Here is a 43344-nt window from a genome sequence, read left to right on the forward strand (position 1 = left end):
CAAAGAGCAAAGAGACAATAAAAAACCGAAGCGCAAATCATTAGCGCAACAGATCAACTACCTCTAGATGTTCGTTCCATACCATCAAATCTCGTAAGACCCTCTGGCGTCCCAGCACCGCAGTCTCGTCTGCGTCGCCGTTGAGAGGGGTTCTAGGCTGAGTGACCAAAACCCGCAAGTGCTTTTTTCACCCTTCGTCATAAAACATGCATAAAACTTATTTCTTGTGTGATTACATGGATTTAGGCAAACAAATGCAAAGGAACACACCCTGCGGCGCAATATAATTAGTAGCGCTACCATAGGTCACCACAACATATTGAAGTTATGCACAGGGTCGCCCGGCGTATCTTTGCTTTAATCCCCCATTCAGGAGCAAGCCGACCAACTCAACATCGCATATGCCCCCGAAACCGGCCGAATTCCGACATATGCTAGGGCCGCGCCACGACTCGGCGGGGGGGCCATTTCAATCGCGTCGCCAGAAGACCCAGAACGACCGCGCTATAGATCAGCGGCTCGGCCTCCCAGACCTTTTGCACCATAACGAAATGGACGACCCCTGCGGCTCCCACGAAATACGTCAGCTTATGTATCCGCTGCCACAGCGCCGCACCCAGTTTTCGCACAGAGCGGTTGTTCGAGGTCACGGCCAGCGGCACCAATGCGACAAAGCCGACCATGCCGATGGTGATATAGGGTCGTTTCAGGATGTCGGCCCACATCTGCCCCCAGCGCAGCCCCATATCCAGCCCGATCCAGACCGCCAGATGCACGACAATATAGAAGAACGCGACCAGGCCGATCGCACGGCGGAATTTGATCAGGTTCACGCCCGCATATTTGCGCAGGGGCGTTACCGCCAGCCCTGCAATCAGGAACTGCAAGCCATACAGTCCAAGACCCCGTTCCAACGGGCGGATCGGATCAGGGCCGCTCATTCCCGACACCGCCGAATAGAAAAGCCAGACCCCCGGCAAAGCCCCAAGTATATAGAGAGGCCAGACCGGAACCTTGCGAAGCCTGCCGTTGACGGCCTGACTGATCGACACCCTAGTAATTCTCCAGCAGATCCATATCGGCATAAAGGCTTGCCACCTCGTCGCCGTAGCCGTTGAACATCAGCGTATCCTCGCGGCCTGCGAAAAGGCCCGCACCGATCCGGCGCTCTGACGCCTGGCTCCACCTTGGATGGTCCACATTCGGGTTCACATTACTATAGAAACCGTATTCGCGCTGATTGATGGCTTTCCATGTCGTATAGGGCTGCGTGTCGGTCAGGGTGATCCGCACAATCGACTTGATCGACTTGAAACCGTATTTCCATGGCACCACCAACCGGATCGGTGCGCCCGACTGGTTCGCCAACGGCTCGTTATAAACGCCGGTTGCCAGAATGGTCAGCGGGTTCATCGCCTCGTCCAGGCGCAGGCCCTCGCGATACGGAAAGTCCAGCACGCCGCGTTGGACACCGATCATATTTTCGGGTTGAACCACCGTCTCGAATGACACGTATTTCGCGCCGGACTGAACGCCCGCCTTATCCAACAGCGCGGACAACTGAAAGCCGTTCCACGGGATCACCATCGACCAGGCCTCGACACAGCGGAACCGGTAGATGCGTTCCTCTATCGTCATGCCCGACACCAGATCGTCCAAAGAGAACGTGCCGGGGTTATCCACAAGACCGTCGATCGTCACGCTCCACGGATCGGTCACCAATGCCTTTGCATAGCGGGCTGGTTCGTCTTTGCCGGTGCCGAACTCGTAATAGTTGTTATAGGTCGTGATCTCTTCCAGCGTATTGGGGGCCGCATCGGTCGAATACTGGCTTGGCACCGTCATGATGCGCGCCAGCGCCGGCCCTGCAATAGACCCAAGCGCCGCAGCCCCGGCACTTGCCATAAAGGAACGGCGGTTCAGAAACGCCGATTTGGGTGTCACGTCAGACCACTTAAGGTCGGTCTTGAAACGATAGGTCATAAAAGTGCCTCCAGCATTTGGGTGAACATTGACCTAGCGGGGCGTCATTGAAAAACAAAACCAACTCATCTCACGAAGACGTTTACCCACTGTAACGTAATGCCCCCCTTTCACGGCGCAGGCTTCCCCGAATTACGCGCATTCCCCGATTTGACCTTGATCAATGCCCCGTAGCGGGGTTTCATTAAAATCAGCATCAAACGATGCATCCCGCATCAACCAGGGGAGGACACATAATGAATATGTTTCGCATGACGGTCGTCGCTGCGGCTTTGGTCGCGACGCAGGCCACTGCCGAGCCCTTTGTCGGGTATGAGTCGAACGACGCGTTCGAAGACGTGGTTTTCGCGCTAGAGAATGCCATTGTCGGCAAGGGTCTGGTGATCGACAGCATCAGCCATGTCGGCGATATGCTGGAACGCACCCGCTCCGATGTCGGGTCGGATGTTGTGCTGTTCACAAAGGCCGATGTGTTCAGCTTTTGCTCTGCCGCGCTGTCCCGCAAGGTGATGGAGGCCGACCTCGCCAATATTCAATACTGCCCCTACGATATTTTCGTCATGCAGACCCCTGATAAGCCCGATGTTGTCACGGTGGGCTACCGCCCCTATCCTGATGGCCCGATGAAAGAGGTCGAGGCGCTGATCGACAGCATCGCGCGCGAGGCGTCGGGCACGGAATAACGGCTGGATCGCTCACGCCGGATCACCATTGATCACCGTTATTTTATTGGAAAACGCAAAGCTGTGCGGCTTAGGTCGCGCAGTGGTTTTGTCAAATCCGATCGGCGGAAATCCCCGCTCATCCAACATCCCGATTTCCGCGTAACAAGGACACTGTTCGATACCGGACAGCATCTTTCAATCGGGAGACCTACTATGTTCCGCAGAACTTTCCTTTCGATCACCGCAGCAACCTTGCTTGCGACCCCTGCCTTTTCCGCAGGCCATTCCAAAGACATCGTCGACACGGCCATTGATGCAGGGTCTTTCACCACTTTGGTCGCCGCAGTTCAGGCCGCCGGACTGGTGGACACCCTGAAAGGCGAAGGCCCGTTCACCGTGTTCGCCCCCACCGACGCGGCCTTTGCCGCATTGCCAGAGGGCACAGTCGAAAACTTGCTGAAGCCAGAGAACAAGGACCAGCTGGTCAAGATCCTGACCTACCACGTTGTTCCGGGCAAGGTGATGTCCACCGATCTGACCAACGGCATGATGGCGCCCACCGTTGAGGGCGCGGATCTGACCATCATGACCGAAGGCGGCGTCAAGGTGAACGACGCCAACGTCACGACCGCCGACATCGAAGCATCAAACGGCGTGATCCATGTCATCGACGCGGTGATCATCCCGGCAATGTAAGACCACCCCGACCGTATCCGGGGGCAAAGCCAGGCTTTGCCCCCGTTTCTTCTAGTGAACGACCGCGACTTCGGGCTTGGGCCGCCGCGTCGCAGACACCCTGTCCCCGACAAGCAGCCCATCCGGCCCCGCGTCAATCGTCACGGTATCGCCATCCAGCACATCCCCCGCCAGCAGCATCTCTGCCAACTGGTCCTGGATCGACCGCTGGATCACCCGCTTCAACGGGCGCGCCCCGAACACAGGGTCATACCCCTCGTCCGCCAGCCATGCCTTGGCCGCAGGCGACAGGTCCAGCGTGATATTGCGCGAAACAAGCCGCTTTTGCAGCAGCCCCAACTGAATATCGACGATCCCGCCCATATCCTCGCGGGCCAGACGGTCAAAGATGATCGTTTCGTCCAGACGGTTCAGGAACTCGGGCCGGAAATGCGCCCGCACTGCGTCCATCACATCGCGCTTGGCCTCCGACGCATCAGCACCATCGGGCAACATGCTTAGGGACTGCGCCCCAAGGTTGCTGGTCAGCACGATCAGCGTCTGCTTGAAATCCACACGCCGCCCCTGACCATCGGTCAGGATACCGTCGTCCAGCACCTGCAACAGCACGTTGAACACATCGGGGTGCGCCTTTTCCACCTCGTCGAACAGCACAACCTGATAGGGTCTGCGCCGCACCGCCTCGGTCAGAACGCCGCCCTCTTCATAGCCGACATACCCCGGAGGCGCGCCGATCAACCGGCTGACCGCGTGTTTTTCCATGAACTCGGACATATCAATGCGAACCATCGCATTCTCGTCGTCGAACAGGAACTCGGCCACCGCCTTTGTCAGCTCTGTCTTGCCGACGCCCGTCGGCCCAAGGAACAGGAAGCTGCCCAGTGGCCGCCCCTCGTCGTTCAGACCGGCCCGTGCGCGGCGCACCGAATTGGCAACCGCCTTGACCGCCTGCCTCTGGCCGATCACGCGTTTGCCGATGGCCTCTTCCATCCGCAACAGCTTTTCACGGTCGCCTTCCAGCATCTTCGATGTCGGAATACCCGTCCAGCGCTCGACCACCTGCGCGATCTGCTCTGGCCGCACGGCCTCTTCCACCATCATGTCGTCGCGGCTCTCCGCCTCGACCAGCTGCTTTTCCAGCTGCGGAATAACGCCATAAGACAGCTCTCCCGCCTTCGCCAGATTGCCTTCGCGCTTGGCCTGATCCAGATCGGCGCGGGCACGGTCCAACTGCTCTTTCAGGCCGCGGGCTGATTCCAGCTTGTCGCGCTCTGCCTGCCACTGCGCCGTCATCGCGTCAGACTTCTCCATCAAATCGCCCAGCTCTTTTTCGATCTTCTCCAGCCGCGCCTTCGATGCCGCGTCATCCTCTTTCTTCAGGGCCTCTGCCTCGATCTGCTTTTGCAGGATATCGCGGTCCAGCGTGTCCAGCTCTTCGGGCTTGCTGTCCACTTCCATCCGCAACCGGCTGGCGGCCTCGTCCATCAGGTCGATCGCCTTGTCCGGCAGGAACCGGTCGGTGATATAGCGGTGCGACAACGTCGCCGCCGCCACCAGCGCCGCATCGGCAATCCGCACCCCGTGGTGCATCTCATATTTTTCCTTGATGCCGCGCAGGATCGAAACCGTATCCTCGACCGTCGGCTCCTCGACCATCACAGGCTGGAATCGGCGCGCCAAAGCCGCGTCTTTTTCCACATACTTGCGGTATTCGTCCAGCGTGGTGGCGCCGACGCAATGCAGTTCACCGCGCGCAAGCGCCGGCTTCAGCAGGTTCGACGCATCCATCGCGCCATCGGCTTTTCCGGCCCCTACAAGGGTGTGCATCTCGTCGATGAACAGAATGATCTCGCCCGCGGCGGTCGTGACTTCAGACAGAACCGCCTTCAGCCGCTCCTCGAACTCTCCGCGATACTTCGCGCCCGCAATCAGCGACCCCATGTCCAGCGCCATCAACCGCTTGTTGCGCAGGCTTTCGGGCACGTCGCCATTGATGATCCGCAGGGCAAGGCCCTCGGCAATCGCGGTCTTGCCCACACCGGGTTCCCCGATCAGAACGGGGTTGTTCTTGGTCCGGCGCGACAGAACCTGCATCGTGCGGCGAATTTCTTCATCGCGCCCGATGATCGGGTCGATCTTGCCCTCTTCGGCGGCCTGCGTCAGGTCACGCGCATATTTCTTCAGCGCGTCATAGCCTTCTTCGGCCGATGCGGTATCCGCCGTCCGTCCCTTGCGCACATCATTGATGGCAGAGTTCAGGCCCTGCGCCGTCACCGCGCCCGCCTCCAGCGCCTCTTTGGCCTTGGATTTCACCAGCGCCAGCGCCGTCAGAATGCGTTCCACCGGAACAAAGCTGTCACCCGCCTTTTTCGCCAGCTTTTCGGCCTCGTCCAGAACCTTGGCCGTCTGGGTGTCTAGATAAACCTGCCCCGCGTCGCCGGTCACCTTCGGGATCTTGGTCATCGCCAGATCAACAGCCTCCAGCACCCGCTGGGCCGATCCGCCCGCCGCCTTGATCAGGTTGCTGGCAAGCCCCTGATCGTCGTCCATCAAGGCTTTCAACAAATGCTCGGGCACCAATCGCTGATGGTTTTCGCGCATCGCAATGGTCTGTGCGGCCTGAATAAATCCGCGCGACCGCTCTGTGAACTTTTCCATGTCCATCGTTCGTCTCCTGTTTAAAGCGCCCTGACCGGACACGCCCTGAAGCGGCACGCATCCTTTCGGGCCTCCTACCCGAAATGGCGAGTGACCACGGGCCGTTCAAGACCTGCACGCCACATCTTGCGGCCAAAAGCGGACCGCAGGCAGATGACCCGCAGTTCTTGCTGTAAGGGGTTTCGCGCGGTCCGGTAATGACGTCGATCAACAAGGATCAATAAAGGCGCAGGCAGCGTCGCCGCCGAACGACTGGCCTCAGCCCCGCTTCCGCGGTGTCACCAGAACTTTCGGTCGCGCCGCCTCTGCCGCCTTGAACAACGAGAAGGTCTGATTGACGTAGTTCACAACGCCGGAGATATGCTCGCAATAGGCGTCCAGCTCGGCCGTGCGCTCTGCCTCGACAACCGAAACCGGACGGTCCGGCGCCCCCCCTTCGAACTGCACATAGAACAACGGCTCGCCGCGCTTCAGCACAATGTCCTTTTCCGGCTCGTGCCACTCGAATGCCCACATCAGCGGGCGCGGCCAGATGTCGATCGGGAACCGCCCGCCAAAGATCGTGCCGGGCAACGGCGTCTTGCGGTAATGCGCGAAGGCCGCGATCTGGGTCAGATACACCGGCTCGTCGGCGATAAACACATAAGGCAGCTTAAGCTGCACCGTCGGCCGGTCAGGATAGCGCCACTCTGCCTCGCCTACCAGAGTCAGCATATCGGCCAGCTTGCTTGACCGCACAGCCGACCCCGCACCAGCGCGATTGACCAGCCGTGGCACGCCTTTTTCATCGCGGGTAAAGCCAAGCGTCAAGTCAATCGGGCTTTTGATCACAAAATACCGGCTTTCCATATTGATCAGTGCAGGGCACCGCGATGCCGACTTCGCATGCCCCTTGTTCGTCTCGCGCGACGCAAGGCGCTCCGGCGCGTCGTATAAAACCCCGCCCTTGTCCGTGGTGCGAAACCAGCCGACCGTAATCGGTCCGGATGCGGGCCCCTCCTCGGGGCGCTCGTAGGTAATGTTGATCTGCATATCGCACCTTTGCCCTGCTTTCGCCCATGGACGCCAATCCGCAGGGGCAAGTCAACCGGCTCGCCGCTTGCCGGGCTGCATCTGGGGCGTTACAGACAGAAAACCCGCAAACAGGAGCCCCCCATGACCATGCCCGATGACCGCCTGATCGTTGCCCTCGACGTTGCAAACGCACTCGAAGGCCTGGCCCTGGCCGAACAGATCGGCGACGCCGTATCGTTCTATAAAATCGGCCTGGGCATGCTGACCGGCGGCGGTCTCGCCCTCGCGAACGAGCTGAAGGAAGAGCACGGCAAGCGCATCTTCCTTGACATGAAACTGTTCGACATCGGCGCAACGGTAGAGGCGGCCGTGCGCGGGCTGGTCCAGTATGACCTTGATTTCCTGACCGTCCACGGTGACCCCCACGTCGTCCGCGCCGCCGCCGAAGGGCGCGGGGCGAAAAACACGAAAATCCTTGCGGTCACCATTCTGACCTCGCTGGACCGTGCCGATCTGGACGCCAGCCTGATAAAGTCCGGTGACATCCAGAGCCTTGTTCTGGAACGCGCCGCCAACGCGCTGATGGCGGGCGCCGACGGTGTCATCGCCAGCCCGCAAGAGGCCGCGCTGATCCGCGCCCTGCCAGAAGCAAAAGGAAAGCTGATCGTCACACCGGGCGTCCGGCCCGCAGGAGCCGCGTTCAATGATCAAAAACGGGTGGCCACACCGGCGCAGGCCATCCGCGACGGGGTTGACCATATCGTCGTCGGTCGCCCGATCTGGCAGGCCGCCGATCCGCGCAATGCCGCGCAAATGGTGCTTGCCGAACTTGCGGGCGCCTGACGCGCCCTAGTCGTTGACGTCCTTGTGCCAGATTTTCGGGTTGCCATGCCGCACCCCGAAAATCTTGCGCAGCGCCAACCAGCATCCCAACGAAATAATCGCAAAAATCACCAGCGTCAGCGGCAGGTCAAAGACCAGCCCGACAAGCTGCATCAACCCGATCGCCAGCGCCCCGATCGAAAACCCAAGCAGGACAAACGCGGGCGCAATCACCTCCAGTATTGCAAGCCCGATGCCCGCAACCATCCACACCCACCAAAGCGACCACATCACGACCGACCTTTCAGCAGCTTGAACGCATCGCCAAAGGCATCAAGAACATTGGTCGGCAACAAAATCGTCTGCTTCCCCGCGCCCTTGCCGACCGCCACCAGCGCCTCGACCTGTTTCAGCGCAACCTGATATTGCGCCGCCTCGATCCCGTTTTCCTTGATCGCCTGCGCCACAACACTTGTTGCATAGGCTTCGGCATCAGCCTGCACGCGGCGCGCCTTGGCCCCCTGTTCGGCGGCGTAAAGCTCTGCATCGGCGTTCAGCTCGACCGCGCGCTTTGTGCCTTCGGCCTCTGTCACCTGCGCCCGCCGTGCCCGTTCGGCATTCAGCTGTTGCAACATCGCGTTGCGGGTCTGCTGGTCAAGGTTCACATCCAGCAATTCGGCCCGCGTCACCTCGATGCCCCAGTCATCGACAACCGCCTCGACCGATTGCTTGATCCGCGTGGTCAGCTGGTTGCGGTTCGACTGCACATCGTCCAGTTCCATCGCGCCGATCTCTGACCGGACGATCCCCGCAACCGTCGTTGCAATTGCCGCATCCACATCGCGAATACGGTAGACCGTCTTTTCCGGCTCGATGATCCGGTAAAACACCGAAGTATCGACCTGCACCAGAACGTTGTCGGCTGTGATCGCGTCCTGCTTCGCCGTCGGCAACTGGCGTTCCAGAATGGAAATCCTGTGCCGCACCCGGTCCAGAAACGGCACGATAAAGTTGATTCCGGGCCCAAGCACCGCCCGCAACCGGCCAAAACGTTCCACAACAAATTTCTCGGATTGCGGCACGATCCGCACCCCCAGAAAGATGCACAGAATTATAAAGGCCGCGATAAAGACCAGAACAATGTTCTGTCCGATGAATTGACCCAAAGTGTCTTCGACCGGCATGGTTCGGCTCCTTGTGTGTGTCCGCGCGTACTATGCGGACAAGTATTCCCCTAGGAAAGCGCAACCTGCGCTGCGCAAAACTTTCTGCATGTCATGTACATGGGCTGTGCATGGATTGTGCATTGCCAATTTCAGGCGTATTTTGCGCTATGCCCGCCCTTTGCCGTGATTGCCTGACCCAGTTTGACACAGGCGCCCGCTGTCCCTCTTGCCGCAGTCCACGGGTGCTATCGCATCCCGAACTTTTCGATCTGACGATCGCCCATATGGATTGCGACGCCTTCTATGCCTCGGTCGAAAAACGCGACAATCCCGAGCTGGCCGACAGGCCCGTGATCATCGGCGGCGGTCGGCGCGGCGTGGTGTCCACTGCGTGTTACATCGCGCGGATCAAGGGCGTGCGGTCGGCCATGCCAATGTTCAAGGCGCTTGCGCTCTGCCCCGAGGCCGTCGTCGTAAAGCCCCGCATGGACGCCTATGTCGATGCCTCCCGCGCGATCCGCGCCATGATGGACGCGCTATCTCCCTCGATCGAGCCGCTGTCGCTGGACGAGGCGTTCATCGACCTGACCGGAACCGCCAAGCTGCACGGCGCACCGCCCGCTGTCATGCTGGCCCGCCTGATCAAGCGGATGCAGACCGAACTGGGCCTGTCGGGGTCTATCGGTCTGTCACACAACAAATTTCTGGCAAAAATCGCATCCGATCTGGACAAACCGCGCGGCTTTGCCGTGATCGGCAAGGCCGAGACGGAAGCCTTCCTTTTGAACAAGCCCGTGCGGATGATCTGGGGCGTCGGTGCCGCGATGCAGTCCAGCCTGGACGCCGCCGGCATTCGCACCTTTGCCGACCTTCTGCGCTGGGACCGCAAGGATTTGCACGCACGGTTCGGCTCTATGGGTGAACGTCTTTGGCATCTGGCCCGCGGGCAGGACACGCGGCGCGTCTCTGCCAATGCGCCCGTGAAAAGCATCTCGAAGGAAACCACCTTCAACGACGATACCGCTGATGCGGGCATTCTGGACGGCCATCTGTGGCGGCTTGCCGAACAGGTATCGGACCGCGCCAAGGCCCGCGATCTGGCAGGTCGGGTCGTGGTTCTGAAACTCAAACGCTCGGATTTCTCGCTGATCACCCGTCGCCACAGCCTGCACGACACCACCCAGATCGCCGACCGCATCTACCGCACCGCAAGAGAGCTGTTCGACCAAGTGGGCAACAAAGGCCCCTACCGATTGATCGGCGTCGGCATTACCGACCTGAGCGCTGCCACCGGTGTGGACATGTCCGGCGACCTGCTGGACCCTGACGCCACAAAACGCGCCCGGGCAGAGCGGGCAGCAGACCAGATCAGGCAGAAATTCGGGGCGGATGCGATTGTGAAGGGCCGGTCGCTGCGTTGATCATTCCGCCGCCAGCGGAACAGTCTTACGCCCCGCTTCGGTGATCTCTGAGATCACCTGACCGATCAGCTTTTTGAAACCTGAAAAGTTCCCGTTCGGGCGAATCAATTGCTCGTTCATATAAAGCGACCGGTCGATTTCAATCTGGATCGCGTGCTGACGACGTGACGGACGACCGTAGTGCTGCGTGATATAGGCCCCGGCAAAGGGTGCGTTCCGGACGACCCTAAGACCGGCATTCAGGAAAGCGCTTTCAACCCTGTCGACGATTGCCTCACCCGCCGCCGCGCCGAATCGGTCGCCGATCACCACCTCGGCACGCGGAACCCCGAACTGGCTGATGCTCTCGAGAGCCTCGTGCGGCATCGAATGACAGTCCAGCAAAATCGCCTCGCCGAATTGCGCATGACTTTCGTCCAGCAGCTTTTGCAGGGTGTCATGGTAGGGCTGCCAATGCGTCGCGATCCGGGCCTCGGCCTCCTTCATGGGCAGCTTGCCGCGATAGATCGCGCGCCCGTTCGACACAACGCGAGGAATCACCCCAAGACCCGAGGCAACACGCGGATTATGTGCAATTTTCCTGACGCCTTCGATCAGCGCCGGATCAAGCTCTTCCGCCCCGCGGTTCATATCTATAAAGGCGCGCGGCGCCGTCGCGACCAGCAACGGCGCACCGAAACCGGGCGCATCCGCGAACAGTATATCCACGAATGCATCCTCGGATGACCGGATCGACCGCTCATCCAGAACCGACTTCATCATGAAAGACCACGCATAGTCCCGCCCGCTATGAGGCGATGCAAAGACCACGCTTGTCGTGCGCTCGGCTGGCAGATGAAGGTGGAAAGCGGGCTTGCCCATGTGGTCTCCTCTATGACAAATATATAAACGAATTTCCGAAGTTACCAAAACCCCTTGAACACTTCTTCGACTCCTTTTATAGACCGTCCACCAACGCCGACCAGCGGCGGGCACTAAACCGTGTTTTCGCTGGTTTGTTTAGGTCATATGGGCGCTTAGCTCAGTGGTAGAGCACTTCGTTGACATCGAAGGGGTCACTGGTTCGAACCCAGTAGTGCCCACCATATGTCCCTTCGGGGAACCGAATTTTAACCTAGGCGCGCCGCGCGCCGCGAAACAGGAGAAGACCCATGAAGGTCAGAAACTCGCTCCGCTCGCTCAAGCAGCGTCATCGCGACTGCCAAGTCGTGCGCCGTAAGGGCCGCGTCTACGTGATCAACAAGACGCAAAAGCGCTTCAAAGCTCGTCAGGGCTAAGATACCGCTCTTGAACAAGAAAACGCCGCCGGGTTGCAAAACCTTGGCGGCGTTTTCTTGTTTTGGGACCTAAATGTGCGGAGGCCTAGGGGTGTCAACCACATGGGCCGACACCCTTTTTGCTGCATTTATTCAGCGGGCACAGTCTCGGCCTCGACCTTTTCCACCCGCACCGCCGAATACTTGAACTCCGGGATCTTGCCGAACGGATCTAGCGCGGGGTTGGTCAGGACGTTGGCCGATGCCTCGACAAAGGCGAAGGGCATGAACACCATGTCTTCGGCCACCGCACGGTCGGCGCGGGCCATCACCTCGATTGATCCGCGCCGCGTGGTCAGGCGCAGCATGCCGCCCGGCTCTACCCCCAGCTTACGCAGGGTCGCGGGGTGCAGCGAACAGTTCGCCTCGGGCTCCACCGCGTCCAACACCGTCGCGCGGCGCGTCATCGACCCGGTGTGCCAGTGTTCCAGTTGCCGCCCCGTGGTCAGGATCATCGGGAAGCGCTCGTCGGGCACCTCGGCGGGGGGCGTCACGCGGGCGGGGGTGAACATGGCGCGCCCCGCACGGCGCGGAAAACCGTCGCCAAACACAACAGACTGCCCCGGATCCTCGGGCGACAGACATGGGTATTGCACGGCCCCTTCGGTTTCCAGACGGTTCCAGGTGATGTGATGCAAGGACCGCATCGACATCTTCATCTCGTCGAACACGCTGCGCGGACCGTCATAGTCCCAATCAAGACCCAGACGCCGCGCCATATCGACGATGATCCGCCAATCCTCGCGCGCCTGACCCGGCGGGTTGATCGCCTTGCGGGCCATCTGCACCTGACGGTTCGTGTTGGTCACCGTCCCGGTTTTCTCTGGCAAGGCAGAGGCGGGCAGAATCACGTCGGCAAAATTGGCGGTCTCTGTCAGGAAGATATCCTGCACCACAAGATGGTCCAGCTGGGCCAGTGATTTGCGGGCATGTTCCACATCGGGGTCGGACATCGCAGGATTTTCGCCCATGATATACATGCCCTTGATCTCTCCACGGTACATCGCGTCGATGATCTCGACCACGGTCAGCCCCGGTTGCGCCTGAATTTCGGTGCCTTTCCAGATGTGCCGGAACAGCTCGCGCACCTCGACGTCCGTTACCGGCTGATAATCCGGCAGAACCTGCGGGATCAAACCCGCGTCAGATGCGCCCTGCACGTTGTTCTGACCGCGCAAAGGGTGAAGCCCCGTGCCCGGTCGCCCGATCTGACCGCACAGCAGCGCCAGCGCGATCAGGCAGCGGGCGTTGTCTGTGCCGTGGATATGCTGGCTGACGCCCATGCCCCAGAAAATCATCGCCGAGGTCGCGCCGGCATACAGACGGGCCACCTCGCGGATCGTCTCGGCCTCGACCCCGCACAGCTCTGCCATGCGCTCCGGCGGAAAGGCACGGATATGGTCGCGGAATTCAAAGAAACCTTCGGTGAAGCCCTCGATATATTGCCGGTCGTACAGCTTTTCCTCGACGATCACATGCATGATCGAGTTCAGCAGGGCGACATCGGTGCCGGGCCGGAACTGAAGCATATATTCCGCATGACGTTTCATCGCGGTGCCGCGCGGGTCCATGATGACCAGCTTGCCGCCGCGCTTGGTGAACTGCTTGAAATAGGTGGCGGCGACGGGGTGGTTCTCGGTCGGGTTGGCCCCGATCACGATCGCCACATCGGCATTCTGAATTTCGTTGAACGAGGCCGTCACAGCGCCGCTACCGACGTTTTCCATCAACGCGGCAACCGAGGACGCATGGCACAGCCGCGTGCAGTGATCGACGTTGTTGTGCTTGAACCCCTGGCGAATCAGCTTCTGGAACAGATAGGCCTCTTCGTTGGAGCATTTGGCAGACCCGAACCCCGCCACCGATTTGCCACCGTAATACGACCGCAGATCGCTAAGCCCGCGGGCTGCAACATCCAGCGCCTCTTCCCATGTCGCCTCGCGGAAATGGGTCCAGGGGTTGTTCGGATCCACGTTCAGCCCCTTCTCCGGCGCATCCTCGCGGCGGATCATCGGCTTGGTCAGGCGGTGCGGGTGGTGGATATAGTCGAACCCGAACCGGCCCTTGACGCAAAGGCGCCCCTCGTTTGCGGGGCCGTTGATGCCCTCGACATATTTGATCTTGCCGTCTTTGACCTTCAGGCTGACCTGACACCCGACGCCGCAGAACGGGCAGACGCTGGCAACCTCGGTGTCGAAATCCTTGCTGTCGCCGACCAATGCCCCGTCCACAACGCTGGCAGGCATCAGCGCACCCGTCGGGCAGGCCTGAACGCATTCTCCGCAGGCCACACAGCTGCTGTCGCCCATCGGGTCAGACATATCGAACACCGGATAGGCATCATGCCCGCGCCCCGCCATGCCGATCACGTCATTCACCTGAACCTCGCGGCAGGCCCGCACGCAAAGCCCGCATTGGATGCACGCATCCAGCGAAACGCTCATCGCGATATGGGACGCGTCCAGCAGCGGAATGCGGGCCTGTTCCAGCTTTGGCAGGCGGCTGGTGGTGACGCCCTGCTCTGCCGCCATATCCCAAAGATGGCTGGATTTGTCATGGGCCACCTCTGGCGCGGGCTGATCCGCGACCAGCATCTCCATCACCATTCTGCGGGCGGTTTTTGCACGGCTGGTGTCCGTGCTGACGACCATGCCGTCGGTCGGAACCCGCACGCAAGACGCAGCCAACGTCCGCTCGCCGTCGATCTCGACCATACAGGCGCGGCAGTTGCCGTCGCTGCGGTATCCGACCTGATCCTTGTGGCACAAATGCGGAATGCGGGTGCCTTCGCGCTTGGCGATCTCCCAGATCGTCTCCTCGCCATTGGTTTCAACCATCTGGCCATCAAGCGTAAAGCGAATTGTCTCGGACATGCGCGCGTCTCCCTGTTGATGCCAGTTTAGACCATGCGCAACGGTGTTGCAGACTCCTATCCGCGACTTGCCCTCGCTCATTTACGCCGCGCTGTTTCCGATCCGCCCCAAAACGCGGTGCATTGGCAATGAATTCAGGATGGCCTAGACCAAGGGCACATCAAGACGGAGCATATGATGACGCATCTTTGGGTTCGGGCCGAACAACGGGCAAACGAGGAACGGGTCGGGCTGACCCCCGAAGGCGCCCGCGCGCTGATCGCCAAGGGCATTCGGGTCACGGTAGAGCAAAGCTCTGTCCGCGCGATCCCCCTGCAAGGCTACAGGAATGCCGGATGCGAAATCGCCCCCGAGAACACGTGGCCGGACGCCCCCGCCGATGCCATCATCTTCGGGCTGAAGGAATTGCCAGAGGACGGCACCCCCCTTCCACATCGCCATATCCTGTTTGGTCACGCCTACAAAGGCCAGCCGGCGGGCCAGCGGTTGCTGGCCAGGTTCAAGGCGGGTGGCGGCACGATGTATGATCTGGAATATCTGGTGAACACCGACGGTCGCCGCGTCGCCGCCTTTGGATACTGGGCAGGGTTCGCAGGCGCCGCAGTCTCGATGAAATGCTGGGCCGCCCAGCAACGGCACGAAATCGCAGGACCGGTCGGCGCCTACAGCAGCAAGACCGCCCTGCTGGACGAGCTTCAGGCAGAGTTGGACCAGATTGGCAGCCACCGCCCGACAGCCATCGTGATCGGCGCCTTGGGGCGCGTGGGCACCGGCGCCGCAGACTTGTGCACCGCCCTTGGCGTCAAGGTCACCAAATGGGACATGGCCGAAACGGCAAGCGGCGGCCCCTTCCCCGAAGTATTGCAGCACGATCTGTTTCTGAATTGCATCCTTGCCCGACCCGGCACACCGGTTTTCGTGCCGGCAAGCGCCAAAACAGACCCGCGCAAACTGACCGTCATCGGCGATATCGCCTGCGATCCCGACAGCGACTTCTCTCCGGTCAAGGTCTACGACCGGACCACCACTTGGGCAGAACCCGCGCTTCGGGTCCATGACGCGCCACCGCTCGATGTCACGGCTATCGACAACCTGCCATCCATGCTTCCGGTTGAATCCTCCGAGGATTACGCAGAACAGCTATTGCCCTCGCTTCTGACCTTGGGCAGCTTGGACACAGGCGTATGGGGCCGCGCAAAAGCGACCTTCGACCAGCACATCCAGAATACCTAGGGGAGACAGATCATGACCATTCATTGGTGCGGCACCGGACTTTCTGCAATTCCCGGCCTTCGGCGCCTGATCGAGGCGGGTCATCCCGTCACGGTCTGGAACCGAACCACCGCAAAGGCCATCGAGGCCGTCGGAGACCTGACCGACAACATCCGCGCCTTCGACATGGACGCCATCAGCGCGGCAACGGAAAAAGGCGACATTGTCGTATCAATGCTTCCGGCCGACTACCATGTGCCTCTGGCTGAACTCTGCATCAAGAAAGGTGCCAACTTCGTTTCCTCCAGCTATATCGCACCGGAAATGCGCGCCCTTGATGCGGCAGCACGGGACGCGGGCGTTGCTCTTGTGAACGAGGTCGGCCTTGATCCCGGCATCGACCACGTCATGGCGCATTGGCTGGTTTCGGATTATCGCGCCTCCGATGCCTATGATCCTGCGAACGATCTGTCCTTCATCAGCTACTGCGGCGGCGTCCCGAAAATCCCGAACGCGTTTCGCTATAAATTCAGCTGGTCCCCGCTTGGAGTTCTCAAGGCGTTGCGGTCCCCATCAAAATCCATCCGCAATTTCTCGGAACTGGCTGTCGCCCGCCCTTGGGATGCGATCAGCAGCTACAGCGCCCCGCTGCCGCAACCCGAGACATTCGAGGTCTATCCGAACCGCGACTCGCTGCCCTTCATCGACGACTACAAATTCGATCCCGCGTGGAAGATCCGCGATTTCGTTCGCGGCACAATGCGCCTGAACGGCTGGTCCGATGCGTGGGCGCCTGTGTTCCGCGAAATAGAAACACTGTCCGGCGCGACCGGCGATGCGCGCCTGAAAGAAATGTCCGACCAGTTCTGGCGCGACAATTCCTATGACAAAGATGAACCGGACCGCGTGATCATGTGCGTCGCGTTGACTGCCGAAAAAGACGGCGTGCCCGTCTATCATAAGACCTACGTGATGGACGCATGGGGCGACGCACGCGGCACCGCAATGGCCCGCCTCGTTTCAGTTCCCGTGGCCCTCGCCGTCGAGGCCGTGATGAACCGCGAGATCCCCGTTGGAGTATCAGCAGCCCCAAGCGATTCAAAACTCGTCAAGCGCTGGATGGATACCGTCGGAACGCTCGCCCAACATCTTCAGATCGTGGACCACCTCTGATTTTCTTTGTTCTCTAAATAGCCAGAAGCCCCCTGCCCCGCTTGGCACGGGGCTTCATAAGGGGTCGAACGCGCATGCGAGGAACGCAGGCCTTCGGGCTCGGCATCGCGCCCCCTCGGCTAACCGGAAACACCCCAGCCTTCGCTTTGCATCTCACGCAGCCGGCTGGCGGTGCGTTCGAACTCGAACGTCCCTTCGCCCTCCATATACAACATCTCCGGCGAGGCCTGCGCGGAACACACAAGCTGCGTTTTCGCTTCATAAAGCGTATCGATCAGCGTGACGAACCGCTTCGCTTCGTTAAAGTTGCTGCGCCCCAGTTGCGGCACGTCCTCCAACACCAGAACCCGCACCGCCTCCGTCAATGCCAGATAATCCGCAGCACCCAGCGGTTTCCCGCAAAGATCCCAGAACTTGGCCCGTGCAACACCGTTGTGAAAGGCAGGCAGAACCACTTCACGCCCCTTGACGACAAGCTGCAGCGGACCGGCCTTACCACCCGACAACCGTTGCCAGACCTCTTCGATCTTGCTGCGCGCCTCGGCGTTGATCGGGGTGAAATATGTGGCGGACCCCGCCATCCGGTCCTGCCTGTAGTCGCGCGGGCTAACCAGCTCGCGCACCACCATGCGTTGTTTCAAAAGCTCGATGAACGGCAGAAAAATCGTGCGGTTCAACCCGTCCTTATACAGGTCGTCCGGCACACGGTTCGACGTCGTCACCACCACAACACCCGCCTTGAACAACGCCTCGAACAAACGCCCGACGATCATCGCATCGGCGATATCGGTGATCTGCATTTCGTCGAAACACAACAAACGGGCCTCGGCGATGATCTTGGCGGCGACGGGCTGGATCGCATCTTCGACCTGACCTTTGCGCGCCTCATGCAGGGCACCCTGAATTTCCTGCATGAACGCATGAAAATGAACGCGCCGCTTGCGGTCTATATCGACAGAGGCAAAAAACAGATCCATCAGCATGGATTTGCCGCGCCCGACCCCGCCCCACAGATACAGGCCTTTGGGGGCCTCCGGGGCCTTGGCGAACAACCCGCCCAACAGCCCGCGCCGCCTTGCAGATGTGGCCTCCAGCTGGGCGCGAATGGCTTCCAAGGCTGGCAGGGCATCCTCTTGCGCCGGATCTGCGATCAAAGAGCCGTCCGCCACAAGAGTCGCATAGATATGGGGTAAAGTTTCACTCATTACCGATCCATAAAACCCTGTGAAGAATAAGGAAAGATGAAGTGTCATTCGGGCAGAACCGTATTGACCCCGCCGTTGAAATCACAGAGCGTCGCGCAGCATCAAAGAGTAGCCCCATGACAGAAACGCGCGCGCCCCTTTTCACCCCCGTCCTCATTGGCGGATGCATTATCATCATGCTCGGCTTTGCCGTGCGCGCATCCTTCGGGGTTTTCCAGATCCCCATCGCCGCCGAATATGGCTGGCTGCGTTCGGACTTTTCGTTTGCCATTGCGATCCAGAATCTGGCTTGGGGGATCGGGCAGCCGATATTCGGCGCAATCGCTGAAAAATTCGGCGATAGGCGGGCCATTGTCGCCGGTGCGCTTTTCTATGCCGCGGGTCTGGTTCTGTCGTCCTACGCGGTCACGCCCGGTCAACATCAGCTGCTGGAAATCCTCGTCGGATTCGGGATCGCCGGAACAGGGTTCGGGGTGATCCTGGCCGTGGTTGGCCGTGCCGCCAGCGCCGAAAACCGCTCTCTGGCATTGGGCATTGCAACGGCTGCCGGATCCGCAGGCCAAGTCTTCGGCGCACCTGCGGCCGCCTGGCTCCTTGGGTATATGCCATGGCAATCCGTCTTCCTTGTTTTCGCGGCGGTGATCCTGCTTTCCCTTCTGGCGCTGCCCTTGATGCGCGCGCCGGACTCCGCGTCAAAGGCGGAACTGGAAGAAACGATCAGCGAAATCCTGGTCCGCGCCTTCCGCGACCCAAGTTACATCCTGATCTTCCTTGGCTTCTTTTCCTGCGGCTACCAGCTTGGCTTCATCACCGCCCATTTTCCGGCCTTCGTGACAGAAATGTGCGGGGCAATCGATCCGTCCGGCATGCTGGCCTCGTTCGGGGTCACCACAACATCCGCCCTTGGTGCCATCGCAATCTCGGTGATCGGGCTGGCGAACATCGTCGGCGCAATCCTGTCCGGCTGGCTGGGAAGGCGATATTCCAAGAAATACCTGCTCGCCGGCATATACGCGGGCCGCACGATCATATCAGCGCTGTTCATTCTCGCTCCGATGACCCCGACGACAGTCTTGTTGTTCTCGCTCGGCATGGGGTCATTGTGGCTTGCAACTGTCCCGTTAACCTCGGGCCTCGTCGCCCATCTCTACGGCCTGCGTTATATGGGCACGCTTTATGGCATCGTCTTTTTCAGTCACCAGCTTGGTAGCTTCATGGGCGTCTGGCTGGGCGGGCGGCTTTACGACATGTATGGCAGCTATACGATGGTCTGGTGGATCGGCGTCGGCATCGGTGCGTTCAGTGCGATCATTCACTTGCCGATACGCGAAAATGCGCCGTCCCGCCTTGTCCCTGCCTGATCTGCGGTTCTTCTCGGTCCAAATACTCAAAACACCGAACATCCGAAGGATGTGAGAAAAAGACGTCGCGCGGAACGCGCGTCTATGTGGTCAAAGCTCGCGCACGAACTGCTGGATGGCCTCGATAACCGCCTGCGGGTGTGTTTGCGGCACCCAATGATCGGCGCCTTTTATCGCGACCTGATGCGCTTCGCGGTTCACTTCTGCCAACTTGCCCATGGCGCTGATCGGAATCACGGCATCCTCTGTGCCCCAAATCGCAAGAACGGGTATGCCCGCCCGCGAAATCATCCGATGATCTTCGGTCAGGTCACGTTCAAGGAAATGACGCTGGCTGGACAGAACCGCATCAAGATACCCCCGCGTCCGGCTTTCATCCGCCATCTGCAAAAGCCGCTCGGGGTCAACGCCCGCCTTCGACAGTTTTCCCCGCCACAAATACAGCCCGCCGAACACTCTCATCACCCAGTCGCCCACAATCGGCGTATGCGTCGTGAAATGGGCAAAGCGGCTGGCGTTGAAAACCAGACCGGCGGGGGCGATCAGGATCAGGCGGCGGATACGGTGCAACTGTTCGGCGGCAAAACAGGTGGCGATGCTGCCCCCCATCGAATAGCCGACAACCGTGATATCGTCCTCGATCCCCAACTCCGTCAGCAAGTCGCCAAGTTGTTTCAGAAAGAACGCGCGGTCTTGGACTCCCCTGGGGCGATCTGAAAATCCACGCCCATAAAGATCGTACGTCAAAACCCTGAATCCGCACAGCGCCAGACCGCCGACAATTCCATCCCAGACAAAGCCGGGCGTCGACAGGCCGTGAATGCAGACGGCCACAGGTCCACGCACCGGCCCGTGCCACTGATAGTGGGTAACCCCCTGCGAAAGTTCAATAAACTGACCGGAGGCAGTATTTCTTGCAGCACTGTTCATCGGCCAACGCCGCCACTCTGCCACAAATGGCAGGGCGACCAGCGTTGCGACACAAAGGATGATCCACCACATGATCTATGTCTTCCAGATCAGACCGCACTGGCACTTTCGGAACCGGATCATCGCGCAGTCCAGGCGTGTAGGATATATTTGGCCGTCATCAGATCCAGGTGGGCGCCGCCACCGTTCTTGAACAGAGTGATCTCGTCCGCGCTGGTCCGCGCGAAACGCCCCGACGGCAAATCGTAGTAGTCGCACAGCACATCACCGCGAGAGATCACGCCCTCGGAAAGCGGGATTTTCAGCTCTCCGATATGCCCGATCGTCGTGTCAAAACTGTCGACGAAAATCCGCGCGCGGCGCAGCACCTCGTCGTCGGCTTCGCGCATGTCGGGGCGATAGGCACCGATCAGGTCAATGTGCTGGCCCGCGTGCAGCCAGCTGCCCTTGATCAACGGCTCCGTCGACATCGTTGCACTTGTCACGATATCCGCTGCGCGCACAGCGGCCTCCAGATCGGGGGCAACGGTGGTGTCAGGAAAGGATGCGGCGAACTCTTCTGCCGCCTTGGGCGACCGATTCCAGATCAGGAAACGCGCATCCGGAAACGCGCTGCCATACGCCGACCGCAGGTTCCGCCCGACCGTGCCTGCCCCGACGATCAGAATCAGCCGGCTGTCAGGGCGCGCCAGACGTCTGGCGCCCAAAAGGCTGTCTCCGGCGGTCTTCCACTTGGTCACAAGGTGGAAATCGACCAGCGCGTCCAGCTCTCCGGTTCCATCGGAAAACAGGCTGACCGCGCCATTGACCATGGGCTTGCCTTGTTCCGGGTTTTTCGGGAAAATCGTTGCGGATTTCACCGCAAGCCCCATGCCGTCGATCCATGCGGACCGCGACAACAGGGTGTCGGGCGTCCGGTACAGGAACGTATCGGCGATCTTGGCTTTCGGCAGGTTATGTCCCGCCGCAATGGCATCGGTCAGCGCCGACCAGTCCAGCAACGTATCGCCGTCTTTGAAACTGATGATCTCGAATGTCATAGGCCCGCCTCGACTTTCGTAAGAAGCCCGTGTTTGACCAGGGCATGCGCCCAACCCTCGGGGCCTTCAAAAAGATGTGTGTTCCAACCACGCGCATGCGCGGCCTTGATGTTCTCGGCACGGTCATCGGTGAACAACAAAGTATCGGGGTCCAGACCGCTGTCTTCCTCGACCATTTCGTAAATCCGGTTGGACGGTTTTATCATTTCCATATGACCGCTGATATAACGGCGGTCGAATTCGGACAGGAATTCATATTGCGTTTCCGCATAGGCAAAGCTTTCGACGCCGAAATTGGACAGGGCGAAAACCGGTATCCCCTTGCGGCGCAGGCGGCGTAGCAGGCCGACGGACCACGGTATTGCAGGGCTTGCCATCTCGATCCAGTTGTCGTGCCACATACGAATTTCGGCCCTGAATTCGGGTGTTTTATCTGCCATCGCATAGACGGTTTCGCGCCACGGCTGGCCCTTGTCCACAAGGTCGTTCATGGCGTGAAGATCGACCGCTTCGAACATCGCGCGGCGGCGGTCTTCGCCAATGGCCATGTCGTAGAACCGCTCTGGCTGCCATTCGATCAGCACATTCCCGATGTCATACACGACGGCTTCAATTCTGGTCATGCGGCACTTCCTTCATCGCGGCCTGAACCTGCCGCTCCAACACATCCAGAAAGCGCGAGCGGTCGGCTTTTGTAAAGCCTTTGCCGCTGCCTTGACGAAAAGGGTCGGCGGCGCGCAGGTCTGCCATAAGGTCACGCGTCGCAAGGCGGATACCGATATTCGCGGGCGTAAAGACCTCGCCATTGTGCTGGATCACGCGCGCACCGGCCTCGACGCATTTAGCAGCCAGAGGGATATCGCCCGTCACCACGACGTCGCCCCGCACCGCGCGATCCGCGATCCACATATCGGCAACGTCGGGGCCATCCGGCACATAGATCATCTCGACCAGCGGATTGGCCGACGGGCGCAGCCCCCCGTTCGACACCAGAAACATCGTCACCTTGTTGCGGGTGGCGACCTTTTCCGCCTCGTCCTTGACCGGACAGGCATCCGCATCAATGAAGATCCGCGTCATGCGTAAAGCGCGTTCGCGTGGAACGCGATGTGGTCTTCGATGAAGGTTTGCACAAAGAAATAGCTGTGGTCATAGCCTGGCTGCATTCGGAAGGTCGCCTGCTGGCGCCGCGCTGCAATCGCCTCTGCCAGTGCCTCTGGCTTCAGCAGGTCAAGGAACTGGTCGTTGGTGCCCTGATCAATCAGGACCGGCCCGTCAAAGCCCTTTTCGCGCATCAATAGCGTTGCGTCATGGGGGGCCCATTTCGCCTCGTCCGCGCCCAGATAGGCCGTCAGTTGCTTGCGCCCCCAGTCAGAGGTGGTCGGATGCGCGATAGGTGCAAAGGCCGAGACCGACCTGAAACGCCCCGGCAGGTTCATCGCCATCGTCAGCGCGCCATGCCCGCCCATGGAATGACCGGTGATGCCCTGACGGGTCATATCCACCGCGAATTCCGCGTTGATCAGGTTCGTCAGCTCGTGTGTGATATAGTCCCACATCTGGAAATGCGGCGTCCACGGGTTCTGCGTTGCGTTGACGTAGAAACCGGCGCCCTGACCCAGATCATAGGCCTCGTCGTTTGCCACGCCTTCGCCGCGCGGCGATGTGTCGGGAAAGATCAGCGCGATCCCGTGCGTTGCCGCCCAACCCTGCGCGCCGGCTTTGACCATGGCGTTCTCGTGGGTGCAGGTCAGGCCGGACAAATACCATAGGACCGGAACGGGCCCCTGCTGTGCCGCTTCGGGCAGGAACAGGCCAAAGGTCATATCGCAGGCGCAGGCATCGGACCTATGTGTGTAGACGCCCTGCGTCCCGTCAAAGCAGGTGTTTTCAGAAACGGTTTTCATCATGCTCTCCTAATCGCTTGGAAAAGGGCTAACGCAGCCCGGCCTACAGGTCCAGCAATCAGAGCTGTGTGACCCAGGCAATCACGGCGGACACCGTGAAAATACTGAAGGCGGTCGAGATCAGGATAGATGCCGACACGCGCTGTGGCGCGACACCGTAGTGCTGCGCAAGAATGTAGACATTGCCCGCAACCGGAAGGGACGCGGCCGCAATCATCACCCCGGCGGAATAGGGATCGACCGTGAACACCAGCAGCAGGAAAACCGCAACTGCAGCGGGGTGCAGAACCAGCTTGCAGAACGACAACCAGCCCGCAACCGTAAGCCGCTCCGCCGATTTTGTGGCCAGCGAGGCACCGATCGCGAAAAGGGCACCGGGGGTCGCGGCGGCCCCCAGAATACCAAGAAATTCGTTCATCGGCCCCGGAATGGGAATTTGCAGGCCCGACCATACAAGCCCCAGAACGATCGAGACAATCATCGGGTTCTTCAGCAGACCAACGCCGACCGTACGCAGCACGCCGGTTGTCATTCGCCCGTCGCGACTGCCGGTGATCAGGATAACAATAAGGCTGCCGAACACGATCAGATCAACGGCCAGAACCAGCATCACGGCCCCCACCGCATTTTCCCCAAGCAACAGGATCAACATGGGCACGCCCAGAAAGCCGACATTGCCGATCACAGCGGTCTGCGCCTCGACTGCAGCCTGTTCAAGCCCGATCCTGCGGTAAAGCGCAACAGACGTGGCAAGCGCGTAGATCAGGGCGGTGCCGCACAAATATGCCCCGACAAAGGGCCAATCCAGCACCTCTGCCAAAGACAGGTTGGCGGCGAACCGGAACAGCATGGCGGACAGGGCAAAGTAAAAGACGAACTTGGTCAGATAGGCGGTCGCCTCGGCAGTGAAAAACTTAGTCCGCCCGGCCCAGTATCCCAGGCCGATCAATGCGAAAAAGGGAAGTGTTTTCAGGAAAATTGCCAGCATTGATCCTGACTTAGCACGCTCTTTTTGCCGATGCTAGCCGCCACCGATCAGCACACCGGCTGCAAACACCAGCGCGCCGCCCAGAACCACCTGAAACGCGGCCCGCAAGAACGGCGTTTGCATGAACCTGTTCTGGATCCACGCAATGGCCCAGAGTTCGACAAACACGACGATGATAGCGATTGTCGTCGCGGTCCAGAAATCCGTAATCAGGTAGGGCAAGGCATGACCAAGGCCACCAACGGTTGTCATGATGCCCGATGCAAAGCCGCGTTTAATCGGTGAACCGCGGCCGGAAATGACACCATCGTCATGGGCGGCTTCGGTAAAGCCCATAGATATACCGGCACCCACTGATGCGGCCAGACCAACAAGAAAGGTCGTCCATGTGTCTTGCGTTGCAAAGGCCGTGGCGAAGATCGGAGCAAGGGTGGATACGGAACCATCCATCAATCCGGCCAATCCGGGCTGCACCCATGTCAGAATGAACTGACGATGCGCGACTCTGTCTTCGCGGTCCTTTTCATCTTCCGGCAGATGCGAGTCGGTCAACTCTCCGGCCAGTTCTGTGTGGCCCTGCTCTGCCGCAGCCAGGTCGCCCAATAGCTTGCGCGTCGAGGCATCCTTGGTGCTTGCAGCGGCGCGCTGATAAAAGGCGGCCGCATCGCGCTCCATCATTTCCGCCTCGTCGCGGATACGCTCTATCCCCAAATTCTCGACCAGCCAGATCGGGCGCCGGGCGTAGAACCCCGACACATGTTCGCGGCGGATCAGGGGAATGACGTTGCCGAAACGCGCGGTGTGCAGATCAATCAGGCGGCGGCGGTGTTCGTTTTCTTCGTCCGCCATGCCGTCGAATATCTTGGCAGATGCGGGAAATTCGGCGCGCAGCATTTCTGCATAGCTTTGGTAAATGCGGCTGTCGTCCTCTTCGGACGAAATGGCGAGGGCAATAATTTCCTGCTCTGACAAGTCGGAAAACCTGCGGCGGTTCGAAACACCGGGGATCATCGAACATCTCCTAAATTAGAATGGTTCTAAGATATTGGATCGAGGGCGCAATTCAAGTGAGAAGATGTCGCAACAAAAACTGAACCGATCAGTTCACTTTTGACTTGCCATAACTAAACCGATCTGTTCAGTTATCCAAACCAAACAGTTCAGAATGGAGATAAACATGAAACCTGTTCTTTTTGCCCTTGCCACCATCGCCCTGATTGCGCCCACCCTGCCTGCCGCCGCCGGCGGCATCATCTTCACCCTTCCCAGTCTGACGTTTCCGGCCCCCACGACACCGGACACGACCAAGACTTGCACAAGGCCCGCCACCCTGAACGGCACCTGCCCTTCGCCGCGCAACTAGGTGGGCCGCATTGCGTCCCCTGCCCGACGCGTGCGGCTTGCTGTAACTGAACTGTCCAGTTTATAGTTCGGTTCAGTGGGGGAATGTTGATGGGCACTGATCCGGTTCAGATCAAGAAGGGTCGCAAGTTCGATCAGGTGCTGGAAGGCGCGCGTCAGGTCTTTATGACCGACGGCTTCGAAGGCGCAAGTGTGGACGATATCGCCCGAACTGCGGGCGTATCCAAGGCAACGCTGTACAGTTACTTCCCCGACAAGCGGCTGTTGTTCATGGAAGTGGCGACGACAGAATGTCAGCGTCAGGCGGATACTGCCGTGGCAACCATCGACATGACCAAAGGGCCGGCATCCGTTCTACGCGAGGCGGCGCGCCATCTTTTGACGTTTTTTCTGTCGGACTTTGGACAGCAGATGTTCCGTATTTGCGTGGCGGAATCAGACCGGTTTCCCGATTTGGGGCGCAAGTTCTACGACTCCGGTCCTTGCGTGGTGCAAAGCACGCTGACCGGCTATTTCGAAAAGGCCATCCTGCGCGGCGATCTGGTGATAGACGATCTGCCTTTGGCGGCGCATCAATTTGCCGAGCTTTGCAAGGCGGACCTGTTTCCAAAGGTGATCTTCGGTGTGAAAAGCACCTTTGCCCAATCCGAAATTGACCGCGTCATTGACGGCGCAGTATCAACATTTCTGGCGCGGTACGGCGCGGCGCCCTAGTCGAAGCCCACCTTCACTCCACCAATAAGAAAGGACCGGAAGACCGGTCCTTTCTTTCGCAAGGGCAATCGGGTGCGCCTTCCCTAGTAGATGACGACTGAACGGATGCTTTCGCCCGCATGCATCAGGTCGAACCCTTTGTTGATGTCGTTCAGACCCATGGTGTGGGTGATCATCGGGTCGATCTCGATCTTGCCATCCATATACCAGTCCACAATCTTGGGCACATCGGTCCGGCCGCGCGCGCCGCCAAAGGCGGTTCCGCGCCAGCTGCGCCCTGTAACCAACTGGAATGGCCGGGTCGAGATTTCAGCGCCAGATGGCGCCACGCCGATGATGATCGACTCGCCCCACCCCTTATGTGCCGATTCAAGCGCGGTGCGCATGACGTTGACGTTTCCGGTCGCGTCAAAGGTGTAATCCGCACCGCCCTTGGTCAGGGCGACCAGATAGGCCACCAGATCGCCATCCACCTCTTTCGGGTTAACAAAATCGGTCATGCCAAAGCGGGTCGCCATCGGGATTTTGTCAGGGTTGATGTCAACACCCACGATCTGATCCGCGCCGGCAAGGCGCAGGCCCTGAATGACGTTCAGGCCAATGCCGCCCAAACCGAACACAATCGCACGGCTGCCGATTTCGACCTTGGCTGTGTTAATGACAGCGCCGATGCCAGTCGTGACACCGCACCCGATATAGCAAATCTTGTCGAACGGGGCGTCCTTGCGCACTTTGGCAAGGGCGATTTCCGGCAAAACCGTGTGGTTCGCAAAGGTAGAGCAGCCCATGTAATGCAGGATCGGATCACCATCGAGCGTCGAGAACCGGCTTGTGCCATCGGGCATAAGACCCTGACCCTGCGTCGTGCGGATCGACTGGCAAAGGTTTGTTTTCGGGTTCAGGCAGTAGTCGCATTCGCGGCACTCCGGCGTGTACAGCGGGATAACGTGATCGCCCTTTTTCAGGCTGGTCACACCGGGGCCGACCTCGACAACAATACCCGCACCTTCATGGCCCAGAATTGCCGGAAAGATACCCTCCGGGTCCGCGCCGGACCGCGTAAATTCATCTGTGTGACAAATTCCGGTCGCCATGATTTCCACCATAACTTCGCCGAAGCGCGGGCCGTCAAGGTTGACCTCCATCACTTCCAGCGGTTTTCCGGCCTGAACGGCAACTGCGGCACGGGTTCTCATACGGGCATCCTCCATGTATAGAATTGCGAAGACCCTGTGCCAAAGTGCCAGGCTTTGCAACCTTGGGGGACTTTTTGCCATGAAATTTCTTGGATTTATTCCCGCGCTCTTTCTTGTGACAGCCTGTGCAACTGCACCGGCCAATCAGCCGTCCACCGAAGACGTCATAACCCCGGACGCGCCGGGGCTTATGGAACGTGAACCCGACATCTGCGGCGCTACAGAATACGTCCAGTTCATCGGCCAGCCACAGTCCATTCTGGACAGCCTGACCATCGCGCGAAAGTATCGCGTGACAGAGTTCGGCGGGATCGTGACGCAGGAATATAACGCCTACCGGATCAATTTCGCTCTTGCTGCGGACGGCACGATTTCCGCCGTATCCTGCGGATAACCTGATAATTTCAGGCGGATAAAACCGCCTGAAACCGGTCAGGCGTTCTACATCCGGTAGTCAGAGTGGCACGCCTTGCATGCGCCACCAAGATCCCCGACAACCGCGGCAAGCGCTTCTTTTGTCGTCGCCGTTTCGACAACTCTTGCCGCCGCCAAAAGCGCGTCGGACTTTGCAACGAAGTCATCCCAGTTCGTCCATATCTCTGCCTTAGCTTCGGATACGGGGTCAGCCTCCCGGGGTTCGAACAAAGCAGGGACCAGCGCGGCCTTCTCGGCAATGGTTGACGCAGCAGCACTTGCAGCGGTCGCATCAAAGGCAATCCTGCCTCCTGCCATACCACCCAGAATTTTTGTACTGGCACCAATCGCGCTCATCGCATCCATCCGTGCCTTAACAGTCGGGTTGCTTACCCCGTCTTTCGCAACGGCAACGGTTGCAAAGACGAGAACAGACATAACGGCTAGGGAAGCCTTCAAGTGCATTTCAAATTCCTTTTGTTGGGCATGATTACTGGTCACGCGTCTAAAACCATCAGACGCGGCCAGATGGTAGCGCGACTGTTTTGCATTTAAATCAACAATTTCTTGATCAGCGTCTTTCGGCCCCCGTATGGTGCCCCGAAACGAAAAAACCCGCGCATTTCTGCACGGGCCTTTGTGTATTGATTGTCCCCGATGTCGCAGGCTGGGTGGGGGCTGTTAATCCACGACACCGGGGTAGCGCTTGCGTCGCTATGAGGATGGTATGACCCCGCAATCGGGCGCTCGAATGGAACATCAAAGACACTGCGCGGGTGTTTTCATGGCGACAATAGGGCGGGGTTGATTTGTTGCGGCAAGGGGTTCAGACTTTTTCCATGACGCTTCAGCCACCCACCCCTTTTTCACAATCCTCGCGTGTGCCCGAACAGGTCGCTTTCGACCGGACAGAGATGGGTGAGATTCTGGCAATTTATGGCCGGATGGTCGCCGCAGGCGAGTGGCGCGACTATGGCATTTCCTGCCTGCGCGAGGTGGCCGTGTTTTCCGTCTTTCGTCGCACGGCTGAAAACCCGCTGTACCGGATCGAAAAGCGCCCGAAACTGCGCGCCAGGCAACAGCTTTATGCAGTCATTGGCATGGATGGTCAGGTTCTGAAACGCGGGGCTGATCTGAAGGCGGTCCTGCGGGTTCTGGAACGCAAGCTGATCCGGCCCGTCGACTAAAGCCGCTTGCGCGAGCTAACGGGCCCATCGCCCTGCGCATCAATCCTGCGGATCGCCTTTTCAACGGGTTCATAGGCCACAGCCATATGATGACCATTCGCATGAATCATCGTTTCCGAATCGACCATCATCGCGACATGACCTTTCCAGAACAAAAGATCCCCGCGTTGCAGCACGGCCCCTTCGGGCAGTTCATCGCCAAGCACCGCCTTTTGCATATCGCTGTCCCCCGGGCAGGGAATCCCGCACGCCAAAAGCGCCGCTTGCACCAAGCCGGAACAATCGACACCCGTGCTACTGTTGCCGCCCCAAAGATAGGGCGTGCCAAAGAACAGCTGCGCCACAGAGGCCGGGTCACTGAAGGTATTCCCGATCGGACGAAGGTGCTGTTTCGGAATAAACTGGTCGCTGTCGGTCTGGAAGAATTTCTTGACCTCGTGAACCACCGTCACCTGCGCCCCGAAGGTCAGACGCTGGATGTCCGGTGATTTTATATCGTCGCGCTGATACAGATGTGACGCAGGCGTCATCACCCAATGCGTCGGCGCGGGGCCTTCCTCTAGCTGCATCGAGGCAACATAACCGACGTAACCGTCTTTTTCCGACTGCCCAAAGGACCAGCCGTCGCGGTCTTCGAGCACATTGAACCGGTCCCCGAACACCAGCTGTCGTTCACGGGCACCACCGGGTTCGCGCCGGATGTCGGCAAGCGTCATGGCAACGCGGTGCTCGGTGCCGACGACAAAACGATCCGCCTGCACCTGACCTTGCAGGTGCAACGCGGCAACACGGCCGTTTGCGGGGGTAATGCGCCGGTCCATCACAGGCCCAGCATCTTTGGAAGTGCGTCCAAAATCGCGCGTGCGCCCATGCCGACGCCGCCCTTGGGCCGCGCCGGTGCGGCGGTGGGTTGCCAGCCGTAAATGTCGAAATGTGCATAGCGCGGGGTAAGGTCAACAAAGCGGCGCAGGAACAGTGCCGCCGTGATCGACCCCGCCATGCCGCCCGATGGCGCATTGTCCAGATCCGCGATGCCGGGTTCGATCATCGCCTCGTAGGGGTTCCAGAACGGCATGCGCCACACCGGATCGCATACGGCTTTTGCCGCAGCTTCAAGCGCCGACACGATCGCCTCGTCATCCGTATAATAGGGCGCCAGATCGGGGCCGACGGCAACGCGCGCAGCCCCTGTCAGCGTGGCCATCGAAATGATGACCTCTGGCGTTTCTTCGTCCGCCAGCGCCAGCGCGTCAGCCAGAACCAACCGCCCCTCGGCGTCGGTATTGTTGATTTCGACCGTCAGCCCCCTGCGTGACGTCAGAATGTCCTGCGGCCGGAACGCATTGGCGCTGATCGCGTTTTCAACCGCAGGCACAAGCACCCGCAGCCGAAGTTTCAGCCCCAGCGCCATGATCATATGTGCCAGACCAAGCACCGTCGCGGCCCCGCCCATGTCCTTTTTCATTAGGCCCATGGACGAGCCGGGCTTGATATTCAGACCGCCGGTATCAAAACAGACCCCCTTGCCGACGAGGGTCAGCTGTGGGCCCGTTTTTCCCCAACGCATGTCCAACAGCCGCGGCGCACGCGATGACGCGCGACCAACCGCATGGATCATCGGCAGGTTTTCCCGAAGAAGATCGTCGCCCGCGATGACCTTCGTCACGGCGCCGTGCTGCGCGGCAAGGCTAAGGAACGCAGCTTCCAACTCGTCCGGCCCCATGTCAGATGCCGGGGTGTTGATCAGATCACGGGTCAGCGCCTCGCCCGCTGCGATCACCTCTATGCGGTGCGCGTCGACGCCCTTCGGGGCCTTCAACATCGCCTTTAGCGGTGACTGGCTGCGATAGCGGTCGAACCGGTAGCCCGCCAGCAGCCACCCCAAGGCGGTTTCCGCCAGCGCATCGCCCGACACGCCGCTCTCAATATGATACGTTCCTGCGGGCAACATATGTGCGATACCGGCCACCTGGAACCGCCCGCGCGACCGGGCCTTTGCATCGCCATATCCGACAGCCACCAGTAACGGCGCACCCTTGCCATCCGGCACCGTGCAACATGTGCCAAGCGCCCCGGAAAACCCGTTGATGCCCAGCCAGGCCTGCGCCGCACTATCCTGACGGGCAATCCAAGTGGCAGCATCATCCGCCTCAATCACATGGATCGGGGTCGATTTGGCATGGTCGGCAGCAAAGAACAGGGACATGGCACGCTCTATCAGCAGTTTCAATGACGTCAGCCTATCCTTTACACAGCCCCCCGCAAGGGCCGATCATACCGACAGGTCCTGAATATCCCAGATCGCGGTCAATGATCGTGCGCCGATCCGTTCCAACCTGCTCAATGTTGCGGCAAGCGCCGTGGCCTCAGGCGCGGCGGCGCAATCGCGCACATCGGCTGACACCTGCGCAAGGCTGGTCATGCCGACCTGATCGGCAATCGCGATAAGGCCGCGTGCCCCCCTGTGCACCACGTCGATCTCGCCGCGCTGAAAGGCCAGCGAAATAGCCGACATCCGCGTTGCCAGCTCCTCCATCGCGCGGCAAACAACATCTGCCGCCCCCGCCTCGCCAAGCTGCCGATAAAGCTCTGACAAGCGGTCTGCATCCAACCGGACCGATTCGCTCGGCCGGAGTACTGTAATATTATCCACGCTCTCACCCTTATGGTTCTTGCCCCCAAGTGACGGGGAAATTGAACCCGACGTCTTTCAAAAGGTTGAACGCCAGGGATAGAAATCTCTCGAAATATGCTTAAATGCAGCATAGATAGGCTCGAGCACAATAAAAGGGACAGACGCATGGATCACGTCAAGGCGCTACCTTCGTATCTGGTTCAACGGTATCAGGGCTGGAAAGCCACAACATACTCCGAGAACAAAGTCTGGTATCGCCGCCTTGCAGACGATGGCCAGCGGCCCCGCGCGATGGTGATTTCGTGTTGCGACAGCCGTGTTCACGTCACCTCTATCTTTGGTGCCGATCAGGGCGAGTTCTTTATTCACCGCAATATTGCCAACCTTGTGCCGCCGTTTATCAATGACGGCGATCACCACGGAACCTCTGCGGCAATCGAATATGCGGTGACTGAACTGAAGGTTGCGCATCTGATTGTGCTGGGGCATTCCAATTGCGGCGGCGTCAAAGGGTGCATGGACATGTGTTCGGGCCACGCGCCGACGCTAGAGAAAAAGACCAGCTTTATCGGTCGCTGGATGGATATTCTGCGCCCCGGATACGAGCGTATTGCAGACATAAAGGACGACACAGAGCGGATGCGCGCCCTGGAGAAAGAGGCGGTCCTGATTTCCCTGCAAAACCTGATGTCATTCCCCTTTATCAAAGAGGCCGTCGAAGCCGAGCAGATGACACTGCACGGCCTTTGGACCGACATCGGCGAAGGCGGTCTGGAATATTATGACGGCGAGAAGAACGCGTTCTTCAAAATCTGAGCGCCGTCAGGGATGCCCACAAAAAAACGGCCCCGCGAAAGGGGGCCGTTATGACTTGATCTCCGTCAGGCCGTTCAGCCCTTTTTGAGGATCCGGTTGCCCAGCGTTTCGGCAATCTGAACCGCGTTCAATGCAGCACCTTTGCGAAGGTTGTCGCTGACGCACCACAGGTTGAGACCGTTCTCGATCGTGACGTCCTGGCGGATGCGGCTGACGAATGTCGCGTATTCGCCGACGCATTCGATCGGGGTGATGTAGCCGCCCGCCTCGCGCTTGTCGATGACCATGACACCGGGGGCTTCGCGCAAGATGTCGCGGGCCTCGTCCTCGTCCAGGAATTCCTCAAACTCGATGTTGATCGATTCCGAATGGCCAACAAACACGGGAACGCGCACGCAGGTCGCAGTCACCTTGATCTTGGTGTCCATAATTTTTTTGGTCTCGGCGACCATTTTCCATTCTTCTTTGGTATCGCCCGAGTCCATGAAAACGTCGATCTGGGGAATGACATTGAACGCGATCTGGCGCGGGTAGACCGACGGTGCAACCTCCTGGCCGGGAACATACATGCCCTTGGTCTGGTTCCACAGTTCGTCGATTGCCTCTTTTCCCGAACCGGAAACCGATTGGTAAGTCGAGACGACGACACGCTTGATCCTTGCGCGCTGGTGCAGCGGGTTCAAGGCAACAACCATCTGCGCGGTCGAGCAGTTGGGGTTGGCGATGATGTTTTTCTTGGAATAGCCAACAATAGCGTCCGCGTTCACTTCGGGCACGATCAACGGCACATCGGGATCATAGCGGTAGAGCGACGAGTTATCTATGACCACGCAACCACAGGCGGCAGCCTTGGGCGCATAGATCTTCGTTGCGTCCGATCCGACTGCAAACAGCGCCATGTCCCAGCCGGTGAAATCAAAGGTGTCCAGATCCCTGGTTTTCAAAGTTCGGTCGCCAAAGCTGATTTCGGTGCCCAAGGACTTGCGCGAGGCAAGAGCAACGATTTCATCAACGGGGAACTCGCGCTCCGCCAGAATGTTCAGCATTTCACGGCCCACGTTACCTGTGGCGCCAACGACGACGATCTTGTAACCCATCTTGGATCTCCTAATGTCACGCTTCGGACGGGGCCTCTTACTCTGTGCCGGAGGGCGTGAAAAGGGCCTGTATGTGAACGAGGCGCGGGATTTGATTGACATTACCCCAAAAGAGACACATATGCCCGTTGTGTAGTCCGGCTGCCGCGTGAGCAGCCCGCCTTGAGCGGCGCGACAACACCATTATACACGACGACCGGCGAAAGCGCGCGGCGTCACACACCAAGTTCCCATTTCACGCGGGGTTCTGGCGGATTTCACGGCCCCGAGACATTCGGTCAACGGGCGAGAGGCGATCCGCAACCGCAGAGCAACGGCCCGATTTTCGGGCCTGAACCGCTGTATTTTGCAGGGCGTGCCGTTGCTGGCCCGCCCCATGAAAGGGTCATTATGACCACCTTTGCAGATCTGGGCCTGTCCCCGACACTTTTGAAAGCCATCACAGACGCTGGCTATAACGAACCAACCCCGATCCAGGAACGCGCAATTCCGCTGCTTCTGGACGGTCATGACCTTATGGGTCTGGCGCAAACCGGCACTGGCAAGACCGCCGCCTTTGGCCTGCCGATCATTGAATCGCTGATGAGCGACGGGTTTCCCCCCGCGCCCAAAACCGCCAAGGCCCTTATCCTTGCGCCGACGCGCGAACTGGTAAACCAGATCAGCGACAACCTGCGTGGCTTTGTCAAAAAGATGCACCTGCGCGTGACAACCGTCGTCGGCGGCCAGTCGATCGGCGTGCAGATCAAGAACCTTGAAAAAGGGACCGATATTCTGGTCGCGACTCCCGGTCGTCTGATGGACCTTCTGGACCGTCGTGCGGTCTCGTTGGAAAAAGTCCGCGTTCTGGTGCTGGACGAGGCTGACCAGATGCTGGACCTTGGCTTCATCCACGCGCTGCGCAAGATCGCGCCGCTGTGTGGCACTCCGCGTCAGACGATGCTGTTCTCTGCGACGATGCCAAAACAGATGGCGGAACTGTCCGCCGCGTATCTGACCAACCCGCGCCGCGTGCAGGTGGCTACACCCGGTCAGGCTGCTGACAAGGTTGTCCAGTCTGTGCATTTCATCTCGAACCGGTCCAAGGCCGATTTGCTGAAAACCTGTCTGGAAGAAAATCCTGACGGTCTGGCGCTTGTCTTTGCCCGCACCAAACATGGCGCGGAAAAACTGATGAAGCATCTGGTCGAGAAAGGCTTTCGTGCGACGTCGATCCACGGCAACAAGTCGCAGGGCCAGCGCGACCGCGCAATCAAGGCCTTTAAGGAAGGGTCTGTGCGCATTCTGGTTGCGACAGACGTTGCTGCCCGCGGCATCGACATTCCGGGTGTAAGCCACGTCTACAACTACGAATTGCCCGATGTTCCCGAGAACTATGTGCACCGCATCGGCCGGACGGCCCGCGCCGGACGCGATGGTCAGGCTGTTGCGTTTTGCGCGGCTGCCGAAGTGGACCAATTCAAGGCCATCGAAAAGCTGATGGGGATTAAAATTCCTGTCGCCAGCGGCATCATGCCTCCGGCAGAGGCTCCTGAACCACGCGGTCGCCCACAAGGCCGTCGCCCCGGAAATGCCGGTGGTGGTCGTCCGGGCGGCAAGCCCTCGTTTGGCGCCGGAAGGCCAGAACAGGGACGTCCGGCAAAACGCGGTCGTTCAAAGCAAAAGACGGCCTAAGACCAACCGGTCTTCGGTCTGAAAGGCCCGCCGAAGTCATTTGATTTCGGCGGGCCTTTTCTTATCTGAACAACAAGATGGGGATCGGACAGGACCGGATCATTTCGGTCGTGGTCGAACCGATGATCAGGCTGCGGATGCGCGAATGGCCATAGGCCCCCATCACCAGCAGGTCCGCCTTGCCGCTTTTCACCCGTTCGGAAATCACAACGTCAGCCTGACCGGACACGATGTCTGTGTCGACGTCATAGCCTGCATCCCGCAAAACCGCCGCAGCACCTTCAAGCTTCCGCTTGGCTTCGGTCGTTGCCTCTCCGACGGTCAGCACATGGCATTTCAGCCCTACAAACAGTTTGCTTTGCGCGACATGTTCGACGGCCTTCAAGGCGCTGGCACCACCGTCGAATGCAATCAGAAAGTCGTTAACAGGTTGGAAGGCCCGCGATGCGACCAGCACAGGTTTCTTGCTGGACCGCACGACGCGCTCCAGATTCGACCCAAGGTGCATTTTGGCGAAATCTGCCGCCTCGCCGCGTTTGCCGATAATCACCAGATAGGCGTCGGCTTCCATAGCCAGCAGGGTTTCAACCAGGTCCCCGTTACGCAGCTTTGTGGTGACCTCGGTCACCCCCGCCGCCTCGATCCGCGCTTTGGCATCTTCGAGAATCGCCCGCCCGCGCTTTTGCGCCAGCTTGGCTCTGGCCGCGTCCAGCTCTGCCAATTCGGCCAAAAGCGCGGTGCGCGCGCCAAGCCCGATGTTGCCCGACAGGTTGGACGGCGCGCCACCTTCGCGGCGCCCCAGAACATGCACGACCTCGACCTGGGCGGTCTTGCCTTTGGCGACCCAGACAGCATGGTCACACACGCTTTGCGAATAGGTCGAGCCGTCTACCAATGCGATAATTTTGGTCATGTCAGTGCCCCATCAGGCGATCCATCGCGCCCGGTTTGTCATGAATGGCCAGCTTGTCCACGATGGTTTCGCTGGCCTCGTTCATTCCGATTATGTCGACCTCGGCCCCTTCGCGGCGGAACTTCAGCACGACCAAGTCCAGCGCCGCAACGCTGGAAATATCCCAGATATGCGCATGGCTGACGTCGATTGTGACACGCTCCAGCGCCTCGTTAAAGTCGAACGCCTTGTTGAAATCTTCGACCGACGCAAAGAACAATTGCCCTGCAACGGTATAGGTTCGCGCAAGGCCGTCGTCGGACAAGGCCGAGGTAACACGGAAGATCTGCGCGATTTTTCCGGCAAAGAAGATGCCCGACAGCAAGACGCCCGTCAGCACCCCGATGGCAAGGTTATGGCTGAACACCGTGGTCAGGACTGTGGCCAGCATGACGATGGAAGAGCTTGTCGGATGCGTGCGCAACTGCGTCAGAGACGACCAGCTGAACGTGCCGACAGACACCATGATCATGATCGCAACCAGCGCCGCCATCGGGATCAGGGACACGACATCACCCAGAACCACGATCAGGAACAGCAGGAAAACACCGGCAGCGAAACAAGACAGCCGCCCCCGCCCGCCGGATTTTACGTTGATCATGGATTGCCCGATCATCGCGCACCCCGCCATGCCGCCGATAAAACCGGTCGCGGTGTTGGCAAGACCCTGCCCGATACATTCGCGGTTCTTGTCGCTGCCCGTGTCGGTCAGATCGTCAACAACCTGCGCTGTCATCAGGCTTTCCAATAGACCTACCGCCGCGATCCCCGCGGAATATGGAAGAATGATTTGCAGCGTTTCCAGAGTCAGCGGAATTTGCGGGATCAAGAACATCGGAAAGGTCGACGGCAACTCTCCCATGTCGCCGACATTCCGCAGGTCCAGATCAAAGAACAACGTGATCGAGGTAAGAACGACGATGGTCACCAAGGGCGACGGAATCGCGGTGGTGATGTAGGGAAAGAGATAGATGATGCCAAGACCACCGGCGACCATCACATAGGTCAGCAAGGGAACATTCGTCAGTTCCGGCAACTGCGCCATAAAGATCAGAATCGCCAGCGCGTTCACAAAGCCGGTCATCACCGACTTGGACACAAAGCGCATCACATAGCCCAACCTCAGCAATCCGGCACCGACCTGAAGCAAACCCGCCAGAACCGTGGCCGCCAAAAGGTACTCAAGCCCGTAATCCTTGACCAGTGTCACCATCAAAACCGCCGTCGCGGCCGTTGCTGCCGAAATCATGCCGGGGCGCCCACCAGCGATGGCCGTGATCACCGCGATAGAGAAAGAGGCATAAAGGCCGACCTTCGGGTCCACGCCCGCAATGATTGAAAACGCGATCGCCTCGGGGATCAGCGCAAGGGCCACCACAAGGCCGGCAAGAAGATCCGGGCGGATATTGCCCAGCCAGTCACGGCGCAGGACATTCATGAAATCGGAGTTCAGCATGGTATCTCCCGGGTCGTTTTCGGCCAATTACCCAACGCCGTCTATTGTATATCCTCACACTTGGCCACCCACCGGGACACTTGCGCCGCCCTTAGTCTTTTCGGTCCTGACTGAACAAATATATCGCGGCGCCGATAAGGGACGACAGGCCAAAGAACAGAAAAAGCATGCTGTAGGTCTGTGCAGAGCTTGCATCGGTGATGTCGGACGCATGATGGATACGGCCACTGACCAGCTGCATAATCCCGACGCCGCCAATCCCGAACAGGTTCATGAGGGTCACGCCCCGCCCAGTCAGATGCGGCGGGAAAAAGCTGCGTCCATGGGCGATGATGACGGGAAACGAAGCGCCGAAAAACCCGACACATGCCAAAAGCATCGCGGACACCCAGTATCCCTTGTCAGGGACGGCAAACAGCGTCAGGCACGCCATCGCACCGATCACGTTGCCGATCAGCACAACCCATTTGCGGGTTCCCAGAATTCTGTCCAACGGGCCGTAGGCAAAGTTGCCCGCGACCATCGCCAGCCCCATGATCAACGTCACCCGACCGATGCCCCCCGCGTCTGCACCAAACACATCGGTGAAATAGGGGCCGATCCACAAACCTCTGATCCCTGCGGCGGGGGCATAGTTCACGAACATCATCGGAAAGATCAGCCAAAGGGCGGGAAGCTTCAGCAGATCAAGCAAGGAGCCCTTGAGGGTGCTGTCCAGCTTTGGCGGGTCTTTGACGAACGCGAACACGAATGCCGCGACGGCCAGAGTCAGCACCGCCAGCCCCAACAGGGACTCTCGCCAGCCGAAGGTGTCTGCCGCCCATGCAAGAGGCGCTGATCCCGCAATATTCCCGAGCGATCCGAACCCGATCATCGCCCCCGCCAACGTGGCAAAGACGGCGGGAGAATAGGTGCGGGCGAAAATATAGTAGGACGCCATCAAAACGGGCGAACAGCCGATTCCGATCAGGACCATCGACGCCTGAAGCGCAAACGGAGACTGCGCCGAGGCAAAAACCGCCGCCCCGCCCGCGCCACCCAGTGCCAGCAGCGTCGATGCCGTCAGGCGCGGCCCGATTTTGTCCAACGCCCAGCCAACGGGAATTTGCATAGCGGCAAACACCAGAAACCAAAGACCGGATGCACGCGACAGATCGTCGGCGGTCGCCCCCAGATCGGCGGACAGGACCGGCGACAGAACGGCCAGAAAAGCGCGGTAGAACTGGCTTAGCACATAGGCCAGCACAAGGCAGAATATTCCGAACCGCATGGCCCCTCCGGTATTTTTCAGCAACTTGCATATTGTGCGGGATAACAACAAGGGCCGATCGCAGGCTGCCGGAGAGGCATGCACATGCCCCCCGCTTTTTGGCGCATTTCGAAACTTCCACAAAAGCCCCGCAGTTTTGCCACAAATGCAGGCCATTTCTGGACTCAACAGCACTCGAAAATTCGAGTAATCAAGAGTCTAGCGAAGAATCGCCGGGCGAAGTACAGGCAGAAATACATGACCCCGAGTGATCCGCTTTACCAGTTTCAATGGCATTTTCAGCGTCTTGGCGACATCGAGGCGATCTGGGCCGATTACGCGGGCAATGGCGTAACCGTCGCGATTTATGACGAAGGCGTCGAGGCGACGCATGTGGATCTTGCAGAGAACTACAGCACCGCCCTTCACTTTCGTTCGGGCAGCACGATTTATTCCGGCGACCCCAACAATGCGACGACAGATGCGCATGGCACGGCCGTGGCCGGCATCATCGCGTCCGTTGCGAACAACGATACGGGCGGTGTAGGGGTTGCCTGGGGTGCCACGATCACTTCTGTCAAAATTCTGAACACACCGATCGCAGGTAACGCCTCTTTGTCACTTGCCGCGATGCAATACACGAAGACCTATGATGTCGTGAATAACAGCTGGGGGTACGGCGCGTCGTTCAGCAGCACACTTAGCATTACAGATCCGCAAAGCGCGGTCGCGGGAACCGTTGACGCCTTTGTGGCTGCGGCTGCAACGGGTCGCGGCGGGCTGGGAACAATCTTCGTTCAGGCGGCCGGCAACGAGAACTCCAACGTCAACGGGTCCGGCGTCAATGCCACGCAGACAACGATCGTCACGGCGGCTACGACCTCTATCGGCTATGTCGCCAGCTATTCCAACCACGGCGCCAGCGTTCTGATCTCGGCGCCAGCCGCCGGATACACGACCGACCTTAGCGGTCAAGGCGGGTTCAACAAGACCGGGCAGGCAGACCTCGATTCCCTTGCGGACACGGATTACACCAGCATTTTCGGCGGCACGTCCGCCGCCACTCCGGTTGTGTCCGGTGTTGTCGCCCTGATGCTGGAGGCGGCACCGGAACTTGGCTGGCGCGATGTGCAAAACATATTGGCCTTTTCTGCCGCCCATACCGGTTCAACCCTTGGTGCCGCGAACCTGTACTCCTCTGAATCGGCGGCCTGGCAGGTCAACGGATCCGCGAACTGGAATGGCGGCGGGGTGACCTATTCGCAGGATTACGGTTATGGAATGATCGACGCGTTTGCCGCTGTCCGCATGGCCGAAGTTTGGGTCGCCCTGCAAGAAGAGGCTGCAACGTCTGCCAGCATGCGGACCGTCACCGCGCAATCGGGCAATGATGCGATTGTGATACCGGACACCGGACATACGTTTGTCTCGGTCTATATGCCGACCGACATCGAGATCGAGCATGCTTATGTCACAATAGATATCAGCCACACCAACGCTGGCGATCTGCGTCTTTCTCTGGTGTCTCCGGATGGCGACCTGACATTGCTGATGGATCAGGAAATCGGCTATTCGGCCAATGGTCCGGGCCTTGAATGGACCTTCGGCGTCGCAGGCCTGCGCGGCGTTTCGTCGGTTGGCACATGGAAACTGCTGGTCGAGGATCTGGCCGCGTCATCGACGGGGCAGGTGGATGCGTTTCAGGTCCAGTTCGTCGGGCAGACTGCCGATTCCAACGACATCCATCATTTCACGAATGATTTCCTGGCCTACGCGGGCCTTGACCAAAGCAGACAGATCATCAGCGACACCAATGGCGGCATTGATTGGCTCAACTTTTCCGCCATCGCGCAAAACGTGACAATCACGTCGTTGAGCAGCGGCCCGATCTACGTCAATGGCGTTCAGTGGGCGTCGATCGACGCCGACAGCGCATTCGAGAATGTCGTCACAGGCGATGGAAACGACGCCATAACCGGCAACGATCTGGACAATACCCTGCTTGGCATGCGCGGCGATGACATTCTGAACGGCGCGGGCGGCAATGATACAGTGCAGGGCGGATCGGGCGATGACCTTTTGAACGGCGATCCTGGCGATGACACCTTGATCGATGGCTTCGGACAGGACCAATTGCGCGGGGGTGATGGCCACGACAAACTCGTCTCGACCTCTGGGCTGAACCAGCTGTTTGGCGAAGCGGGAAATGACTATTTGACGGGCGGGAACCAGAATGACACGCTTTTTGGTGGCGACGGGAACGACGTGATCCGCGGCGATGCCTTTGCCTCGTTTCTGGTCGGGTCCGATACGATCATCGGTGGCACCGGCGATGACATCATGGCAGGCGGTGAAGGTGCCGATGTGTTCGTGTTCAACCCGAATGACGGTCACGACACAATCGCCGGTTTTGATGCGGTTGTGACCTATGATGCGGCAAGCGGTTATGTGCCATCGGGCCTGATTTCAGATTTCCAGGTTGGGATCGACACCATTCGCCTTGACGGGTTCCAATCCCTGTCGGCGCAAAACATCGGCACCTTTCTGACAGATACCAATGAGGGCGCGCTGCTGGATGCAGAAGGAACGCAAGTGCTGTTCTACGGCCTCGCGGCGGCGTTGATCGGGGCGGACAGCTTTGTCTTCGCCTAGACTGTGGATCAATGTTGGTCAGGACTGAACACAGGGTCATCGCGGCGGCAACCGCCGCGTTTGTTGCCGGTGCGCTGGTCTATCCCTACCGCGACTGGTCCGGGCAGTCCGGCGGCCTGTTTCTGGAATCCTATCCGGCCTTTGCCCACGCGCTTTTCTTCACGCTGTTATGGGCCTTTCCGTTCAGGTCGTTGCGTTCGGCCATAACCGGGGCTGCGCTGATCTTGGGCCTGATCACGATGTTCGAACTGATTCAAAATCAACACATTTTTGCGCAGATTGCGCCATGGCTTCCCGAAGGCATTGCGGATTACGGCCGAGTAGGCATCTATGACCCCCAAGACATTGCAGCTGGCGCATGCGGAGTGATCTTCGCAACATTTGTGGCCGTGCTAGTGATGCGCAAAAAACGCAGAGGCTACGAGTAGAGATGGATTTTTTAGTAAAAAGCGGTGTGCTTTTGGCATGTGCCATGACGGTTATGGCATCCGGTGGCGGCGGGGGCAGCAGTTCGGGTGTGTCGGGGGGCGTTCCCGTTAACATTCCCGCGCCCGCCTACGTCAAATACGCAGAGGTCGCGGAAAATGAAAGCGCCTTGGGCGGGTCATCGCTGCGCAACCCCGCGAATGTGGCTGGCGGAACGCCCGATGTCGTCACGCTTAGCGGGACGATCACCCATTCCAGCGGCGCAATCGAGCTGGATGATGGCACATATCAGTTCGTCGACATAGATGGGCCAGATGCGAACACATTGGCCTACAGCGACGCCTCAAATGCGACGATCACAAAGTTCGCACTGCTTGACACGTCCGCCTATGACTACCTCATCGCCGGGCGGCAGTCGTATACCGACACAAACCAATCGTATGAAAACGTATTGATTTCAGGTATCGCGACAAATTCAGCGGACATGCCGAAAAGCGGTCAGGCGACCTATGTCGGGACAGCAACGGCAAGCGTTTTCGACGCAAACGGTAGCTACGTCCTGACCAACGGGACAAGTAACATCGTTGCGATATTCGCCGGTAATGGAAGTGTGAACGCGACCCTGAATAGGTTCGCTGATACTTCGGGGGTGGTCCCGATTGATACGATCAAACTGCTAAATATGACAATTGCGGGGAACTCCTATTCAGGTGGCACCCTCGCCACCGAACTGAAGGGACAAACGGTCGATGCAACCGGCGGCGGAACATCGGCAGCCAAAGGGACGTTCTTTGGATATACCGCATCGGGCAAACCGGCGGAAACCGGCGGCGTGTTCATCAAGACGGGTGATGCCGGCCAGATTTCCGGTGCGTTCCTTGGGAAATAGACATCGTATCCCAATAGGATAACCAAAACTGCAGAAGCGACGAAACGAGACAGCAGATTTCTGCTCCCTTTCCGAAGAGGGGAAATATATCGTTTGGATGTGCGATCCCCCCAATCATTCGGGCACCTCGATTTTTACGAGTTTTCAGCTCCACACCTCGGCGCTACCGGTTTGAAGGTGGCCGGAGACCACTGA

General features: G+C 59.3%; 42 protein-coding genes and 1 tRNA gene. 18 read left to right on the plus strand and 25 right to left on the minus strand.

Annotated elements, in window-relative coordinates; genetic code table 11:
* Window positions 1-434: 434 nt before the first annotated feature.
* On the minus strand, window positions 435-1085 hold the full coding sequence (gene msrQ, locus ACEN2R_RS17420) for a protein-methionine-sulfoxide reductase heme-binding subunit MsrQ (protein WP_442043959.1): 651 nt from the start codon (window positions 1083-1085) through the stop codon (window positions 435-437).
* Window positions 1054-1983, minus strand: coding sequence for a protein-methionine-sulfoxide reductase catalytic subunit MsrP (gene msrP, locus ACEN2R_RS17425; protein WP_442043960.1), 930 nt, complete (start codon window positions 1981-1983; stop codon window positions 1054-1056). The genes msrQ and msrP overlap by 32 nt, the downstream gene beginning before the upstream one ends.
* Window positions 1984-2219: 236 nt before the next feature.
* Between msrP and ACEN2R_RS17430 the strand changes: the two genes are divergently transcribed.
* Together ACEN2R_RS17430 and ACEN2R_RS17435 are read left to right on the plus strand one after the other, a co-directional pair.
* Entirely contained in the window at window positions 2220-2666 is a 447-nt protein-coding gene (locus ACEN2R_RS17430; protein WP_442043961.1) for a DUF302 domain-containing protein, read from the plus strand.
* 195 nt (window positions 2667-2861) lie between these two features.
* Complete coding sequence (locus ACEN2R_RS17435; protein ID WP_442043962.1) at window positions 2862-3344, plus strand: fasciclin domain-containing protein; 483 nt, start codon at window positions 2862-2864, stop codon at window positions 3342-3344.
* 51 nt (window positions 3345-3395) lie between these two features.
* Here ACEN2R_RS17435 and clpB read toward each other — a convergent pair whose 3' ends face one another.
* Both clpB and ACEN2R_RS17445 read right to left on the minus strand, forming a co-directional pair.
* Entirely contained in the window at window positions 3396-6008 is a 2613-nt protein-coding gene (gene clpB / locus ACEN2R_RS17440) for an ATP-dependent chaperone ClpB (RefSeq protein ID WP_442043963.1), read from the minus strand.
* Window positions 6009-6260: 252 nt separating this feature from the next.
* Window positions 6261-7034, minus strand: a complete 774-nt coding sequence (locus tag ACEN2R_RS17445) for a hypothetical protein (protein ID WP_442043964.1) — start codon at window positions 7032-7034, stop codon at window positions 6261-6263.
* Window positions 7035-7163: 129 nt separating this feature from the next.
* On the opposite strand from ACEN2R_RS17445, the gene pyrF reads away from it, so the two are divergent.
* Entirely contained in the window at window positions 7164-7859 is a 696-nt protein-coding gene (gene pyrF, locus ACEN2R_RS17450) for an orotidine-5'-phosphate decarboxylase (RefSeq protein ID WP_442043997.1), read from the plus strand.
* A 6-nt stretch (window positions 7860-7865) separates the two neighbouring features.
* Here the strand turns inward: pyrF and ACEN2R_RS17455 are convergent, their stop codons facing one another.
* Window positions 7866-8129, minus strand: a complete 264-nt coding sequence (locus ACEN2R_RS17455; RefSeq protein WP_442043965.1) for an NfeD family protein — start codon at window positions 8127-8129, stop codon at window positions 7866-7868.
* Window positions 8129-9022: an SPFH domain-containing protein gene (locus ACEN2R_RS17460; protein ID WP_442043966.1), complete on the minus strand. Its 894-nt coding sequence runs from the start codon at window positions 9020-9022 to the stop codon at window positions 8129-8131. Before ACEN2R_RS17460 ends, ACEN2R_RS17455 begins: the two co-directional genes overlap by 1 nt.
* Window positions 9023-9171: 149 nt before the next feature.
* Here ACEN2R_RS17460 and ACEN2R_RS17465 point away from each other — a divergent pair, with 149 nt between their 5' ends.
* The gene (locus ACEN2R_RS17465; protein WP_442043967.1) at window positions 9172-10425 is read left to right on the plus strand and encodes a DNA polymerase IV; all 1254 of its coding nucleotides are present in this window, start codon (window positions 9172-9174) and stop codon (window positions 10423-10425) included.
* Here the strand turns inward: ACEN2R_RS17465 and ACEN2R_RS17470 are convergent, their stop codons facing one another.
* Window positions 10426-11286 (minus strand): N-formylglutamate amidohydrolase, encoded by an 861-nt coding sequence (locus ACEN2R_RS17470; RefSeq protein WP_442043968.1) that lies wholly within the window; start codon window positions 11284-11286, stop codon window positions 10426-10428.
* A 149-nt stretch (window positions 11287-11435) separates the two neighbouring features.
* Here ACEN2R_RS17470 and ACEN2R_RS17475 point away from each other — a divergent pair.
* Together ACEN2R_RS17475 and ykgO are read left to right on the plus strand one after the other, a co-directional pair.
* A tRNA-Val gene (locus ACEN2R_RS17475) sits at window positions 11436-11510 on the plus strand.
* A 66-nt stretch (window positions 11511-11576) separates the two neighbouring features.
* Window positions 11577-11702 (plus strand): type B 50S ribosomal protein L36, encoded by a 126-nt coding sequence (ykgO, locus tag ACEN2R_RS17480; RefSeq protein ID WP_038074920.1) that lies wholly within the window; start codon window positions 11577-11579, stop codon window positions 11700-11702.
* 128 nt (window positions 11703-11830) lie between these two features.
* Here ykgO and fdhF read toward each other — a convergent pair whose 3' ends face one another.
* Complete coding sequence (fdhF, locus tag ACEN2R_RS17485; protein WP_442043969.1) at window positions 11831-14614, minus strand: formate dehydrogenase subunit alpha; 2784 nt, start codon at window positions 14612-14614, stop codon at window positions 11831-11833.
* A 177-nt stretch (window positions 14615-14791) separates the two neighbouring features.
* Between fdhF and ACEN2R_RS17490 the strand changes: the two genes are divergently transcribed.
* Together ACEN2R_RS17490 and ACEN2R_RS17495 are read left to right on the plus strand one after the other, a co-directional pair.
* Complete coding sequence (locus ACEN2R_RS17490) at window positions 14792-15847, plus strand: saccharopine dehydrogenase (RefSeq protein WP_442043970.1); 1056 nt, start codon at window positions 14792-14794, stop codon at window positions 15845-15847.
* A gap of 12 nt (window positions 15848-15859) precedes the next feature.
* The gene (locus tag ACEN2R_RS17495; RefSeq protein ID WP_442043971.1) at window positions 15860-16999 is read left to right on the plus strand and encodes a saccharopine dehydrogenase C-terminal domain-containing protein; all 1140 of its coding nucleotides are present in this window, start codon (window positions 15860-15862) and stop codon (window positions 16997-16999) included.
* A gap of 119 nt (window positions 17000-17118) precedes the next feature.
* Here ACEN2R_RS17495 and zapE read toward each other — a convergent pair whose 3' ends face one another.
* Window positions 17119-18204, minus strand: coding sequence for a cell division protein ZapE (gene zapE, locus ACEN2R_RS17500; protein WP_442043972.1), 1086 nt, complete (start codon window positions 18202-18204; stop codon window positions 17119-17121).
* A 116-nt stretch (window positions 18205-18320) separates the two neighbouring features.
* Between zapE and ACEN2R_RS17505 the strand changes: the two genes are divergently transcribed.
* Window positions 18321-19565, plus strand: coding sequence for an MFS transporter (locus ACEN2R_RS17505; protein WP_442043973.1), 1245 nt, complete (start codon window positions 18321-18323; stop codon window positions 19563-19565).
* 90 nt (window positions 19566-19655) lie between these two features.
* Here the strand turns inward: ACEN2R_RS17505 and ACEN2R_RS17510 are convergent, their stop codons facing one another.
* Genes ACEN2R_RS17510 through mbfA form a run of 7 tightly spaced genes read right to left on the minus strand, consistent with a single transcriptional unit; the run spans window position 19656 to window position 25441 of the window.
* Entirely contained in the window at window positions 19656-20567 is a 912-nt protein-coding gene (locus ACEN2R_RS17510; protein ID WP_442043974.1) for an alpha/beta fold hydrolase, read from the minus strand.
* Window positions 20568-20614: 47 nt separating this feature from the next.
* A complete protein-coding gene (locus tag ACEN2R_RS17515) occupies window positions 20615-21535 on the minus strand; it encodes an ornithine cyclodeaminase family protein (RefSeq protein WP_442043975.1) in 921 nt (306 codons plus the stop codon).
* Window positions 21532-22158 carry an HAD family hydrolase gene (locus ACEN2R_RS17520; protein WP_442043976.1) on the minus strand — a complete coding sequence of 209 codons (627 nt, stop codon included), beginning with the start codon at window positions 22156-22158 and terminating at the stop codon, window positions 21532-21534. Before ACEN2R_RS17520 ends, ACEN2R_RS17515 begins: the two co-directional genes overlap by 4 nt.
* On the minus strand, window positions 22145-22615 hold the full coding sequence (locus ACEN2R_RS17525; protein ID WP_442043977.1) for a YaiI/YqxD family protein: 471 nt from the start codon (window positions 22613-22615) through the stop codon (window positions 22145-22147). Before ACEN2R_RS17525 ends, ACEN2R_RS17520 begins: the two co-directional genes overlap by 14 nt.
* Window positions 22612-23442: an S-formylglutathione hydrolase gene (fghA, locus tag ACEN2R_RS17530; protein WP_442043978.1), complete on the minus strand. Its 831-nt coding sequence runs from the start codon at window positions 23440-23442 to the stop codon at window positions 22612-22614. The genes ACEN2R_RS17525 and fghA overlap by 4 nt, the downstream gene beginning before the upstream one ends.
* A gap of 58 nt (window positions 23443-23500) precedes the next feature.
* Window positions 23501-24430 (minus strand): AEC family transporter, encoded by a 930-nt coding sequence (locus tag ACEN2R_RS17535; protein WP_442043979.1) that lies wholly within the window; start codon window positions 24428-24430, stop codon window positions 23501-23503.
* 33 nt (window positions 24431-24463) lie between these two features.
* Complete coding sequence (mbfA, locus tag ACEN2R_RS17540; RefSeq protein WP_442043980.1) at window positions 24464-25441, minus strand: iron exporter MbfA; 978 nt, start codon at window positions 25439-25441, stop codon at window positions 24464-24466.
* 166 nt (window positions 25442-25607) lie between these two features.
* Here mbfA and ACEN2R_RS17545 point away from each other — a divergent pair, with 166 nt between their 5' ends.
* Complete coding sequence (locus ACEN2R_RS17545; protein ID WP_442043981.1) at window positions 25608-25793, plus strand: hypothetical protein; 186 nt, start codon at window positions 25608-25610, stop codon at window positions 25791-25793.
* 89 nt (window positions 25794-25882) lie between these two features.
* Window positions 25883-26506 carry a TetR/AcrR family transcriptional regulator gene (locus ACEN2R_RS17550; RefSeq protein WP_442043982.1) on the plus strand — a complete coding sequence of 208 codons (624 nt, stop codon included), beginning with the start codon at window positions 25883-25885 and terminating at the stop codon, window positions 26504-26506.
* Window positions 26507-26589: 83 nt separating this feature from the next.
* Here the strand turns inward: ACEN2R_RS17550 and ACEN2R_RS17555 are convergent, their stop codons facing one another.
* On the minus strand, window positions 26590-27702 hold the full coding sequence (locus tag ACEN2R_RS17555; protein ID WP_442043983.1) for an S-(hydroxymethyl)glutathione dehydrogenase/class III alcohol dehydrogenase: 1113 nt from the start codon (window positions 27700-27702) through the stop codon (window positions 26590-26592).
* Window positions 27703-27781: 79 nt separating this feature from the next.
* On the opposite strand from ACEN2R_RS17555, the gene ACEN2R_RS17560 reads away from it, so the two are divergent.
* Window positions 27782-28096, plus strand: a complete 315-nt coding sequence (locus tag ACEN2R_RS17560; protein ID WP_442043984.1) for an I78 family peptidase inhibitor — start codon at window positions 27782-27784, stop codon at window positions 28094-28096.
* Between the two features lie 47 nt (window positions 28097-28143).
* On the opposite strand, the gene ACEN2R_RS17565 is transcribed toward ACEN2R_RS17560, so the two are convergent.
* The gene (locus ACEN2R_RS17565) at window positions 28144-28581 is read right to left on the minus strand and encodes a c-type cytochrome (protein WP_442043985.1); all 438 of its coding nucleotides are present in this window, start codon (window positions 28579-28581) and stop codon (window positions 28144-28146) included.
* Between the two features lie 374 nt (window positions 28582-28955).
* Here ACEN2R_RS17565 and ACEN2R_RS17570 point away from each other — a divergent pair, with 374 nt between their 5' ends.
* Window positions 28956-29303 carry a DUF2794 domain-containing protein gene (locus ACEN2R_RS17570; RefSeq protein ID WP_442043986.1) on the plus strand — a complete coding sequence of 116 codons (348 nt, stop codon included), beginning with the start codon at window positions 28956-28958 and terminating at the stop codon, window positions 29301-29303.
* Here the strand turns inward: ACEN2R_RS17570 and ACEN2R_RS17575 are convergent.
* The 3 genes from ACEN2R_RS17575 to ACEN2R_RS17585 form a co-directional block, all read right to left on the minus strand.
* Window positions 29300-30127 (minus strand): C40 family peptidase, encoded by an 828-nt coding sequence (locus ACEN2R_RS17575; RefSeq protein WP_442043987.1) that lies wholly within the window; start codon window positions 30125-30127, stop codon window positions 29300-29302. The two genes, ACEN2R_RS17570 and ACEN2R_RS17575, sit on opposite strands and share 4 nt — an antisense overlap.
* Entirely contained in the window at window positions 30124-31509 is a 1386-nt protein-coding gene (locus tag ACEN2R_RS17580; protein ID WP_442043998.1) for a leucyl aminopeptidase family protein, read from the minus strand. Before ACEN2R_RS17580 ends, ACEN2R_RS17575 begins: the two co-directional genes overlap by 4 nt.
* A 66-nt stretch (window positions 31510-31575) precedes the next feature.
* Complete coding sequence (locus tag ACEN2R_RS17585; RefSeq protein ID WP_442043988.1) at window positions 31576-31956, minus strand: hypothetical protein; 381 nt, start codon at window positions 31954-31956, stop codon at window positions 31576-31578.
* Between the two features lie 147 nt (window positions 31957-32103).
* Here ACEN2R_RS17585 and ACEN2R_RS17590 point away from each other — a divergent pair, with 147 nt between their 5' ends.
* Entirely contained in the window at window positions 32104-32754 is a 651-nt protein-coding gene (locus ACEN2R_RS17590; protein ID WP_442043989.1) for a carbonic anhydrase, read from the plus strand.
* Window positions 32755-32828: 74 nt separating this feature from the next.
* Here the strand turns inward: ACEN2R_RS17590 and ACEN2R_RS17595 are convergent, their stop codons facing one another.
* Window positions 32829-33851, minus strand: coding sequence for an aspartate-semialdehyde dehydrogenase (locus ACEN2R_RS17595; RefSeq protein WP_442043990.1), 1023 nt, complete (start codon window positions 33849-33851; stop codon window positions 32829-32831).
* A 390-nt stretch (window positions 33852-34241) separates the two neighbouring features.
* Here ACEN2R_RS17595 and ACEN2R_RS17600 point away from each other — a divergent pair, with 390 nt between their 5' ends.
* Window positions 34242-35525: a DEAD/DEAH box helicase gene (locus ACEN2R_RS17600; RefSeq protein ID WP_442043991.1), complete on the plus strand. Its 1284-nt coding sequence runs from the start codon at window positions 34242-34244 to the stop codon at window positions 35523-35525.
* Between the two features lie 61 nt (window positions 35526-35586).
* Here the strand turns inward: ACEN2R_RS17600 and ACEN2R_RS17605 are convergent, their stop codons facing one another.
* The 3 genes from ACEN2R_RS17605 to ACEN2R_RS17615 all read right to left on the minus strand — a co-directional run bounded on the left by ACEN2R_RS17605 (window position 35587) and on the right by ACEN2R_RS17615 (window position 39203).
* Window positions 35587-36438: a universal stress protein gene (locus ACEN2R_RS17605; protein ID WP_442043992.1), complete on the minus strand. Its 852-nt coding sequence runs from the start codon at window positions 36436-36438 to the stop codon at window positions 35587-35589.
* Between the two features lies 1 nt (window position 36439).
* Window positions 36440-37915, minus strand: coding sequence for a SulP family inorganic anion transporter (locus tag ACEN2R_RS17610; RefSeq protein WP_442043999.1), 1476 nt, complete (start codon window positions 37913-37915; stop codon window positions 36440-36442).
* A gap of 109 nt (window positions 37916-38024) precedes the next feature.
* Window positions 38025-39203 carry an MFS transporter gene (locus tag ACEN2R_RS17615; RefSeq protein ID WP_442043993.1) on the minus strand — a complete coding sequence of 393 codons (1179 nt, stop codon included), beginning with the start codon at window positions 39201-39203 and terminating at the stop codon, window positions 38025-38027.
* A gap of 237 nt (window positions 39204-39440) precedes the next feature.
* Here ACEN2R_RS17615 and ACEN2R_RS17620 point away from each other — a divergent pair, with 237 nt between their 5' ends.
* The 3 genes from ACEN2R_RS17620 to ACEN2R_RS17630 are packed head-to-tail and all read left to right on the plus strand — an operon-like array spanning window position 39441 to window position 43149.
* The gene (locus ACEN2R_RS17620) at window positions 39441-41834 is read left to right on the plus strand and encodes a S8 family serine peptidase (protein WP_442043994.1); all 2394 of its coding nucleotides are present in this window, start codon (window positions 39441-39443) and stop codon (window positions 41832-41834) included.
* 11 nt (window positions 41835-41845) lie between these two features.
* Window positions 41846-42262 carry a hypothetical protein gene (locus ACEN2R_RS17625; RefSeq protein ID WP_442043995.1) on the plus strand — a complete coding sequence of 139 codons (417 nt, stop codon included), beginning with the start codon at window positions 41846-41848 and terminating at the stop codon, window positions 42260-42262.
* A gap of 44 nt (window positions 42263-42306) precedes the next feature.
* Window positions 42307-43149, plus strand: a complete 843-nt coding sequence (locus ACEN2R_RS17630; RefSeq protein ID WP_442043996.1) for a hypothetical protein — start codon at window positions 42307-42309, stop codon at window positions 43147-43149.
* Window positions 43150-43344: the final 195 nt, after the last annotated feature.

This window comes from Pseudogemmobacter sp. W21_MBD1_M6, from assembly GCF_052119585.1.
Classification (GTDB): domain Bacteria; phylum Pseudomonadota; class Alphaproteobacteria; order Rhodobacterales; family Rhodobacteraceae; genus JBGQOJ01.

Coding starts and splice junctions, on each gene's coding strand:
- msrQ (WP_442043959.1), bottom strand. CDS start 1,085: ATGCCGATATGGATCTGCTGGAGAATTACTAGGGTGTCGATCAGTCAG.
- msrP (WP_442043960.1), bottom strand. CDS start 1,983: ATGACCTATCGTTTCAAGACCGACCTTAAGTGGTCTGACGTGACACCC.
- ACEN2R_RS17430 (WP_442043961.1), top strand. CDS start 2,220: ATGAATATGTTTCGCATGACGGTCGTCGCTGCGGCTTTGGTCGCGACG.
- ACEN2R_RS17435 (WP_442043962.1), top strand. CDS start 2,862: ATGTTCCGCAGAACTTTCCTTTCGATCACCGCAGCAACCTTGCTTGCG.
- clpB (WP_442043963.1), bottom strand. CDS start 6,008: ATGGACATGGAAAAGTTCACAGAGCGGTCGCGCGGATTTATTCAGGCC.
- ACEN2R_RS17445 (WP_442043964.1), bottom strand. CDS start 7,034: ATGCAGATCAACATTACCTACGAGCGCCCCGAGGAGGGGCCCGCATCC.
- pyrF (WP_442043997.1), top strand. CDS start 7,164: ATGCCCGATGACCGCCTGATCGTTGCCCTCGACGTTGCAAACGCACTC.
- ACEN2R_RS17455 (WP_442043965.1), bottom strand. CDS start 8,129: ATGTGGTCGCTTTGGTGGGTGTGGATGGTTGCGGGCATCGGGCTTGCA.
- ACEN2R_RS17460 (WP_442043966.1), bottom strand. CDS start 9,022: ATGCCGGTCGAAGACACTTTGGGTCAATTCATCGGACAGAACATTGTT.
- ACEN2R_RS17465 (WP_442043967.1), top strand. CDS start 9,172: ATGCCCGCCCTTTGCCGTGATTGCCTGACCCAGTTTGACACAGGCGCC.
- ACEN2R_RS17470 (WP_442043968.1), bottom strand. CDS start 11,286: ATGGGCAAGCCCGCTTTCCACCTTCATCTGCCAGCCGAGCGCACGACA.
- ykgO (WP_038074920.1), top strand. CDS start 11,577: ATGAAGGTCAGAAACTCGCTCCGCTCGCTCAAGCAGCGTCATCGCGAC.
- fdhF (WP_442043969.1), bottom strand. CDS start 14,614: ATGTCCGAGACAATTCGCTTTACGCTTGATGGCCAGATGGTTGAAACC.
- ACEN2R_RS17490 (WP_442043970.1), top strand. CDS start 14,792: ATGACGCATCTTTGGGTTCGGGCCGAACAACGGGCAAACGAGGAACGG.
- ACEN2R_RS17495 (WP_442043971.1), top strand. CDS start 15,860: ATGACCATTCATTGGTGCGGCACCGGACTTTCTGCAATTCCCGGCCTT.
- zapE (WP_442043972.1), bottom strand. CDS start 18,204: ATGAGTGAAACTTTACCCCATATCTATGCGACTCTTGTGGCGGACGGC.
- ACEN2R_RS17505 (WP_442043973.1), top strand. CDS start 18,321: ATGACAGAAACGCGCGCGCCCCTTTTCACCCCCGTCCTCATTGGCGGA.
- ACEN2R_RS17510 (WP_442043974.1), bottom strand. CDS start 20,567: ATGTGGTGGATCATCCTTTGTGTCGCAACGCTGGTCGCCCTGCCATTT.
- ACEN2R_RS17515 (WP_442043975.1), bottom strand. CDS start 21,535: ATGACATTCGAGATCATCAGTTTCAAAGACGGCGATACGTTGCTGGAC.
- ACEN2R_RS17520 (WP_442043976.1), bottom strand. CDS start 22,158: ATGACCAGAATTGAAGCCGTCGTGTATGACATCGGGAATGTGCTGATC.
- ACEN2R_RS17525 (WP_442043977.1), bottom strand. CDS start 22,615: ATGACGCGGATCTTCATTGATGCGGATGCCTGTCCGGTCAAGGACGAG.
- fghA (WP_442043978.1), bottom strand. CDS start 23,442: ATGAAAACCGTTTCTGAAAACACCTGCTTTGACGGGACGCAGGGCGTC.
- ACEN2R_RS17535 (WP_442043979.1), bottom strand. CDS start 24,430: ATGCTGGCAATTTTCCTGAAAACACTTCCCTTTTTCGCATTGATCGGC.
- mbfA (WP_442043980.1), bottom strand. CDS start 25,441: ATGATCCCCGGTGTTTCGAACCGCCGCAGGTTTTCCGACTTGTCAGAG.
- ACEN2R_RS17545 (WP_442043981.1), top strand. CDS start 25,608: ATGAAACCTGTTCTTTTTGCCCTTGCCACCATCGCCCTGATTGCGCCC.
- ACEN2R_RS17550 (WP_442043982.1), top strand. CDS start 25,883: ATGGGCACTGATCCGGTTCAGATCAAGAAGGGTCGCAAGTTCGATCAG.
- ACEN2R_RS17555 (WP_442043983.1), bottom strand. CDS start 27,702: ATGAGAACCCGTGCCGCAGTTGCCGTTCAGGCCGGAAAACCGCTGGAA.
- ACEN2R_RS17560 (WP_442043984.1), top strand. CDS start 27,782: ATGAAATTTCTTGGATTTATTCCCGCGCTCTTTCTTGTGACAGCCTGT.
- ACEN2R_RS17565 (WP_442043985.1), bottom strand. CDS start 28,581: ATGCACTTGAAGGCTTCCCTAGCCGTTATGTCTGTTCTCGTCTTTGCA.
- ACEN2R_RS17570 (WP_442043986.1), top strand. CDS start 28,956: ATGACGCTTCAGCCACCCACCCCTTTTTCACAATCCTCGCGTGTGCCC.
- ACEN2R_RS17580 (WP_442043998.1), bottom strand. CDS start 31,509: ATGTCCCTGTTCTTTGCTGCCGACCATGCCAAATCGACCCCGATCCAT.
- ACEN2R_RS17590 (WP_442043989.1), top strand. CDS start 32,104: ATGGATCACGTCAAGGCGCTACCTTCGTATCTGGTTCAACGGTATCAG.
- ACEN2R_RS17595 (WP_442043990.1), bottom strand. CDS start 33,851: ATGGGTTACAAGATCGTCGTCGTTGGCGCCACAGGTAACGTGGGCCGT.
- ACEN2R_RS17600 (WP_442043991.1), top strand. CDS start 34,242: ATGACCACCTTTGCAGATCTGGGCCTGTCCCCGACACTTTTGAAAGCC.
- ACEN2R_RS17605 (WP_442043992.1), bottom strand. CDS start 36,438: ATGACCAAAATTATCGCATTGGTAGACGGCTCGACCTATTCGCAAAGC.
- ACEN2R_RS17610 (WP_442043999.1), bottom strand. CDS start 37,915: ATGAATGTCCTGCGCCGTGACTGGCTGGGCAATATCCGCCCGGATCTT.
- ACEN2R_RS17615 (WP_442043993.1), bottom strand. CDS start 39,203: ATGCGGTTCGGAATATTCTGCCTTGTGCTGGCCTATGTGCTAAGCCAG.
- ACEN2R_RS17620 (WP_442043994.1), top strand. CDS start 39,441: ATGACCCCGAGTGATCCGCTTTACCAGTTTCAATGGCATTTTCAGCGT.
- ACEN2R_RS17625 (WP_442043995.1), top strand. CDS start 41,846: ATGTTGGTCAGGACTGAACACAGGGTCATCGCGGCGGCAACCGCCGCG.
- ACEN2R_RS17630 (WP_442043996.1), top strand. CDS start 42,307: ATGACGGTTATGGCATCCGGTGGCGGCGGGGGCAGCAGTTCGGGTGTG.